The following is a 57,671-nucleotide window of genomic DNA, read 5'->3' as shown; positions in this document are numbered from 1 at the left end:
TCCTCTCACCCCCACTTTTTCTCCTCTTCCATCTTAGCACGATGCTTTCAAAAAGAGCGATTGATGAAAGCAGTTGACATTTCTTTCGTCGCACCTTAAAATTTGCCTTAAGGAAACATTATTAGTCTAAAGAATAATAACTGACAATAAACAAACTCTTTTTTTACACTTTTTGTTGCTCTAAGGAAACATTCATTACCTAATCAAAGCTCATGGACCGGAAAGGAGTTTTTTTATGCTACATGCAGTAGAAGTCGACCAATTATCCGTCTCCTATTTCGAGACGACTGCACTTGAACGTCTGTCCGTCCGTTTTACATCCGGTCAACTCATTGGAATCATCGGTCCGAATGGTGCCGGCAAATCGACTTTCATCAAAGCCATCATGGAATTGATTCCGGCAGAAGCGACTTCAATCCGTCTGCTTGGTCAATCCGCGAAACAGGCGCGGACACAGGTTGCTTACGTTCCCCAACGCAGTGCGATTGACTGGGATTTTCCGATTCGGGTCATCGATGCTGTCCTGATCGGCTGTTATCCGCAGCTCGGTTTGTTCAAGCGGCCGACGAAACAGCACCGGATGCGGGCGCGCGCCTGTCTCGACCGGGTCGGAATGCTCGATTACGCCGACCGTCAAATCGGTGAACTGTCCGGCGGTCAACAACAACGTGTCTTTTTGGCCCGCGCCTTAGCGCAGGAAGCCGACCTGTTATTACTCGACGAACCGTTCGTCGGGGTGGATGCCGGCAGCGAAGGAGTCATCATCGACTTGTTACGCACGTTGCGTGAGGAAGGAAAGACGATCCTCGTCGTCCACCACGATTTAAGTAAAGCAGCCGACTATTTCGACACGTTGCTGCTTCTCAATCGACGGATCATTTCGGTCGGTCCGCCACAAGACGTCCTGCATGCTGATCTCATCGAAGCAGCTTACGGCAATCCGCTTGCCTTCCTGCAGAAAGTGGAGGTTTCGTCATGACGATCATCGATTTCATCCACGCCCTGACTGAATACGATTTTCTCCAGAAAGCCCTCGTGACATCCGTCATGGTCGGCATCATCTGCGGGGTCATCGGTTGCTTCATCATTTTACGCGGGATGTCGCTGATGGGTGACGCCATCTCCCATGCAGTCCTGCCCGGTGTCGCCATCTCGTATCTGCTCGGAATCAATTTCTTCATCGGTGCTGTCGCAACCGGTCTTTTGACCGCACTCGGAATCGGTTTCGTCAGTCAAAACAGCCGGATTAAAAATGATACGGCGATTGGCATTTTATTTACGTCAGCCTTCGCACTCGGTATCATCCTGATTTCTTTTTTACGCAGCAGCAGTGATCTCTATCATATCCTGTTCGGAAACGTCCTCGCCGTCCGTCCGAGCGATATGTGGATGACGCTTGCCATCGGTCTGCTTGTGCTCGCTGCAATTTTCCTATTCTACAAAGAACTGCTCGTGACGTCATTTGATCCGACGATGGCTGCTGCTTACGGTCTGTCGACCCGATTGATCCATTACCTGCTGATGACGATGCTGACCCTCGTCACGGTCGCATCTCTCCAGACAGTCGGTATCATTCTCGTCGTCGCCATGCTGATTACTCCGGCTGCAACCGCCTACCTGTTGACGAACCGGTTGTCACGGATGATTTTCCTGTCTGCCGGTCTCGGAACGATTTCTTCCGTCATCGGTTTATACTTCAGCTTTACCTATAATCTTTCATCCGGCGCCTCGATCGTCCTGGTCGCGACCGCTTTGTTTGCGCTGGTGTTCATTTTCTCACCGCGCCACGGATTACTGCGAAAATGGAAATCTGCCAAAAAGGAGCTGACGACATGATGTTCAAACGATTAATCCCTTTAACCGGTCTCGCTGTTTTACTGACCGGCTGTGCTCCCGATTCTGCCGACGATGGCAAAATACAAGTCGTTACGACCTATTCGATTTTAGAAGATATGACCCGTGTCGTCGGCGGTGAACATGTCGACGTCCACAGCATGGTCAAGGTCGGCAAAAATCCGCACGAATACGATCCGTTGCCGACCGATGTCCGGAAGATGGCGGACGCTGATGTCGTCTTTTACAACGGTCTGAATCTTGAAGCCGGCGGTTCCTGGTTTAATAAACTCCGCTCCAGTACAAATAAGGACGGCAAGGATGCTCCGGTCTACGCCTTAAGTAAAGGAGTCGAACCAAAGTACTTGACGGCCGCCGGAAAAGAACAGGAAACTGATCCTCATGCCTGGCTTGACCTCAGCAACGGTATTCAATACGTTGAAAACGTTAAAGACGGATTAATCAAAGAGGATCCGGCGAATAAAGCCGATTATGAGAAAAATGCTTCGGCCTATATCAAAGAATTGAAGACGCTCGACACAAAAGCGAAGGAACGGTTTGCTGCGATTCCAGACGCTAAGCGCCATCTGCTCACAAGTGAAGGCGCCTTTAAATACTTCAGCGACGCCTACGATTTTAAAGCCGACTACATTTGGGAAATCAATTCCGATAATCAAGGGACACCCGACCAAGTTCGGCGAATCGTTGATTTAATCAAGCAACAGGACATTCCGGTGCTGTTCGTCGAGACGAGTGTCGACCGGCGCAGTATGGAGACGGTCTCCCGCGAAACCGGTGTTCCGATCGGCGGAACGCTCTACACCGACTCCCTCGGGGCAAAAGGAAAAGACGGTTCAACGTACTTGAAGATGATGGAAGCAAATTTCGAGACGATCGAACAACAATTGATGCAATAAGAACTGTCATCGAATCGCCATCCCTGTCTTACCTTTCATTAATTCTTCCACCGTATACTAAGGAAAGAATCAATGAGTGATGGAGGAATGAAGATGCCTAAAAAAACCGGATGGATGGTCATGACACTCTCGGCGACACTTGCCCTCGGTGCCTGCGGACAGGCGGAACAAAAGACCGACTCGCATGCTAATCATGAGACCCATGCGACGCACACAAGTGCCGATCAACTGGAACAGACGACATCGCCGGCGATTGCACCGGCGTTCTTAAAAGAAACGGATTCTTCGATTCAGACGATTTACCTGTCTGTCGCCAAACATCAGGACCTTTTGGAAAAGATGCCGTGTTATTGCGGGTGCGGGGAATCTGCTGGACACACGAGTAACTATGATTGCTTCATTGCCGATCAAACGGCAGACGGAAAAACGACTTGGACGACCCACGGGATTACGTGCGGAACGTGTCTCGATATCGCAGCCCAGTCGATCGTTGCTTATCAACAAGGCACTTCGGTCAAAAAAATCCGCTCGGATATTGATGCGTCTTATGCGAAGACGGGTGCCAAACCGACTCCGACTCCGGCTCTCTAAATCAAACATCGGCTGACCCAGTAGTCAGTCTCTAAGAAGATAAGGGTGACAGAGCACCATTCTGCCACCCTTCTCTCTCAAAAAAAGAATCATGCTCTTCACGCGACTCCTACAGGAAAGGCGTGAAGAGCGTGATTCTTTTTTGCGTCAGCCGCTTTTGAAACGTGAAGACTTACCGTTGCCGGCGAGCCGTCGCATGGAGAACAAAGGGTTTTCCGGACAGCAATTCCTCCAGCTGATAATACGTATGTGCCCGAAGCGGCTGACTCGTCCGCGGAAGATGACGTAATTCATAGGCCACTTCCAGCAAATAAAACTTGTACGTCTCAGCTTCTTCAAATCCAAAACTGTTCTGGCGCGCTTCAATATAGCCAAGCAAACGCTGTTGTTGCTCAAGCGACAGACGCTGGACTTGCGGAGCAATCGGTTCACCCGGACGAAGAATCAGTTCCCGTTCCGTACGGTACAGACGGTTCATGACTCCCCGTTCCCGTCGAAGCGCAATCAACTTTGCCGGTTGATACGAGCGGGGATACGGATGGGCATGGACTAAATACTGTTCAATGATGGATTGTGTCGGGGCAGCCGGAAAAGAAATGACATCATGCATACAATTCGACTCCTTTAATGAGATCTACCGTCTATATTTTACTACAAATTTCCAATCCAACAGACGGGCCTCACAGAAAGGAAACCGGTTTTCTAATTTCAGACGGGTTTCGTTTCTCCCGACGCGTGGAAAAGTTCCAAAGATACTTACTCCTGAAAGGATGATTTGTCATGCCACAGATGAAAGCCATTGGATTCCACAAACATTTACCGATTACGGAAGCCGACAGTCTGATTGATCTTGAACTGGAACGTCCCGTTGCAAAAGGACACGATCTGTTAGTCGAAATTAAAGCGGTTTCCGTTAATCCGGTTGATACGAAAGTCCGGGCTAAAGGCGCGGATGAAACAGAACCGAAAGTCATCGGCTATGATGCCGCCGGGATTGTCGTCGAAGTCGGCGATCAAGCATCCCTCTTTTCCGTCGGGGATGAAGTTTACTACGCGGGCGCGATCAACCGCCCCGGCTCCAACAGTGCCTTCCAGCTCGTTGATGAACGGATCGTTGCGAAAAAAGCGGAACGTTTGACGTTCAGTGAATCAGCAGCACTTCCCTTGACTGCCTTGACGGCATACGAAGCGATGACGGATCGCCTTCAATTGACGTTCGATGCCAAATCAAATCTCGAGAAAACGATTTTGATCATCGGTGCAGCCGGCGGTGTCGGATCCATCGCGACGCAACTGGCGAACCATGCCGGTCTGACCGTCATCGGAACGGCGTCCCGTCCGGAAACAATTGACTGGGCGAAAGCACACGGTGCCCATCATACGATTAATCACCACAATGATTTCCGGGAACAACTGGAGCAACTCGGTTATTCGTACGTCGACTACATTTTTTGTCTGAATGCGACCGATCAGCATTTTGATGCGATGGTCGATGTCATCGCTCCGCAAGGGAAAATCTGCAGCATCGTCGAAACGGACCAGGCCCTCAATCTCAGTGCGTTGCAACAAAAGAGCGCCACGTTCGCTTGGGAATTCATGTTTACCCGTTCCCTGTTCGAAACACCGGACATGATTCGGCAACATGAAATTCTGACACAAGTCGCGACCTGGCTCGATGAAGAAACCATTGAGACGACCGTCACCCAAACGTTGATTGGTATGAACGCAGAGAATTTAAAAGAAGCTCACCGTCTCGTCGAAAGTGGCAACACAATCGGTAAAATCGTTGTCGAACAGCATTGATTCAACTAACAGGACGTTCCTCTCTTTTTGAGAAGAACGCCCTGTTTTTCGTTTATCTATTTTTTTGGCGTCTCATCGAAAAGACGATGGCGGCAAACAAGGACAGGAGCCCTCCCGCCCAACCGATGATCGGGGCATAGGCAAATGTATCACGCAGTAACATCCCTCCGATGATCAGGACGGCTGCATCCGCTGCAAACAGCACCGCTAAAAATCGATAGTTCATCCTCTTCTCCTCCTTTTGTTTGAAAATGCCATTCCTTTTTACTTCTTACCCAACTTGCAGTTTTTCTGGTATGAATTTCTTGTATTTAAGATAATTTTCTAATAAGACTATTTTTCTGAGTCTAAAAAATGTACGATTACGGTAAGAAATAGGTATAGTAGTTACATCTATTTGTTCACAAGGAAAGCTGATACAAAGGGGCATCCATAATTATATGAAAAAATGGTTCAATCAAAAAATAAGCCGACAAATCATGTCTGCTTTCTACCTTATACTGATCACGCTGTCAGTATCTTCGATTGCTGCTTACTTCTATACGAATCATCAGGTCGTAAGTGCCAAAAAAAGTCTTGATGCGATCAGCGAACGGCAGGAACGGGCGACGTCTTTATGGGACGATTGGCAATCGCTCCAGTACGAGATGCGCGGATATATCGTCTTCGGTGATGATGCTGTTCTCGAGACAGTTAATGAAAAAAAAGCATCCCTCGAACAACAGACCGCGTGGTTCGAAAAAAACGGAACATACAAAGCCGATCAGATTTATGCGTCTGATGTCCGGTCTCTTTATACGTCCTATACGACATTCGTCATGCCAAGTTTAATTAAATATGTCAAAGCCAAACAGGACGGCACTGTCGATGAAACGTTTTTACAGATGCCGAGTTTGAAATCGATGATGCCACAGGTTAAACGGGATCCGAATCGAAAATTCAAGATGAACGCTTCGAACAGTGAAACGATGCGCAAAAGTGTTAACACGATGGAAAGTGTCTTCACGAGTTACCGAACGAGCCTTCAAGCCAAAGAGGCGATGGCGAAGGACAAACTCATCAAACAAACGAAATATGCGGAATGGATTTGGCTCGTCAATTTACTTGTCCTCTTCCTTGTCATTCTTTTGATCATCCGACCGTTTATCGAACGGACGACACGCCAAATTCAACTCCTCAGTAAAGAAAGTAAACTGCTTGCCCAAGGCCAACATACCGCACCGTTGATTCCCATGAATCGAACCGATGAAATCGGTGAGCTCAGCAAATCGTTCCATCAAATGGCGACGGCATTGACCGACAATAAACACCGGCTGATGTCCTCCAATGATAATTTAGAACAGGCGCTTCGACTCACTTTACGGAACGAAGCCCACTTGAAAATCCGGAACCAGCTGACGGAGACACTTGCTTCCCGTGACACCGTAACCGCTTATCCCGCGGTCATTGAAAAGATGGTCGAGATTACCGATTCGACGAACGGTTCCTTGATCTTCAAGGAAGGAACGACGGTGACGAATATTATTTCCTACGGTCTGACGGAACAAGAACAAGATGATTTGATTGCCACCATCGAACCTGTCATCCGCAGAGCACGGAAGGATAAAGTCCCGCACACCGCTCAGTTTGCCCACCGCGCGATTGCCGTCACACCGGTTCTTGATGCCAGCACGGATGAGATCATCGCCTATATCTATCTGATGCGTTTCCATCATCCGTTTGATCTGCAGGAACAGGAAGAGCTTGCTGCCTTTGCACGTCAGCTCGCTTTGTCGTTACTCCGGATGCGGACGTTTGACGAGATTGGACGGGAACGGGAAAAAACGGCTCGATTATTGAACTCAATCCGTGAATCGATTGTCTACATCGAACCGGACGGACCGATTCAATTGATCAACCGTCCGTTGCTTGATTTATTCGATCACCCGTCAGCAACGGATTCGAAAGCCGAGTGGCTGATTGAAATCGATAATTCGATTACCAATCTGAAGTATCAAGTTGATGATTTACCCGAGTTTGAGGCATATTTGCACCAAACGTTCATCGAGCATAAAACCGGTGAAGGTATCACCTTCTCGATTAACCAGGAAAAACGTTTTATCAAAACGTATTCGGAAGAAATTCACTACGGCGGAAAATTCCGTGGAATTCTGCTCGTCCTCCGTGACATCACCAATGAAGTGGAAATTGACCGGATCAAAAATGAGCTTGTCTCGACGATTTCGCATGAATTACGGACTCCGTTGTCTTCCATCTACGGCTTCACGGAACTGATGATTCAACGGGACTTGCCACCGCACCGTCAAAAGAAATATCTGGCTGCGGTCCATTCGGAAACTGAACGGTTATCCCTGTTGATTAACGACTTCCTCGATCTCCAACGGATGGAAGCAAATCGGCAAGAGTATACGTTTGAACCGTTTGATTTGCTGGCAATGATGAAGGACTTAAAACAGTTGCACAGCTTATCCTCTTCAGCGCATGACATTCAGATTTTCTCTGAGGAGACCGTCCAAATCATCAATGGAGATTCGAAAAAAATCCGTCAACTGTTCGGAAACTTGGTCAACAATGCCATCAAGTATTCGCCGAACGGCGGTCCGATCGAAATCCGCGTGACAGAACACAACAACCGCATCACGGTCGCTTTGACCGATCATGGGATCGGGATTCCGTCGTCTGCCATGAGTGAACTGTTCCAAAAATTCTACCGGGTCGATAATTCCGATACCCGTCAAATTGGCGGAACCGGGCTTGGCTTATCGATTTGCCGCGAAATCGCCCGTGCCCATGACGGCGAGATTCATGTCGAATCGATTGAAGGACAAGGTTCGACGTTCACGGTCGACTTACCGCTCAATCCGACTCCACCGTTATAACAGCAAACCGCACCACTTCCTTTTCGGAATGGTGCGGTTTTGTATTATCCTTTGATGCGGCTTGCGATATCGACGGTCCGCTTCGCCTGATGACGAACGGCCGGTTCGACTGACTCGACCATATTACCATCCTGGTCGACAGTGACAGTGGTTCCGTACGGGTTTCCGCCTGCTGCGAACAGCACAGGGTCCGAGTAGCCTGGTGCTGCGACAATCGCGCCCCAATGGAACATCGATGTATAGACAGCAAGAACGGTCGCTTCCTGTCCACCGTGCGGATTTTGTGCAGATGACATCGCACTGACGACTTTATTGACGAGTTTTCCTTGTCCCCAAAGACCGCCTGTCGTATCGAGGAATTGTTGGAATTGTCCCGGCACGTGGCCGTAACGGGTCGGCACACTGAAGATGATGGCATCTGCCCAGTCAAGCAGATCCGGTGTTGCTTCTTCAACATCGCGTGTCGCATCGGTATGTTTTTGCCAGAGTGGATTCGAGGCAATTGCTTCTGCCGGTGCCGTCTCCTTGATTTTCGCAAGGCGGACTTCTGCACCGGCTGCTTCGCCTGCTTCTTTCGCCCACGTGGCGAGTTGATGATTCGTTCCGGTCGAACTGTAATAGATGACAGCCAGTTTCACATTAGACATGACTTCGCTCCTTTTTTTCAAAAACAGTGACGGACGATGAATGTACATGTCGTCTTTTCCCGGTTTTTGGATAAAGTAACGCTTTTTATCTTGAGTTCAAGAAAAAAATTACACTTCCTGTGTAACGAGCCATTTAAACCAGCGACCGTGTCCGTCCGTCTCGGCAATCGTCTGTTCCGTCAAGATACCGTCGATATAGGCATCGAGATGTAAGTAACGATCCTGAACATTGTTATAGACATGGTAAAGATTCCGCGTCCGTCCGATTTCCCCGACGACGTGTAGCAGTTCTTTTTTGACCGCAAGCGGCATCTGATTCGCGACATGCGTATGGAAGATGCAGAGCATACTGTCGTCCGGCGTTTCGGCTGCATAGTGCGGCAACAAGCGGACTCCGTCCCCTTCTACCAGCTTCAGCGGTAATGTTTCGACATAACCGGCTGCCGCCTCGAACATCGCGAGCCGCTCCCGGTGTTCCGTCCAGATTAATGCTTTCAGCCACAACTGTTCGTCTGCATCGTTCAAGTCGACGATGTTCAGATCGAGTCCCGTCCGCATCGTAATCGGCGGCGGTGTTTGCGGAATGACTGGTGTATCCGTCCCCTCAATGACCGATGTCAGCCGAAGGCGTGATGCCGGATTCCCGACCGTTTCCCCGCCCCCGTATTCATAACCGTACTGGTCAAACAGCAGTTGCAGACCGGCACTCGTACCGATTTCGAGTAAGGCAAGCGGTTGTTGTGTCTGCTGGTGAATCTGACTGAAAACCGGATAAAGATACGTACAGCGCCGGACTTCATTTGTTTGGACGAGCCGTCGTGCAAGCAGTGGAATCAGCTCCGCTTCATACATCGTACAAAAAGATTGAAAGGCGGCAAACGCATCATGAAACGGCTTCGGCTGTTTCGTCACACTCGGATAGTAAGCAGCAAGCGGATGATCGACACCTTTGAGCAACAGATAATGGACAGCACCAAATAACAGATTCGGAACCGGTTGACCGTCACGTGCGTGTTGGCATAATGCGAGAATATTCGGATCCTTCGTAATCTCGAGTGATATGGATTCGTATAACGGACTGGAGTTGCGGCACTCCCGTTCGGCAAACGTCTGAAAACGTTGTGCGAGTTCTGCTTCTGTCATGAATGGTTCCCCCTCTTTACGTTCCTTGTTGTATATTCCCTAAATTATTCCAAAGACCTGCTTCATGCCTTAAGCATCTTGGCATATTTCAAATAGAATTAACACACTCCAAACGTTCGTTCTCCTCCGGTTAAGGGTATAGATTATCTCACGACTACGACGAACGTTAGGAGCAAATGATGATTGGACTCGGCTACGCTTTCTACTTATTATTGGGCACGTTAAAATTCGTGCTGTTCAGCTTTTATACCGACACGGCTTTCCCAGTTGATCTCTTTTTCATGAACCTCGGCGGCATGCTGCTGTTATCAAGTTGGACTTTATTGATTGAATGGAAAAAACGCCGTTGGATTTGGCTTGGTCTGTTGATCGCCCACAGCCTGTTGCTGATTTCCGACATGTGGTATTACCGTTATTTTAACGATTTCCTGTCTGTCTCCCTGATGTCACAGATGATGCAGATGGGCGATGTCAGCAGCGGATTTGCCGCTTTGATCCTGCCGAAGGACTTTTTACTGTTTGCGGACAGTCTGATTTTCCTCGGATTTTTATTCTTTATGCGACACCGGACGTTTTCTATTGCGAAAAAGACACGCTGCAAGACAGCCGGGCTGACTTTTCTCACCGGTGCCGTTTTGTTTGCCGTTCCCCTCTCATACAGCATCGTCAAAGAAGACCAACATCTCAGCCGGTCCGTGTCTGATATGCGTGACTATTATCAGCTCGGATTTTGGGGTTACCACGGAATTGATCTGGTTCGGGGCATTCAAAGTGCGCTTGCTCCAACAGACGGTTTGACGAAGGCAGAACAACAGCAAGTCGATAAAAATACGACTTCCGGCACGAGTGGCGCCACGAAAAAACCGAACATCATTCTCGTCCAGCTCGAATCGTTCCAGGCTTCCGTTATCGGGCAACAGATTAACGGTCAGACATTGACGCCGAACTTAAATCAGCTGAAAAAAGAATCGCTGTATTTCCCGTCGTTTTACCATCAGACACACGAAGGACGGACGTCGGACGCCGAATTCATTACGAACACGTCGCTTTATCCATTAAAGTCGGGCTCTGTCTATACCCGGTTCCCGGACAACGAGTTTGACGCGTTGCCGGATCTGTTGCGTACGAACGGGTATGACACGGCCGCCATGCATGCGTATGAAAAAGGCTTTTGGAACCGCGATCAAGTCTATCAAAACATCGGCTTCAAACATTTTTTCAGCCAGGACGATTATCCGAAACAAAAGAAAATCGGTATGGCATTAAACGATAAACAGTTTTTCCAAAAATCGATTGAACACATGGAAACGTTAAAGGAACCGTACTTCTCGTTCCTCGTCGCCTTGACGAGTCACACCCCGTATGAAATTCCGAAGGACGAACAGCAACTCGACCTATCCGGTTATGATGAACCGATGCTGAAACGGTATTATCAAACCATTCATTACGTCGACGGAGCGGTCGGACAAATGGTCGAAGAACTAAAGAAAAAAGACATGTGGGACGACACACTCGTCATTTTTTACGGCGACCATGACAGCGGTCTGACGAACGAAGATGGTGAGATGCAGCAAAAAGCAAACATCGACAATGCGGTCGATACTTTTGAACTCGACCGCCGTGTACCGCTGTTCATCAAGAAACCGAATCAGGACATGGGTGAAACGATCCAAGAAAACGGCGGACAAATTGATATTGCTCCAACGATTATCGACTTGCTTAACCTCGATGCCCCGTATATGACGGGACACTCTTTGCTTGACGATGAACCGAACCTGACGGCGTTCCGCGACGGTTCATTCCGTTATAAAGGTTATTATTATAAAGCGAAACTGACTGGGAAAGCAGGCAACGGCACGTGTTATGACGTCTCTACAAAAGAAGCAGTCGCGCGTAAGATGTGCCAACCGCAGACGAAACAGGTTCGAAACGATTTGCGTCTGTCGGATGCCATCATCGAAAAAAACGGATTGGAATGAATTTTTTCTCATAATAAAAGAAGGCGTCGGATGTGAATTCCGCGCCTTCTTTTTGTTGTAGAGATTAAGTTTTCGCCCCGTCCTGCATCTTACGGATGATCCGGGTAATCTGTTTGCGCGGCAGGAGACGCGGAACAAACGAAAAGATCCGGTTCTGTGTGCCGGGGATGATCAGCGTCTCGCCCTTTAGAAATCCGCGGTAGCCGATGTCGGCGACTTCGCTTGCTTCCATCACTTTACCTTGCAGCATGTTTGATTTCTCCATGCTGGCGCGGTCAGCGAATCCGGTTGCCGTCAGGCCCGGACAAAGCGCCGTTACCGTTACGTTTGTCCCGCTGACTTCATTTTCAAGGGCTTCCGTGAAGGATAGGACGTATGCTTTCGTCGCATGGTAGACCGACATTAACGGTCCCGGGAAAAAGCCGACCATCGAGGAGACATTCATGACGCCACCCTGATTCCGCTGTACCATACCCGGTAAAAACAATTTTGTCATGATCGTCAATGCTTTGATATTGACGTCAATCATGTTCGTTTCCTGTTCGAGATCCGTTTCGACAAACGGTCCAAACAGACCAAATCCGGCGTTGTTGATCAAATAATCAACCTGAATCTTTTTCTGATGCAACTCGTCAAAAATTTCCTGGGGTACACCGGGTGCCGCGACATCTTTCGCGATGACCGTGACGTCGACACCGTACGTCATTTGATAATGTGTCGCGAGTTCTAAAATCTTCGCTTCACTCCGGGCAACGAGCACCATCTCATATCCGTCCCGGGCAAACCGGTCGGCCAGTTCCTTACCGATGCCGCCGGAGACACCCGTGATTAAAACGGTTTTCCGCATAGGAATCCCTCCTTTTCTTTCTCATCCAACGTTAAAACGTAATGATGACTTTCCCTTTCGGACGTCCTATCGCGACTAATTCCAGCGCTTTATTGATTTCACCGATTGTAAACTGTTGCGGATGTAGAGCCGGAACGATTTGATTCGCTTCGACGATTGACGTGATTTCTTTTAACTGACCGCCGTCTGAGCGGACGAAGATGAACCGGTATTCGACACCGTGTTTTTTCGCTGCCCGGTCATAACCGGCGCCGGCGAGTGAAAATAAGGTCTGTTTCCAAAACGGAAATTTCCGGTCCTGTGCAAACCGTTTATTGGGACCGGTCCGCAGTGACAACAATCGTCCGCCCTGCTTCAGAATGCTGAGTTCTTTTTTGAATTCCTTTGGTCCGAGCGTATCGATGACATAATCGACGTTCGTCAAAAGCTCCTCATAGTTTTGCGTCGCATAATCGAGGTATTGGTCGGCACCGAGCTGCATCGTCCGTTCACGGGATTCGGCATTTCCGCTGACAATCACTTTCAGTCCGAGCGTTTTCGCGATCGGAACCGCCATTTGACCGAAACTGCCGGACCCGCCCGGAATAAAGACCGTTTTACCGGACCGGACGTTTAATTCTTCATGCAGTCCCTGATAAGCCGTCAATCCGGTCAGTGCTACAGCTGCCGCCTCTTCGTACGATACATTTTTCGGCATGATGGCAAGAGCTGCTGCATCGACGGCTACGTATTCGGCGATCGCTCCGATTTTTTCAATCGGCAAACGGCTGTAGACATCATCGCCGACCGAAAAGCCGCGCACCTGTTTCCCGACTTTTTCAACGACACCGGCCAGTTCGTTTCCAATCGTCAACGGGAACGCGTAATCCTGGATGAGCTTGACGCTGCCCGTCATGATCAGCATCTCAAGCGGATTGATGGCAGCGGCTTTGACTTTGATCAATACTTCGTGGTCGTTGATGTCAGGCACAGGTACTTCGTTCACCTGAGCCTGGATGGTTTTGGAATAGTTACTGATTTGAGCAGCTTTCATGAGAGGTCCTCCTTTGTCTGTACCGACAGATGCTCAAACTGCATCGGAATCCAGGAATAAGTTGACGTGTGCAGCAAACAGTTCCGGGAATTGGAACAAGTGACCGTGACCTGAATCCGGATAAATGATCAGCTGTGCGTTCGGCATTTTTTCCGTCAGGATGTAACTGTTTTGCGTTGGAACCATGACGTCATCGACGCCGTTTGTCACGAGGACCGGATGTTCGATCGTCCGTAACCATTCGTAGTCTTCGTCCGGCTTCGCCTGCGCCCATTTTCCAACGGACCGTATCTGCGCCTCTTTGACCTGATCCGAGCTGTTAAATTGTTTCTGTGCAAAAATCCGTTCAAGCGACGCCATTCCGGCTGCCCGGCTCGTCTCGGTTGGTCCATAGAAGAAGAACATGAAATCGTTGATGCCGTCCTCTTCCGTTCCTTCGTGCCGGTTCATCCGCTCAAAGATTTCCGCGCTCGGATTGACGCCCGCTTCCGGCGACGTTCCCGCCAAAATCATTTTCCGGACCAGGTGTGGTGCTTGAAGTGCGACTTCCTGTGCGACCATACCGCCGATTGAAAAACCAAGGACGTCGACTTGTTCGTGACCGAGTGCCCGGATGAAGGCGATCGCATCTTGTGCCATCTCCGTCACGCTGTCCGGTGTTTCACCGTCCGTCTCCCCGACTCCTTTATTGTCGAACAGAATGACCGGGCGTGTCGCTGCGAGCGGTGCCAACAGTTTCGGATCCCAGTTTTCGATTGTTCCTCTGAAGTGGACGAACAGGACGAGCGGTGTGCCTTCTGTTTGTCCCATCGTCCGGTAGGCATACCGTGTTCCTGCTGCTTCGATAAATTGTGATTGTGTCGGTAGTTGAATAGTAGTCATGATTGTTTTCCTCCTTAAAATGTAGTAAAGCTGTTTTTTAGAATGAACGTTCTAGAATGAGTAAAAAAAAGAAAGTCAGTCCAGCACTTTGAGTGCCAGGGTGATGATACTTTCTAATTCTTTTTGACTGTAGTTCGTTTTGATCAACACGCGCAGACCAATCAGATTGTTGTGCAAAAAACGCGCCGTCTGTACCGGATCGATATCGCCCGACAGTTCGCCGTTTTGCTGTCCGTGCCGGATCAAATCCTCGAACATGCCTTCCGTCCGGTTGAACATCGCTGTCACGAGCCGGTCGATTTCCTGATCAAGTAAGGACAGTTCGACTGCCGCATTCACTGACAGACATCCTTTTGGATACTGGTCCGAAGAACGAAGGATGAACAGGAACACATCACGGATCGCCGCGTGAACCGACGTCTTTTGGCGGATGATCGTCTCCATCTCATGCGTAATGAATTTTTCATATTCATCGAGAGCCGCCAGGAACAATGAACGTTTGTCACCAAACGTGTCATAAATACTTCTCCGATGGATGCCCATACGGTCGACTAAATCCTGCATCGATGTTTTTTCGTAGCCTTGCTCCCAAAACAACTCCATCGCTTTTTTTAAGACAACCGTTTCGTCAAACTCTTTACTTCTAGCCATGTCATTTCTCCTTCAATCGTTGCAAAAACTATCATCGCTGTTTTTTAGAATGTTCGTTCTAAAAAGGGTAAGCTGATATCTGATTACAAACCGATCATACCCTTTCTAGAACGATTAGTAAAGAATAAAGTTTTGTTTTTGATAGAGAACAAAAGATGACTCCAACAGCTGTTGAAGTCATCTCTCAATTTGGATGGTTCATTTTTAACCACTGTTGCTCGTCGTCAAACAGGACATTCCATTTTTTTGTGACGATCCAGTCAAATAATACCGGAATCGTCTTATCCGATTGTCGATAGCGATTCAAAAAACGCAGTGCAACCAGACCATCGTCACTTTGAATCTGCCGCTGCCGCTTCAACATGGTCTTCAGCCGTTTGATGACCGGCTGAATAGCGGATGCATCCCCGTGTTTCGAAATTCCAAGCAATGCATATGCTTTGACTTCAATCGACCGATCCTCCAAACCTTTTATAAACATCGGCAGGAACGTATCGTCTCCGAGTTCACTAAGCGCATTGAGTGCCGAGTGCCGGACATCACCTTTCGGATGAGATCGAGGAAAGGTAACAGATGCGGAATCACCCGCTTCGTCCCAATCGTTGCCAACACAAAATTCGCACTCATGATCTCAAACGAATCGGTGGAGGTCGTAATGAATCGAATTAACGCCTCTTCTGCTAAAGCCCCCCGACAGGAGCCGAGTGCATCAATCGCCGAATTTCGAATAGCCGAACGGGAATCCTCGACATACTTGATGATATCCGTCGCGTCATCCACCCGTTCCTGTTTTGCCAGTTCATCGAGGATACTGACAATCAGTGTCGGCTTCGTCTCTTGCGCCAACCGCTCTAACAGTAGGTCAACAACACGTACATCGCCTGTGTTCGTACCAATCGTCCCCAGCATAAAGTAGAAATCCTGTTTCATGTCCAACCGTTTAGTCTGTTCAAGCAGGTCCATTAAAATAGGAAGCATTTGAATATCCTGAAAGCAACGTGCTATTTCATACGCCAAGTCAGACGGTGACCCTTCACTCGTGGAATAACCCCGTTCTTCATCGTACACATACTCGTCGATCGACATCTGTTCCGCTAATGCGATCAATTCATCTTTGTTCATCGACAGTTCCTTTAGTCTTCTTAAACAGTTTATACCAGTACAGCGTCAGATCAATGTTTGAATTAGCTGACTGTTTCAGCGTATCGACTCCACCGAGGACAAATCCTTCTTTGACGTAAAAACGGCAGGCAATCAAGTTATCATTTTGCGCTTCAAGCGATAAGCCGATCAACGACTGTTCCTTTGCCCAGGTTTCAGCTGCTTCAAGCAGCAAGTGACCGACACCGCTTTTCCGGAAATCCTTTTTGACGGCGATGTTTTCAATATAGGCAAACCGGTTCCAGTCTTTGACGAGACGGATCTGACCAATACACGCGTCTTCATGGAAGGCCAACAAGACGATTTTTTCACTGCTGTCGATATAAGCAGACCAATCCAGTTTGTCATCCGGGAAGCGGATTTCAGATGGAGTCTCGTATAACTCTTCTTCATAGGACCAGACGCCGTTCGAAAAACTCGGGAAAACTTTTCCGATGATTGGAAAAGATTCGTTCGAATGGTTCACTACATCAATAAAATTTTTTTCTAAAGATTTTATTGATATTTTTTTTAATCGCTTCACATACTTCATATTAATGATTCCAGTACGGAAGCTGACTCCTTAATAAATCCATCCCAACAATCCTGCTTTTTAGCCCATTGTGTCACATTTTGTTCGCCTGCTGACTCGCGTAAATAATTTAATGCATTTGCAGCAATAATTCTAACAACATCTTTCCAATCATCAGATAATTCTTGCATATTCCATACATCAATCAAAGAAATGCGTTCCTTGTATATATAGCCAAGCATAGCAACGGTGTAATAAATAACATTTGCTCTATACCCTTTGAGTTGCATACCATCTACTATTTTTGCCACATAAACATTAATTAATTTTCTAGCAATTAATTCCTTGTAAAAATCACTACTAATGTTTTGTATCGGATTGCTAGATTCCTCGTTATCATTTAAACTAAGCTTCCAATATTGACTATTAAGATCCATAAATTTCTTGAAAGCTTCTTCTCCACCTTTACTTGAAACGTGAGGGTAACCATCCCAAGACATGAAATATTTAGCTAATTCAACCTTTGTTATAACATTTTCTTTAGGATACATTTTTTTGAATGCAGTTTGTTCTTTTCCTTTAGAACGACGGCTGATATCAACCATATATTGACCTCTAGCCCGTTCAAAGTACCATTTAGATTCTTCTTTTAGATTATTAAATGCAGGTATCCATGTACTACGTGACAATATTTCAATATCTGACATAAATCTTGTGTTAGCTAAAAGATCAGATTTATTTATCTTGTTTTGAGTATTTGCGTATTCAGATATTTTTGTAATCAATTGATCTTCTAAATCGTGACGATCAATATTTAAAGAAGTTGTTAGCTCAGTTGTATTTAAAATAGTCAATTTTGTTTGTACATATATATCTTCTAAATCAACTCCATTTTTGTAGGCTTGATGAATTGAAGCAGTCGTTTGTCCCCCATTCACAATTTGCCAACTAGTTAACGACTTAATTTCATAAAGATTTGAATCTCCGACTTGAACAATATCACCAAATTTAGCAACGCTAGAAATTCCATTATTATAAGCAACAAACAACTCTCGCTGTTCTGAATCTTTTAATGTTTCCCTTATACCTTTATTTGTACCACCACGCGCCTGTAGAAACGAACGTACATTTCTTTCTACTAATTTCGGTCCCCAATCATCATATAATTTGGCTAATAAAACCGCAGGAATAGCACCAATATAGCAATCTATTAAACTATTATTTGTAGATTTTGGAACGTGCATTAGTTGAATGACTGAATCATATTCTTCAACAAACTGAATATCAAACTCTCTTATACCCTGCTCTGCTTCTGAAAGTTTATAAACTCTGTCCATATCCCATACATGCACATTCACAGTTTCAATTCCCGGGATGGATAAATCTATTGGTCGATTTGTAAGGTAGAACTTATTTGAGACTACAAATATATTAATTTCCTCTATCTCATCGCGATCACTTTTTATCAATTTAATCAAGTCAATAAATTCCATAGACTTGTCTGATGCTTCAAAAATAGAATCTGCATTTGTAAAGAATCTTTTGGCTCTGTTTGCCACTTCTTTTATTTCAGTTGCATTAATTACAGGTATAGAATCAATTGTAAAGAGTGGCTCATAATCAACAATATAAAGATTAAGGATATTTAAATTTTCAAAATAAAGATAACCATTTATTTGTATCTTTGAATTCTTTTTAGAATAGTATATCGGAGTTGGTTCATCCTCCGGACTTATGTATGGTAATACTTCTTGTAAAAATGGTGCTTGTCTTGATCCTACTGTATTTGCTTTTTTTTCAACTGTATCTAAAAACTCTTGCAAGAATTCAATTTTTCTTTTGTTTTCAATCATTTCTCTACTTCCTTTTTACTTCAATTTAAATACATCATCCACATTCACCATAAATTCTTCGCAATGAGTCAAGTCTAAATAATAAGAAATCCTACTTATTCCTTTAGATAGTTCTTTTGATTCTATTCTAGGAAATTTTTCTTTTACTTCATAGGCAAGTTCTTCGTGTACGAAAAAATGATTAGTATTGTATTCTTCTATTCGTATATTATTTAATAAAAGTGTTTCTCTGAATTTAACTGCAAGAGAAGGGGCTCTTTTAATAAGCTTTTCTTCAATGTTTTCTGAAATATCTTTTAAAGTATCACCAACCATATCGTTTTTCTCTATTTTTAATACATACAAAAATAATTCGTTTATTACTGGGTTAAGCTCAAGTTGCTTCTCATTTGAAATTTTAACTTCATCTCTTATTTTTGGAGAAAGCGTTTTAATTTCTATACCACTTTTCTTTGTTACAAAATCTATTCTAAATCTTAAAGGACCTTTCCAATCATTAATAATCAAAGGGGGTTCTGATGGATAATACTTTAACCATTTGTCGATATAATATAATTCTCCAAATAACCCTGCTTCTTCTTCTTCAGAAAGTTTTGTTTCCCAATTCTTTTTGAAAAAGTTATGCCATCTATCCAGTACTTCATAAAGTGACGTATATAAAGGTAGTTCTTCATCTATCAGAATATGATCAACAATATTTTGAAGGACGTTTTCAAATATATCATCACTTTCATCTACTTCTTGCGATATAATTAAAAAATTTTTTTCTTTAAGAGGTCCAATTTTAGAAAAATATTCTTGATTGATTTGAAATCCTCGCCATTTTGGGAAAGCCTTTAGTTGCTCGTCATCCCAACTTTCATCGGTAATATCTATGTATAGGCGCTTTTGACTGTTTAATAAATCAAATCCTATCAATAAGTATGGTTTTTGAAAGTAGATTGGTTTTAATTGATATACATCCTTATTCTCATCTTTAGATGCAAGTTCAACTAGTCCATTAAAACTATTGGATATACTAATCATATTATTTATCCCTCCCGACTGTTCCATTTTCAATGTATCCATAACCATTTTTTGTTTTATTATCCGATGATTGATTTTGTTTTGTATCCGGAAAAGATAAAGCAAATCCTATTGGTACCAAGTCTTCGCTAAAATCTATATTTAATTTTCTAAATGGTTCTACATCCGGGTGTAACGGATATATCAGTAAGAGCGGATTTTCCTTATTTCTTAATTGTTTGTTTATGCTTTTTTTATTCGAACTATTTCCAATATCTATAAACTCTTGATTCGAAGCAACGACTGCACCCAAATCTACATGTTGGCTACCTTTTCCTTTATCTTTATCAATACTTCTTAAAACTGCACTTTTAATTGATATTGGTCCTAGGTTTACTTTCCACTTTTCTATTCTTTTTGTTTTTACTAGTTTACTTTCTAACGTACTAGGTGTTACATCAACAATCGCAACATTAAACTCATTAAACTTACCCTTGATATTTAAGTCAGATATATAACTGGCTATTTTTTTACTATTTACCTTTGTAGCAGTTTTGCTAGTTTGATAGTTCAATAAAAATTCAATGATACTGTTACTTGGTATATCTTTGGCTATATGATAACGCGTTGATCCTTCTTTTATTTCAAATTGATTTTCTATTTTATTAAGTAATTTAAGCGTTGCTTTCATATTTTGAACATAAAAAGATTTATCTCTATCAAATAACCGTGTTTGTTGTAAACTATTTGAATAATCCGGATTTTTTTCCGCTGCCTTCATTTTATTCGGACTAGTAACACTCATACTTTCATGATCCTTCATTTTTGCAGCATATTCTTCAGGAGTAACTCGTAATTCATCATATTTTTTAAATTCTTCTCTTAGCTCACTCATTACAACTGCTAGGTGCTCGAAATTGTCAGCTAGTTCTTTACTGGTATATATACGGCATAAATCCATATAACCTTTTCGATATCCAAACCATCTTCCCATCTGCATTAACGAATCGTACATTGCGCTATTCCGGTAATAATAAGAAATAGATAGTCCATCTAACGTTAAGCCTCTCGATAACTTATTACCACCGATTGCAATTACATTTAAGCCGTTCTCCTTATGCTTCTCGTACTCTAGTGCGTCTTCACTTTCACCATTTATCTCCATTACTTCTACTTTACCAGTAATATTCCTGACCTCTTTGTAAACCTCGATCCAAGAAAACATTTGGTATTCTTCATCATATGCATCTTCTCTTATTTGAGTTGATACAATGTCTTCGTCATATAAAGATTTTAATTTATTTATATACTGACTATTTGAATCATAGAGTATCTCGTTTGATAATTTTTTATAAAACTTATCGATTACACTACACATCGAATTTTGAACATCTGTAAACCTGCTTGTATGTATAAGCATAGAATTATGTTCTTTTCTTTGTCCTCTTAAATTTCTAATAGCAATAGTTAGTAAAAATGAAAGTATAGCCTCTTCCATAGATGGAGGTACTTCCTTAAATAAATTTTTATCATCTTTGGTTTTGATATCGTTTAACACATCAATATCTTTTTCGCTAAGATGCCTAACGTATAGTGGTTTATTATCCTCCATGTATCCAGATGTATTAAAAAATTCGTCTGGACCACAGTACTGTTTCGGCTTAGGCAAAGATATTGCAAAGTCTTTTGGATACAAATCAATCCCGAAATCATTATGTTTAGTATCAGCAGCTATTAATAAGTTAGCAAACGGTGTAGCAGTGTAGCCTACATATGCCTTTTTATTAAATAAGTTTAACAATTCTCTAATATGTTTGTTTATAGTACTAGGTTGAGATTTTCCTCTCGTATCAACGCTAGCTTGATCTGCTTCGTCATCAATAATTAGAGCCGGTGGATTCACCCCCGACATATTAATACTTCTCTTAATCAATTCAATGAGGTTTGGAAGAACATCTTTGTGTTTTTTTACAACTGCTAATATAGGCTTATCTAAATTTTTAATTCCAATAGCATTTGCTGTTGAAATATCTTCTTGCGGTGTTGTCCATGTTTCTATTTGCGTACCTCCAGTTTTTATCTTAGCCACTCCTTGTTTTTCTTTTGTAATAGAATTTATAGTTCCAACTATTTCTTTTTCTAGTCGAAGTTGTGTTTGAGTTCTTAAATCGTTATGCATACCAGCTAAAACGATTATCAGTTTATAACCCACATCAAACGCTTTATTTATCAATCCTGTAAAGTTAGCAGTTTTACCTGACTGAACATAACCTAATACTAGTCCTCTATTATCAAATTCTTCTTCACCTTTCGGATTACCGATACAATCAAGAATTGTGTCGGTAGAAACATCTATCGACCTGACGGTCTCATCATCCCAATTCTTTTCACTTAATAGATATTTTTCATATCTTGGCCAAAAATATGAATATCCTCTAGAATGTTTATCCCAATTGGATAACCCATTTCTTTTTAAGACACTAGGCTTGTCTATGTTAATTGAGCCATATTTCGCATAAGCTTCTAAAGATAAACTTTCTTTTAAATCATTGTCTAGATCATAAATGAAATGCTTTTCCGTTGTTTCGATCGCTTGTTCTAAAGGGTCATTCATACCAAAATTTTTAAATGTTGTAAATAAATTATCAACCATAATCATGTAGCTATATTTATCAAAATTCGACATTAAAACTCACATCTTTCTTTAAAATATTTTTTATTGTATGAACGTCTATGCTCTCAAAACCACTCATGAGAGAGATGGATTCGGAAATTTGATCTAAGCTAATCTTTATACCGGAATTGACGATTATTTCTGCATAATCTACGATAGTTTTCTTTTGATTTTCATCAATTTTTTGATTCTCTTGCTTAACCATTGATTCTGTCTTCAACAAATTATTCGGAGATCCTAGCTCAATTAATTTAATATATAAGTTTAGTTGTCTTTTTATATTACTATCTAGTTGTTTCAAAATATGTATTAGCACAGGATGATTTCTGTTTATTATATAGTTGCTGATATTATCATCTGATTCCAATTCCCATGTATTCAACGAACCTTTTACTTTATCTCCTGTTCGGGATGCTCTAGTTTTATAAAGCATTATTTCATGAGAAAGTTGTCTATAATATTTTGCTATCGCTCCCAATGCTTCTTTAATGTCTTCTGGTATATTGACAGTAGATTTTTTTATGTCTAGTTTCCATTCTTCATCAGATTCATTAGTAAATTCTATTTTTATTCTTACTAACTCTGAAATTGCATCCTTAGAAAAAAGTCCAAACCAATCACCATAAGATACTAATCTATTCTCTCTATAAATATAAAAACCTTGTTGATCCCTCCAACCTTTAATACCTGCTGCTTTCTTATAATCTTTCCTATTAAAAGTCGAAGGATGCGGAAGTACATACGGAGTCACAATGATTTTTTTACCATTCAATTGAAGGTATTGTACTTCGCCTTCATAGCATCTAGGGTTTTCTTCTAAAAATGGACTCCATGGTAGTAACTGATTATCGTTAATATTTAATTGAATGTCTGTTAATAAAAGATGAAATACCAACTCCAAATATTTTTGGATACGATTTATTTTATTAAAAAAGCTACTCGACTTAACAATATTATTAGTTCTATAGCCACAAAATCTGTCAAGTTTATCTATAAATATAATAGTTCCGTTATCTCCTTGTATTTCATTAGCATCTAATTCAATATCTGAAGGAAGTGATTTATAGAGTAACCATTCATTTTCTTGACTAACGTAATCTAAGTCCCAACACCTTACAGATAACTTAGAATTTTTTTTACTAATAACAGTTAATCTTTTGCCTAAAAAAAATGCTGCTGTTTTCAATCCCATACCAAATCTACCTAGCTCTTCACGTTCACGTTTATCCCTTGGATCTTTTGATCCAATAGTCATAGCTATTTGTAATTCCTTTTCAGTCATACCAATACCATCATCAGTTATCTTAATAGAGCCATTACCTTCATTGTATGAAAAATCAATGCTAATCTTATTTGCTTTCGCATCAATACTATTATCAATTAAATCAGCTATAGCAGTTTGTGAATTGTATCCGATACTTCTTAAAGCTTGAATAACTGGAGCAGCTGAAGGTTGCGTTATTATTTCGTCCATTTAGTTACCTCGTTTCCACAAATATGGTTCATCACCATAACGCGTGGTTGCTATTTTAACGACCAAGCTCAAGACGCAATCTCAAAAAGAATCGTTTGAGGTTTCGGTAACCGTAAGCACGACGTTTGATGAGTTTAATCTTATTATTCGTTCCTTCCATTTTTCCGTTTGAGAGCGTTGACACAATGGTTTGACACATCGCTTCTTTACGACCACTGATCGCTTTCGCGATTTTCGCAAGAGGTCCGCACGGATGGAATTGAAAACGCTCTAGCCAGTCTGTCAGTCTTCGGTTGGCCTGCCTGTCGCACGTTGCTTTCAAAACATATCGGATATGTTGAAGCCCTTGGTAGAGATCTCGAGTAAAGGAGTCTTCCAGAAGACAAAAACGGGCGACCTCTCGGTCCTCAAGGGACAATACTTCCGGACGACAAGCGAGGGCACGATCAATCATACGAACATGGTGATGTCGTCTTGCCTCGTTCAAAAAACGACGTCGTCGGCGAAGAGCATCCGTGAAGAACTGGATGAGATGAAAACGATCCAGCACATGCGTTGCATTCGGGAAGACACGAGTAGTTGCCTTCGCCATTGCAGGTGCAAAATCACTGACGACAGAACGAACATCTCCAAGTACACCTTGAAGCGCAGCCGTAATCGCCGATACGTCCCGGCCCGGGACGATAGACAGAAGACGTCCAGTCTTGGCATCAAGAACGATTGTCGCATAGTGGTGTCCTTTTCTCGTGGCGAACTCATCGACGAGGATGTGTTTCGCATGTCCCACTGTATCTACTGAAGCGTATTGATAAAACCACCGTTCTACCGTCGTATAAGGAAGTTCATATTCACGTGCGACATCTGAAATCGTCCGTCCGTGACACCGTTCTGTGATGCCTTTTCGAAACACTTCGGTAGAAGTACGGACGAGCCCTAGACCATAGTCATACACGAACGTCAAATCACAAGAGAGACATCTTTGACGTGGAACATCCAGCTCAATCCACAAGGTACCGACTCCCCATGCATGACCGTGTCGAAAACGACGACGCTTTTTTGAATGTAGGATGGTCTTCTTTTCGTATAGCGGACAAGGGATGTCATGTGTATCCGGAGTGACTGGAAAAATGTGTGGTTCTTCATCTGACGACATCTGGATTTGAAAAAGGGCTGGAAGTGGAAGAAGTAATTTGATAAACTGTTGGGACAAAGCGAAAACTCCAATCGTGGTTTGTCTAAGCAACAATTACGATACCGGGGTTTTCGCTTTTTTTCTATGTTCAATTCAAAATCCGATGGATTTTATGTGTCAACCACACCTTATGGTGATGAGCCACAAATATCCTTTATTTTTTATTTTACCAGTTTATTTGATTTAATTCATTTTTCATACAAAAAGGCCAAGAGATAAATTTATCTCTAAGCCTTTTGAACTTCATTTGCTCACAAACTCTTCTTTTAATAAGTTTACAGGTGTAATACCCATCTGTACTAACATAGTCTCAGCGATAGACCTCGCTAATAATGGAGGAACTGCATTGCCAATTTGTTGATATTGCTTATCTTTTGACCCTACAAATATATAGTTATCTCTAAATGACTGTAACCTAGCTGCTTCGCGTATACTTATAGCTTCTGCTTTATTAGGATGTTGCCACATCGACTTTCTAACATTTACTACTGTCGGAGATGCTTTTTTACCATCTAGCTTCAAGTAAATTGTATTTTGTGTTCTAGACGCATCAGCGTAAGTTATATTCTTTAACTCATCAGAAAGACTGTGAAAATTCCCGCCTCCTTTGTCACTTATTTCTTCAAATCTTTTTTTACTCAGCGGCTCACTATCCGTATTGACATGATTATAAATAACATTTTTACTCGATCCGCTTCTATAATAACTTTGCATAGTTGTTTCATCATTTTTCACATCATAGATCAATTCATTATCCGATACATTTTTGTTCGGTTGAATAAAATATAAATCTTTAATTGCGTCTTCAACAGTAAATATAATGTTGTTTTTTGACTTTGGTAAAGATATATCAGAACTAATACATACTTCATTTCTTAAGCCCATAAATATGAAACGGTGTCTTTTTTGAGGTACAAAAAAATCGTTTGAATTAAGAACATCTGATGTTAAGTTATATCCTAAACTCCCAAAAAAATTAAATAAATATTCCACTATGCTGTATGAAAATACCTCAACTGATACTTTGTAGTTTTCTACACCATCAATATTAATTTCACCTAATGTTAAGATTTTCTCGTCTAGCAATTCTTTTCGATATCTAACTAATTGATTAATCTCTAAAAATAAAATTAACGTATTTAAAGTTGTTTTATTGTCGTATTTATCTTCACTCAGAATTAATTCTAAGATTTCAGCAGTATTTACAAAGAGTTTCTTAATATCATTTTCCAAAATAATATTACTTGCTAAAAGTGATCTTAAATCTATTACTATATTTTTAATTTCTTTAGCCTCGATTTTATTAATACTGATAGAGCTCTGCTTTTTTAACTTTTTAACTATACTCTTTAATCTTGATAGATATTCATGCTTCAAAAGAGTGGTCTTCTTAATGTCTAAATTCAGTGCCTGTTTAATAAGGTTTTTCTCTTTTATGTTTTTAGTCTCCAGTAATACTAATTCATCTTTGTTCCAAAATGGCACCATGTTTTTATTAATCGATTCAAGATGCTTAATTGAACTATAAGCATAGATAGAATCATCAACATGGTGTGTAACAAAAAATTTATGGGTTTTAGAGTTCATTGTTTTTACATTTTCCATTAAAAATGCGACTGGTTTTATTTCATAAACAGCCCTAGCAAATTCTTTAACGAGTTGATTATTACCTGATATCAAATAATTTTTTTGTCTGTTCGCATTAGAAAAACCTTGGCATGGAGGTCCACCAATAACAACAATATCCTTTGTATAAACTGTATTTTTAGTCGCATAAGGTTTAAAGTCGATTTGACTTATATCACTCACACTAGAATCTTTAGCTGTAATGATAATATCTTTATTTCTATTATGATTTAGAATATATGTCTCTTTTGCATCTTTATTTATTTCTACGGCACCTATAACTTCAAAGTTCCCCGTTTGTAAAAATCCATTACTTAATCCACCAGCTCCAGCAAATAGATCGATCAACTTAATTTTTTGCGATTCACTATTCAATTTACTCTCTCCTAAAAATAATTCGATATAAGCAGCATATATCTAGAAAGTCGATTTGGCAATAAAAAAGTGTAAATAAATTTAGTTTAAAAAAGTAAAATGCTGTTATATTGAACTTATTAAATTATTTATAATTTCTTATTATTTTTAAAAACTAAACCGAAATTAAAATAAATTAACGAGCAATAAAATATTTTTTATACCTTTATAAAAAAAGGTCTTTCACCAGCTGACTAAACTGATGAAAGACCTTCTCTATTTAAATAACTTATAATTCTTTATTACATCATTCCGCCCATTCCACCCATGCCGCCCATATCAGGCATTGCAGGTGTACCGGCTGATTCCGGTTTGTCGGCGATGACGGCTTCTGTCGTCAAGAACATCGCTGAAACAGATGCTGCGTTTTGAAGGGCTGAACGCGTGACTTTCGCCGGATCGACGATTCCTGTTTCGATCATGTCGACATACTCGTCCGTTGCTGCATTGTAACCCATGCCTTGCGCTTCATGTTTGAGACGCTCGACGATAACTGAGCCTTCTTGACCGGCGTTCTCCGCGATTTGACGGAGCGGTGCTTCGAGGGCACGAAGGACGATGTTGACACCTGTCGCTTCGTCACCTGTTGTGACAGCAAGAATCGATTCAACGGCTTTCGTGACGTGGATGAAGGCTGTTCCCCCACCGGCCACGATTCCTTCTTCGACGGCTGCACGTGTCGCGTTAAGTGCATCTTCGATTCGGAGCTTCCGTTCTTTCAGTTCCGTTTCCGTTGCTGCCCCGACTTTGACGACGGCTACGCCGCCTGCGAGTTTCGCGAGACGCTCTTGGAGTTTTTCACGATCGAAGTCGCTTGTCGTTTCTTCGATTTGCGAACGGATCGCTCCGACACGCGCTGTGATTGAATCACTGTGCCCGTTTCCTTCGACGATTGTCGTATTGTCTTTTGAGACGACGACTTTCGACGCACGACCGAGTTGTGTGATTTGTGTTTCTTTCAGATCAAGACCAAGCTCTTCCGTGATCAGTTCTGCGCCTGTCACGATCGAGATGTCTTCAAGCATTGCTTTACGACGGTCTCCGAAACCAGGTGCTTTAACCGCAACCGCGTTGAACGTTCCACGGAGTTTGTTGACGACAAGTGTCGCGAGTGCTTCGCCTTCGACGTCTTCCGCGATGATCAAGAGTGGTTTGTTTTGTTGAACGACCTGCTCAAGAACAGGCAGGATTTCCTGGATGTTCGAAATCTTTTTGTCCGTGATCAGGATGTACGGGTTCTCAAGAACCGCTTCCATTTTATCGGAATCCGTGATCATGTATGGTGATGCATAGCCACGATCAAACTGCATGCCTTCGACGACATCAAGTTCCGTCGTGAAGCCGCGTGATTCTTCGATTGTGATGACGCCGTCCTGACCAACACGTTCCATTGCTTCTGCGATCAATTGACCAACTTCTTCGTCAGCTGCTGAAATCGCCGCTACTTGAGCGATTGCTTCTTTGCCTTCGATTGGTTTTGCGATGGCGTGGAGTTCTTCGACTGCACGACGAACTGCTTTTTCGATCCCTTTACGGATGACCATCGGGTTTGCGCCCGCTGTGACGTTTTTAAGTCCTTCACGGATCATCGCTTGTGCGAGGACTGTCGCTGTTGTCGTACCATCCCCTGCGATTTCGTTCGTTTTCGACGCAACTTCTGCGACGAGCTTCGCGCCCATGTTTTCGAAGTGATCTTCGAGTTCGATTTCTTTTGCGATCGTCACACCGTCATTCGTGATGAGTGGTGAACCGAATTTCCGTTCGAGAACGACGTTACGTCCTTTTGGTCCGATCGTCACTTTGACTGCGTCCGCCAATGCGTCTACTCCGCGAAGCATCGCCCGGCGTGCTTCTTCACTGAATAAGATATCTTTTGCCATGACTGAAATCCCCCTTTGATTAGTTTGCTACTGCTAAAATATCGCTTTCGCGTAAGATTAAGTATTCGTTGCCATCGACTTTCACTTCTGACCCTGCGTATTGCGCATAGATGACATGGTCCCCGACATTCACTTCAAGTGGTACACGGACACCTTGTTCCGTCACACGGCCTGTACCGACAGCGACGACTTTACCCTCTTGCGGCTTTTCTTTCGCTGACCCAGGAAGAACGATTCCTCCGAGTGTTGTTTCTTCTTTTTTAACGACTTCGATCACGATGCGATCACCAAGTGGTTTTAACATGCGAAACATCCTCCTTGAACATGACTGTTTTTTAGCACTCACTTAATCGGAGTGCTAACATATTTTTATCTTAAACGGTTTTCAGTTGGAATTCAAGCCCGAACCCTTATGCGTTTTCCCGAAATCGCCATCTTTGAACCATCACCATTCGTGCGCCCGGTCGGTTTGTTTGTTACAATCGGGACAGTACCTTCATTACAAAGGAGTTGTGTCCCGAACAATGAAAAATTCCGTTAATCTGCCGTTTAACATGGCTGAGAAGTGGCAAATCCGTCACGTCATTCCAATCGTGATTTATTTAATCGTGCAACTTGTCCCGGCAACCTTCCCAAGTTTCCTCTCCAAAAGTCAGATTCCGAGCGTTCTCGGCTGGTGGCTCGCGATTGGTTTTACTGTAGCCGTCATCGTTTCCTTCTATTGTTTACGTCCTGATTGGCAGAAGTGGAAAGCTGAAGGCAATCAGACCGATACGATGGATACGTTAAAGTGGATCGGGATCGGGATCGTCTTGTTGTATGTCTCGCTGATCAGTGTCAATCTGGTGGATGCTTGGCTGTCCGGTGGTATCGAGAACATCGCGAAATCACAGAATACGGATGAAATCATGAAAGCTATCCAGGTCATTCCGATTCTTCAAGTCATGGTCGTCCTGCTTGGTCCGATCATGGAAGAGTTTTTGTTCCGCCATATCATGTTCGGAAATTTGTCGACCAAACTGAACTTCATCTTCAGCTTCGTTCTCAGCGGTGTCATCTTCGGTTTGATTCACGGAGATAATAAATTCTTGATTTACGTCGCGATGAGCTTCGTTTTCTCGCTCGTCTTCGTCAAGACCCGCCGCATCATCGCACCGATCGCCATTCACGTCTTTAATAACGGCATCGTCGTGCTTGCCCTCTACGCAACGACTTAATTAACGAAAGGTAGTGTTTTCATGCGACAAGGTTCAAACTTCATGGCATTGTTTTATGCCATCTTCGGTATTCTGTTCATGTACCTCGCTTATACCAACTCGATTGAGGCCGGAACAGTCTTTAACTTCTGGACGATTCTCTTAACACTGTTCGCAGCCGTCGACTTTTATCGTCTTTACCTCATCTTCCGCTTCCGGATGGCAGCCAAGAAGATGATCAAAAAAGAACAGGAAAAAAAGGACGACAAGAAATAACGCAAAATGAGATCGCCGACTTTAATCGGTGATCTCATTTTTTTATTGGCGGCTATGATGTCGAAGAGCAGGTGTCGTGTGTTCACCGCCCGACTTCTGCGGGAAAAGGAAGCTCCGCTTCCGTCAGGAACAGGCGGGACCAATACGTCACCGCGGACAGCGAACAACAGATTACGTCCTCCTATTTCTAAGGCAACAAAAAAGACCAGATGACGATTCATCTGGTCTGCTGTCATATTATGCACTCTTGATTTGATCCTGCTTACCTTCCGTCGACATGAATTCGTCGAGCTGGTCGGAATCCAGAACACCTTCCCACTTCGCAATGACGAGTGAAGCAAGCGTGTTTCCTGTTACGTTAACGACAGACCGCATCATGTCCATGATCCGGTCGATTCCGGCGATGAAGGCAAGTCCTTCTGCCGGAATGCCGACTGTCCCGAGTGTCGCGAGTAATACTACGAACGAAACCCCAGGGACAGCGGCCATCCCTTTTGATGTCAACATCAGGACGAAGACGAGCGTCAACTGCGTACCAATTGATAAATCAATATTGTACATCTGTGCGATGAACAACGCCGCCAGAGCTTGATACAGTGCTGATCCATCAAGGTTAAACGAGTAACCCGTCGGAACAACGAAACTGACGATCGACTTTGGAACACCCATTTTTTCGAGTTTTTCCATGACACGTGGTAACACCGTTTCCGACGATGCCGTCGAATACGTGAGGAGTAGTTCATCTTTGAAGACACGGACGAAATCCGAGACACGAATCCCGACCCATTTCATGATCGATCCGAATACGATGACCATGAACAGGAGTGCTGTGACATACAATGTTCCAATCAATTTAAAGAGCGATCCGAGTGATTCGATTCCGAACGTCGAGACCGTAACACCAATCAAAGCGAAGACACCGATCGGGGCGAACTTCATGACGATGTTAACCAGGTTGAACATCGCTGCTGCGACCCCTTCGAAGAAGCGGACGACCGGTAGGCCCTTTTCACCCGCGAATCCGACACCGAGTCCGAACAGAACGGAGAAGAAGATGATGGCCAGCATATCGCCACGCACCATCGCGTCCAAGATGTTCGTCGGTACGATGCTGACGATTTTCTCGACAAGACCTTGATCTTTCGTTGTTTCTTCTGTTGCGACGTACGTCGAGATATCCGTCTTTTCGAGTGTCGCCATATTGATGCCGGCTCCCGGTTCAACAAGGTTTGCTGCGAATAATCCGGTAAAGATCGCGATCATCGTGACGATAGTAAAGTAACCGAGCGTCTTTGCGCCGAGGCGTCCGAGACTTTTCGGACTTCCGACTGACGAGACACCGAGAACGATGGTTGTAAAGACGATGGGGACGACGATCATTTTCATCATCCGGATAAAAATATCACCGATTGGCTTCAGCCACTCCGCGACATGTGGATTCCCGTAAAAGATACCACCGACGGTAATCCCGAGAATCAATCCGATTAAAATCTGCCAAGCCAAACCAAGTGGCTTACGTTTTGTCACTGCCATAATTTTCCTCCTTAATTTCACACATTTAAAAACACATAAGAGCATTTTGTCCTAAATACAGACCGTTGTCAAACCGTTCTGTTATAGTACAATACAAACAAAGAGACGGCTTCCGTTTAAAAAACAGAAGCCGTCTCTTTGCTATTTCGTTATTTTCAACGGTTTTGATTGACCATTTCCTGAATCAATTCCCGGTTTCGCTTTTTAAAGACTTCATTATGGGACGAAACCATCGCGACTTTTGGTGCCTCCGGTTCAATATATTTCTTTGCCCGGTTGACGGCATTCGCCGCATCCTGAAAAGCACCGGAGATGAGATGGACTTTTCCTTCGTGCGACAGGATATCCCCTGCCGCGTAGAGACCAGGTACACTCGATTCACTTGATGCTGTTCCAGCGATATAAAAATCATCAACCTGTTGTAAATCGAGATCACAGTTCGCCAGCAGCTCTGCATCCTGCTCATAACCGTGGTTGATGATGACTTCATCAATTTCAAGCGCCACCGTTTCGTTCGTCGTGCAATCGATCAGTTCGACCGAGGCAATCCGGTGGTGGTCGTCGCTCGCAATCAGCTTATGGATTGTCGTGTTTAACAGACAAACGGCGGAGCTGTTCACAAGCTGTTCGACCTGGGCTTCATGCCCTGTGAAGCAGTCTTTCCGGTACGTGACATAAACTTTTTTCGCGACAGGTTCCAGTTCATTCGCCCAGTCGATGGCCGAGTTACCGCCGCCGGAAATGATGACCGTCTTATCCTTAAACCGTTCAATTGATTTGACGGTGTAGTTCAAGTTCGACACCTCATACCGTTCAGCGCCCTCAATCTTTAATTTCTGCGGATTGAGGATTCCGCCGCCCACGGCAACGATGACTGTTTTCGAATAGTGAATCATCCCAGATTCTGCTTCGAGGACGAAGTTGCCAAAAACATCCTTCGTGATGGAAATGATTTTTTCGTTTAAATGAACGGTCGGATTGAACGTCAATCCTTGCTCGACCAGCTGTTCCATCAGCTTTGCACCGGTAATGGGCGGCTGACCCCCGACGTCCCAAATCATCTTCTCCGGATAAACGTGAATCTTTCCACCCAGTTCTGCCTGATATTCGATCAATTTCGTCTTCATTCCGCGTAGTCCACTATAGAAAGTAGAGTATAACCCGGCCGGGCCTCCACCAATTACCGTTACATCGAACAATTCCTGCTGCTCCATCTCGCTCACTCCCTCACAATTCGATACGACTGATTATCATTCTCATTCCCAATGATAACGTGAACATGTCTTGAAGACAAGAAAAAATGTTGACAGCGTTTTTATGGAACTGGTATGGTTAGGTGGACGATAGTGATAATCATTATCAATGAAAACAGTTTTAACCGAGAAGGAGTCTGTGCGTATGGTACGTCTAGCAACAGAAGAAATCAGCATCGGTTACGGAGATCGTACCATTGTCAAAGACTTGACGGTTCAGATTCCCGATCGACAAATCACGACGATCATCGGTGCGAACGGTTGCGGCAAATCGACCTTACTGAAGGCGATGACGCGGATCATCCCCCATCAATCAGGGCGCGCGTTACTCGATGGTCTTGATATCGCAAAGGAAAGTACGAAACTGCTTGCCCGGAAGATGGCTATCCTGCCACAGACACCGGAAAGTGCAAGTGGTCTGACGGTCGCAGAGCTTGTCTCATACGGTCGCTTTCCCTATCAGAAAGGATTCGGTCGTTTAACGAAACACGATTACGAGATCATCGACTGGGCACTCGACGCGACGGATACGACGGCATTCAAACACCGTCCGGTCGACGCGTTATCCGGCGGTCAACGGCAGCGGGTCTGGATTGCGATGGCCCTTGCCCAGGAAACGGACATCATCTTCCTCGATGAACCGACCACCTACCTCGATCTCGCCCACCAGCTCGAAGTCCTCGAGCTACTCGAACAGCTCAACCGGACGCAAGGCCGGACCATCGTGATGGTGTTGCACGATTTGAATCAAGCGGCGCGTTTCGCCGACTACATCATCGCCATGAAAGACGGTGAAGTCGTCAAAGCTGGAACGTGTGAGGAGGTCATCTCAAAAGACGTCCTGAAAGATGTATTCCATATCGATGCCGAAATCGGTCGTGATCCGCGCACGAACAAACCGATGTGCGTCACCTACAACTTAATTAAGGGAGATTGAAGTCATGAAAAAACTGTTATTACCGGTTCTTTTATTGTTAACGCTTGTCATTGCCGCCTGCGGCAACACGGATAAAAAGGAAGACACCTCGTCGGCCGATACAAAAAAAGAAACGATTACCTATAAATCCGAAAACGGAGACGTCGAAGTACCGGCGAATCCGAAACGTGTCGTCGTCCTCGCCGGTTTTGCCGGAAACGTCATGGCGCTCGACGTCCCGCTCGTCGGTGTCGACTCATGGTCTAAATCAAATCCGAAGTTTGATTTGAAAAACGTCAAAGAAGTTTCAGAAGAGAACGTTGAGAAAGTCATCGAACTCGAGCCGGATCTCATCATCGGCTACAACACGACAAAAAACATCGACAAATTCAAAAAAATCGCACCGACCGTCACATACACATACGGAAAAGTCGACTACTTGACGCAACACATCGAAATCGGTAAATTGCTCAACAAAGAGCAGGAAGCACGCGACTGGGTCAAAGACTTTAAAGCACGCGCTGCGGATGCCGGAAAAGAAATCAAAGCCAAGATCGGGGAAGACAAAACTGTTTCCGTCATCGAAAGCTTCGACAAACAACTCTACGTCTTCGGCGACAACTGGGGCCGCGGTACAGAAATTCTCTACCAAGAGATGAAGCTGAAAATGCCGAAAAAAGTGACAGAAATGGCGTTAAAAGACGGGTATTATGCATTGTCTCCTGAAGTCTTGCCGGAATATGCGGGCGACTACCTGATCTTCAGCAAAACAGCAGAAGCCGATAATTCATTCACAGAAACAGACACGTATAAAAACATCCCTGCCGTCAAAAACAACCACGTCTTTGAAGTCGATTCAAAAGAATTCTACTTCAACGATCCACTCACGTTGGAACGTCAACTGGAGTTCTTCAAGAAAAGTTTTCTTGGCGCATAACGTATACTAAAGGAGGGAGCCTCATCGCTCCCTCCTTTTTTGGATTCATACCAACTGGAGGCGATATCCGTGTCATCCGCTCGACTGCCTTTTGGCTTAAAAATTTCATTCGGACTGATTTTGTTCGTCATCATGTTCTGGCTGTCGATGACGTTTGGTGCGGCCGATACGACCGTCCGTGAAGTCTGGAACGCCTTGACGTTCGGTCCGCTTAACGATAAAGCAAAAATCATTCAGGAAATCCGTCTGCCACGTGAACTGGCAGCAATTCTCGTCGGTGCCGCCCTCGGCATCTCGGGAGCAATCATGCAGGCGATGACCCGCAACCCGCTCGCTGACCCCGGTCTGCTCGGTTTGACGGCCGGTGCCAACGCGGCGCTCGCCTTAGCCATCGTCCTCCTGCCCGGCATCAACTATTACGGCATCATGCTTGCCTGTTTCCTCGGGGCAGCTCTTGGTGCGGCACTCGTCTTTGGAATCGGTGCTTCCCGAAAAGGCGGATTTTCCCCACTCCGGATCGTCCTCGCTGGATCCGCGATTTCCGCTTTCCTGTATGCGATTGCGGAAGGTATCGGGATTTACTTTAAGATTGCCCAGGACGTCTCGCAGTGGACGTCTGGCGGTCTCGTCGGGACGACGTGGGGACAGTTGCAGGCCATCACACCGGTCATCCTGATCGGAACCGTCATTGCCCTGATCTTCTCACGTCAGTTGACGATTCTCAGCCTGTCGGAAGAAGTGGCGCTCGGACTCGGTCAGAATATCATCCGGATTAAAGCCGTCCTTTACGTCGTCGTCATCCTCCTGGCCGGTGCTGCCGTCGCGTTGGTCGGCAACATGGCCTTCATCGGACTGATGATCCCGCATATCGTCCGTGCCATCGTCGGCACCGATTACCGGTATATTCTGCCGATGACGGCTGTGTTCGGAGCGACGTTCATGCTGCTCGCCGATACAATCGGCCGGACGCTGTTTGCGCCATACGAAACACCGGTCATTGCCATCGTTTCGATGCTCGGACTGCCGTTCTTTTTATTGATCGTCCGTAAAGGAGGTCACGTTTTCTCATGATGGAAACTCGTTTACGTCGCCGCCAACGCTTGATCTTTTTACTGTTAAGTCTGTTATTGCTCGGCACGATTGTTGTCGGCATCGGTCTTGGTCCGGCGTCTCTCTCTTACGATCGCCTGTTGCCGACTCTGCTCGGACAAGGCTCGTTCAAAGAAGACTTTGTTTTGTTTTCACTCCGTCTGCCGCGGATTGTCATCACGTTGCTCGCCGGAATGGCACTTGCCTTGTCCGGATCGATCCTGCAAGGCATCACACGCAACGAACTGGCAGATCCCGGCATCATCGGGATTAATACGGGAGCCGGGGTCGCAGTCGCCATCTTCTTCCTCTACTTCCCCGTGGATGTCGGCTCATTCATCTACGGCTTACCGGTGGCGGCATTCTTAGGTGCTTTAGTGACCGCTGTCGCCATTTACGCACTCTCGTACGACCGGAATCGTGGCTTACAACCGATCCGGTTGATTTTGACCGGTGTCGGTTTTTCGATGGCCTTGTCCGGAATCATGGTCATTCTGATTTCTTCGACCAAACGCGAAAAGGTCGACTTCATCGCCAAGTGGCTGGCCGGGAACATCTGGGGAACGGACTGGACGTTTGTTTATGCCTTACTGCCGTGGCTGCTTGTCCTGATTCCGTTCACACTGTACAAAGCAAATAAGCTTAACCTGCTCGCTTTAAATGAACCGGTTGCAATTGGCGTCGGCGTATCGATTGAAAAGGAACGGATTCAACTGTTGCTGACGGCTGTTGCACTCGCTGCATCCGCCGTTTCTGTCACCGGAGGGATTTCCTTCATCGGTTTGATGGCGCCGCACATTGCCCGGGCGCTCGTCGGTCCGCGCCATCAGTGGTTCCTTCCGATTGCACTGTTGATCGGCGGCTGGCTGCTTGTCTTGGCGGATACGATCGGACGCAACATTGCCGGTCCGGACGGCGTGCCTGCCGGAATCGTCGTTGCGCTGATCGGCGCTCCGTACTTTATCTATCTGCTTCTGAAAAAGTAAGAACACTGATCAACCAACCAGAAATGATTTTTGGTTTCACTCGCTTTCCTCAGGCGAGACACAAGCCAGTTTTCCTGCCCATTTGGACAGGAAAGCGGGTCTTGTTTGTCTCTGACAGCGCGAGTTACCTTGCGCTTTCTCCTGCAGGAGTCTCGTGAATCAAATCATTTCTTTAAAAACACAACAGCAGCGAGAGGGATTTCAAATTCCCCTCGCTGCTGTTGTGTTTTACGTATCGTTTTATTACATCATTCAATATTTAACCCGCCGCGCTTCCCGTTCGGCGAGAATCAGCTCGCGTTCTGATAAATGCGTCGGATCGAGTCGTTTGATCCGGGAATCGACGAGACGGTCGAGTGACAAGACGGACAGTAAAAAGACCAGAATCGGTCCGATCAGCGTTGGTCGCGACACATACGGAATCAAGAACTGGGACGCCACGACAAGCAGCAACTCGGTAATTGTAATGACGATGTACGGCAATCCGAGATGATCCCAGACTTCCATCCGGTCAAATCGTTTCGTGAAATAACGGTACTTCAACAAGCGGACTGTCCATTGGTAGCCGAGGACGGGAATCAGTAAAAAGTAATGCATCGAGGCTTCGGCGAAGTTTAGATCATCTGCCAGAAACAAAAAGACGACCAAAACGAGTAGAAAAAATACCGTTTGAACACGCCGGGCACGTTTCGTGAAGCGCAAATAATCAAGTGTTCGTTGCCGTTTGGTATTGTCCATTCCTTAACCTCCCCTACCGCCGTTTTATTCCGTCATGTCTGTCCCATTCCATTTCAATCCCGTCACCGGTCTGATACCGATATTCGTTGCTGTTCGCTTTCAGCCGCACCGGTTCAAGCGTTTGACTATTTTGAACAGTACGGTCGGTCCATCTTTGAAATTGCAGGATGGCTGCAATCCATAACATCAACGGGAACAGATAACCCATATGTCCAAGATGCGGTGCAATGAATGCAGCACCCATCAGATAGACCGCTTCGAGTAACGTTACGCCGCCGAACACAAAACCGATTTTTCGGCTATTGATTTGACGCTGTAAGAAGAAGACTTGAATCGTTCGTTGAAACCCGTTATAGATAAACAACGGCACAAGTATCAAAACGCCGGACGCCATTTCCGTTAACGGCAGACTTCTTGAAAACAAAACGATCGTTAAAAATAAACCGGCAATGACGTAAGTCCGCAGACGACGGCTGACGGTCGTCCATTTCTGGTATGTGCTCAATCCTTCTCTCATCTGTCCACCCCTTTTTTCTTCACTTCCGGTACTGTTCGATTTCCCGCATCGTCACAAAAGCAGGATCAAGATGTTTGGCACTGCGATTTAATTTGGAAACAAATAAGCTGATTACAAGCACCCAAATCAAAATCATCGTAAAAGAAACACTGGCATACTGAGGAAAGATGTATCCCATATAGAATAAAATCATAGGGACAAGATATCCGACAATCGAAACCCGACCGACCTTTAAAACGGTCTGTTCATATAAATCAGTCGCCAAACGTTGCTTTAAAATCCGTTGACGCATGATTTCCCGGACGACACCGCCTAAACAAAGTACCGTAATCGAAAACAACGTAAACAGTCCTGTTTTCCAGAAATCCGGAATGAACCAGCTGATTAACGCAAACATCAACACAGGAACCGGAATCAGATGTTGAAGTTTTTTGAGCGGCGGTCCAAGCAAATTTAACCGTGTATTTTTTTCAAGCAGTGTATTCATTTGATGTTAGCTCCTATTTCATACATTTTTGTATACTTCCTGATCACTGACAAAATCCGGATCATCACGTAGTTGCAGTTTCTTGAATGTCCATTCACACACTGCATACAGCGGAATCAGAATGAGCATTAGGCTGAGCCACATCTGCCAAAACGGACGTTCCATCGTCGCTACCATTAAGACGACGAAAATCGTATACAGAATCACTTGATAGATGATCCAAAAACGCCATTGTTTGGTTGCCAATTCTTCTCCGATATACGATTCAAGAATCTGACGTTTTTTGAATTGATAACGAAGATTCGAGGCAAGAAAAGCTGCCGGAAATAATAGACTGAACAGAACCGAGTCAAATACAGTTATTAAAATTCCGACAAGCATCAACATTAAGAACGTCCACACCCATTTTTTCCCTAAGAAGTCCTTTTCCATGTAAGCCAGCGTCAATTCGTGTAACCGTTCGTCCCGTGCCGTGCGCATGATGTTCTCTCCTTTAGATGTCATTCTTCCAGGTCCTTTACGTGCTTATGCACTTCCTGATCACTGACGAAGTCAGGATCTCCCGACTGTGCCATCTTCTTAAACAGCCAATCGGTCGCAAAATAAAGCGGAGCGAGAATCAAGATTACCCAAAACGTCATCTTCCATAAAGACAGACCTTTCGTTTCGAGTACAACCATGAGCAATGAGCCATATAACACAATCTGAATTCCTAGCCATAGCATCGTTTGTGTCATGATCTGATCTTTGGAAAGATACCGTTCTAAAATCCTGCGTTTTTCCAGCTGAAATGGAAGATCAAAAATCAGATAGACAAGCGGCAACAGACCGAAGTAAAGTGCGGAATCCATCGTTTCCGAAAAGATACCAAGCGTCGCCGCCACGGCAGCCATCAGCCAACCGTTTTTTTGCAGTTGACTCTTGTCGATATAGGCAAGCGTCAGTTCATGTAACCGTTCGTCCCGTACCGTTTGCATCTGACTTCCTCCTTCATCCCTGCTGGATCTCTGTTTCACTGATATAAGTCGGATCAATCTGTTTGGAGCGGTGCATCAAGAAACGCCGGCAAAGCCAGTAAAACGGGATGACGAAAAGACACAGTCCAAGCAAAAAGGTCGTACCTGACCGATCGGCCGTCAGAATAATCAAGGCTGCGAGCGCTCCGTATTGAAACATTCCGATGCCGACATGAAGACGGAACAGACGATCTGCTGATCTTTGGGAGGTGTGACGGGCAACGATTTGAAAACGCCGGTGCTGCCTCACGACATCGTATATGAAATATAGAATCGGAATAATCAAAGCAAGGATTGGTTGCTGAATCATATTGCTGACAAACAAGAAAAGTGCCAAGACGGCCCACAATTTAGCTGTCGTCCGTTGATGCATATGTTGATAAAGTTCCTTTAATTCCGTCTGTTGTCCTGTCACAGCATTCATTGCAACACGTTCCTCTCCATCATTTCTTAATGTAATATACTTACATTTTACCAATTATGTTTCAAAAAAAAAGAAACTTCTAAAAGAAGTTTCTAAGCCGAGACTTGGATGATTAAATAAATGACACTGTATGCGACGATGGCGAGCGGAATCATCGCGACACCGATCAACCAACCGTTCTTATCACGAATCCCGAGATACAGAACAAGACAGCCGACGATGAAGGCGATGAGTGTAGTAAATGGATTCATAGGAGTTCCCCCTCAAGAAAAATAACCTATTCAGAAATTTCCCCTTCCCGGAACTTGATAAACACTAAAAGCATTTCTGTAACACACTGGATCGTAAAATAAAAACAGTGTCGCTTCCGGCAGACATCCACCGGAACCAACACTGTCTTCCACTTCTTATTTCTTCGTGATGACGACTTGCTTCTCGACGACATGGCCGCCCAGGTCTTTCAATTTCAAGTTGTAGACGTTTTTACCTTTTTTCAAGGTAACGGTCTTGTTGATTGTTTTCTTGAACGCGCGCATTTCGTACGGTTCTTTGAACGAACGGCGGTATTCGGCGTTACCGTTCAGATCAAAGCGTAACTCATCGTAGTTGTCGCGCAGGACAATCGTCATTTTCGCTGTTTTTGTTTTGCTTGAAACGGTTTTTGGTGCTGTCACGCGGATTGTCGGACGCTCCGAATCGATGATGACTTGACGGCTGAAGGCAACACGATTGCCTTTTCCATCATAGGCTTCGACTTTAAACGACTTCACACCATCCGTCGTATACGTGATGTCATGGCTGAATGCATAGTGTTGTTGAACAGCATCCCAGCGTAATTTAACAGCTTTTCCGTTGATTTTGAATGATTTGATGCCGGACTCATCGGCGACGTTTCCTGAAACCGTCACTTGTTGTGATGTCGTTAAGCCAAGTGCTTCCGGTGTATCAATTTGCACACTCGGAACGGCTTTATCGACACCTGATGTGTTGACGTTTTTCTTCACGCTGTTGCCCGCATAATCCGTTACGACGAACGTGACTTTCGCGCGGCTTGGCAGATCCGTCAGCGTGTAGTTTTTAGCAGATGGAGCAAGCGGCTGTTTCAAGACACTTTTTCCATCGACCAGGATATCGAATGAAGCGACACCTGTTCCTTGGTCACCGGCTGTCCAGGAAACTGCTTTTTTGTCAGCATCCCATTTAACAGTTGCTGCCGGAACTTTTGTATCGATGTAGATCGGGAATAAAGCCGTCTGCCATTTCGCATTCGGATAATCGACGACCGATTTGACTTGGTAGTAGTACAGACCATCTTTGGCTTTTGCACCGTTAACTGTTCCATCCCACGCAGCATTCGTGACCGGTGTGTAACCGTCTTCCGATCCGCCGTCATAATAGTTTTTGATGACATCCGACTGCGTTTCCAGTTTACGGAGTGTTGTTTTGTTGCGGTCAAGAATCGAGTACTCGACCTTTTTCGCATTCCGTAAGAACGACAGGATCGGGAAGGCCTCATCGGCACTGCCGTCTCCGTTCGGTGAGAACGAGACTTTTTCTTTGACGACGTCGCCTGCAGCATTCGTTCCGAGGAAGTTGTAGTTATCCTTCACTTCTGTCGCAAGACCAGTGATGCCGTAGAACGTGTTTTCATCATACAGCGGTGCATCGACGATCGGTGCTTTGTCCCATGCTCCTTTGAAGCCGACATACGGAACCGTCAATTCAGGATTTTTGCTCTTCGTATCCATCAAACGAACGAAACCTTCGACGAAGTAGCCGTTTTCAAAGATGGTTTCAAGCGGCACACCGTTTGCCCAATCGACTGTATCTTTTAGATCCACCGTGACGTTGACTTTCGTCGTACTCTTCGCGTTGATTGAAACCGAGCTTGCTTTCTTTGAGCCGACCGTGAAGGAAATTGGGAACGTTCCTTTGTTCGCGTCGACCGCATCGACTGTACCTTTTTTGAAGATTCCGTTGGCTTCAAGCAGATTCTGTCCTTCAACGGCGAGATCCGATTGGACCGTTCCGGCCAGTTTGTACGTCAGTTTTTCATTGCTGTAGTTCTTCAAATCGAGTGTAAAGCTGAACTTGTCTCCGACTTGTTTCAAGGCCGCTTTTCCTTCACCCGATTTCGTTTCTGTCACAACAACTGGTGTTTTCATCGCTGCACGCAAGTCCATCAGACCCGCTCCTTCACGACGCGGAGAGTAATAGTTGCCGGTTTTCGCTTCTGCATTGTACTTTCCTTTATCAAGTTGCGGACGTGATGTGTTCATCAAGATCGTTTTCGCCAGTTTAACACGTGTCGCACCACTGACCTTAAAGTCCTTATCAATCCGTTGCATGACGAGTGCTGTTCCGCCGGCAACGTGTGGAGCTGCCATCGAAGTTCCGCTCATGACGCCATATTCGTTGGCGTTGAGAGTGGAGTAGATTTTTCCGCCCGGTGCCGTGATTTCCGGTTTGAAATCAAGGTTCGGTGTCACACCCCATGACGTGAAATCAGACATTTCTCCTGCGACCGGGTTTGGTGTCGAGACAGCTTTCCCGTCAAACGTCACTGTTAATGCTTTACCTGCTTTTGCTTTGGCTTCGAGTTCGTTACCGTCTGCGATGCTCAACGAGACGAGTGGAATCGTTGGTTTATTGAGCGCCATGCTGACATAATCGCCGTGTTCGACACGACCGCGAACGATGACGCCGGCTGCTCCTTGTTTTTCAGCTTCCGCTTGAATCATCGCATAGTTAAAGTTACCATTTCGGACGACGAAAACGACTTTATCTTTGACGTCTTTGTCCGCATAGTTCGGTTCACTGCCGTCACCGACATACACGACATCCATCTTCTCTTTATCAAAGACCGCAATCGGATTCGGTGAATCTTGTTTTTGGTAGGCCAGGTAACCGGCATCTTGTCCGTCAACCGTTAATGCCATACCTTCGAGTGTCAATTGCGTGTTTTCAACAGACGCGACTTGAAGTGATTCGCTGATCAGTCCAGGTGAACCGACGACACCGACATCTGGATTCGATGCGTATGGATTTCCGGCGCCGCTTCCGGCAAATGCCGAGTTTCCGGCCGAAATCGCACATAAAATCCCGTTGTTCATCGCATTGACGATCGCTTTTTGTTCCGGATCATCTTTTTGGACGAACGATGCTGTTGAACCAAGACTCATGTTGATGACATCTGCGCCGAGCGCAATCGCATCGTCGATCGCTTTGATGTAGATATCACTGAATGTCGACGGCATCCCCGGATCATTGCCGAATACTTTCATCGCGAGCAGCTGCGTCTCCGGTGCTACCCCTTTAATCCCGCCGTTCGTTTCATCGCCGTTGGCACCCACCGTACCGGCAACGTGCATTCCGTGCATCGAAGCGCCTGGTCCGAGGTCACGGATTTCACTGTCATGATCGGCATAGTTATAGCCGTACGGAACTTTTTCCGTAAAGTAGTTTCCTTTTAATCCTTTTGAAGCTTTGAATCCTTCAACTTTGGACGACGTCAAATCAACTTTCGTCTCCGGACTGAGGACCATGTCCTTATGGCTCGGGTCGATTCCCGTATCGATGACGGCAACGATGGTACCTTCGCCTTTATAGCCGTAGTCCTGCCATGTTTCTTTTGCATTGACCATGTCTTTACTGTGCAACATGTTTGGTGTCGCGCCTTTTTCGACTTCCGGACGCGCATACTCATGTGCGATATGTACGGTCTTGATGCCGCTTAACTTTTTCAACTCTTTGATTTCACCGTATTTGACTTCACCGCTGAAACCGTTCAGGACGGTCGTGAAGCTTTCTTTATAGGAAACCGAAATGTCCTTTTTAGCAATCGCTGCTTTGACTTCTTTTTGTTTATTGACGATTTGATTCTTGAGAATGATTTTTTCCGTATTGCTTAACGTGCTATAGCGTTTATTCTGTGCCTGCGCATGTTCAATCGCGGCTTTTTGATCGAGTTCGACGACAATCCGTACTTTTTCGTTTTGGCTGTATGACTTTTCCTGACCCGCTTTTTTCAGTGAGAGTGCTTGTGGCTTTTGTACATCCACTTTTTGTGATGATACATTTCCCTCAGCATGAACTAGGCTGGAAGATGTCATGAGGGCTGCCGCCATCAGAGCAATCTTCTTTTTCTTCATTCTTTTTCCTCTTTTCCAAAAATGTAATGTGGAACAAAACCTATTGAACGAAAATTCTGTATTTTTAGTTTAATTAATTTTCTCTTAATATACAATTTAAATTTGGAGTATTTTAAAAATAATTGTTGGTTTATGGCATATCAATCAGCTAACATCCTTCATTTACCTTTTTATCAAAAGAGACCATTTTTCTGAAGACACAAAAAAACCCTCGGTTGCCCAAGGGTTTTCAAGTAAAGCGATATGGAGACTATCGGGCTCGAACCGACGACCTTTTGGCTGCCAGCCAAACGCTCTCCCAGCTGAGCTAAGCCCCCGTGTGTTTCTATAATGAGTATAACCATTGCTGTTCACTTTTTCAATATAAAATTAGACCGCTTACAAAAAAATCTCCTTCACCTTGCCGGCAAAGGAGAATCTTCTATTATTTGTTCAATTCACGCATCATATCCGCCTGTCGTTCGAGTTCAGCCTCCTGCTCGAGAATCAGCACTTTTTTATAAGTCCGTGCCGAAATCAGGATACTGATTTCATATAAAACGAACAACGGAACAGAAATCATCAAGTGCGAGGTGATATCGGGCGGTGAGATCAACGCCGCAATCACGAACAGCGCAAAATACGCATACTTCCGATTCTTCCGCATGAAGAACGGCGTCACGAGTCCGAGCCGTGTCAAAAACATCGTCACGACCGGCAACTGGAACAAAAGACCGAACGGAATCGTCAACCGGATCAGAAAGCTGAAATAGTTCTCGACTCCAATGACCTGTTCGATTCCGAGCTCTTGCCCGAGTTCCGTCGATACTTCGAGTAAAAACGGCAACAGCCAAAAATAAGAAAATGAAATACCCGCAAGGAATAAGAAAAACGTCACGGGAATATACGTCAACGTCGCTTTTTGTTCTTGGTCGTGCAGACCGGGACGGATGAACGCCCAAAGCTGATACATCCAAAACGGAGACGCCAAGACGATTGCGATGATGAACGCAAGATTCAGATATAACATCAGTGGATCAACAACGTTAAACGCATTCAGCCCGATTCCGAGTTCCTTTAAGTCGGCCTGTAAGAAACGGACGAGCGGACGGACGAGCGGAAAGGCTGCGATAAACATGACCACTACAATGATGAGCGACCAGATGATCCGCTTACGCAGTTCATCTAAGTGCGATGTCACACTCTGTTCTTGATCGATCGCCATGATTCACTCACTTCTCTTTCATTTCGTCCTTTTTATCCTTATCATCTTCCATGATACCGTTCGTTGCGCTCTTGAACTCTTTTAACGTCTGTCCGGCAGCGCGGCCGAGTTCCGGTAATTTCTTCGGTCCGAAGATGATTAAGGCGACGACACCGATTAAAGCGATGCTTCCCGGTCCAATACCAAGTGTTAACGGGATTAAGTTTTCCATTATGATTTCACTCCTTCAGCTGATTGCGAATAATGCTTCATAAAATACACGAGCGACTGCAGCTCGATTGACAAATCGATGTGATGCACCCGAACGTGGGCCGGTACATTCAACCGGGCCGGTGTAAAGTTCAAAATGCCGGTCACACCATACTCGACTAACTCATCTGCCACTGACTGGGCGAACTGAGACGGTACCGTCAAGATGGCGACATCGACATTGTTCGCTTTGATTTGTTCTTTCATATCCGACACGTGATAAATCGGAACGTCCTGCGTCGTCGTTCCGACCTTGTCCTCATCCGCGTCAAACGCGATGACGATACGAGTACTATTATTCTTTAAAAAGTTATAATTTGCAAACGCCGTTCCGAGATGTCCGACCCCGATTAAGGCGACATTCGTGACCTCGTCTTGGTTGAGTGTCTTTCGGAAAAATGTTAACAAATGTTGAACATTATAACCGTACCCCTTTTTCCCTAACGCCCCAAAGTAGGAAAAGTCACGACGGATCGTCGCGGAGTCGACTTTGACCGCTTCGCTGAGCTCTGCTGACGAGACGCGCAACTTGCCGGAGTTATAAAGACTCTGGATAAAACGATAATATAACGGCAGCCGTTTCGCCGTTGCTTGTGGTATTTTTGTGTCTGGCCCATTCATACTGCAGTTCCCCCTTCGGCCACGTTCTGACGTGGCACCCAAATCAATGCAAAGAATTCTACTCTCCTTGATTGTAAACCACTTCACATAGAGTAACAAATATTATATTCGGCAGGATTTTTCGTGATAGACTAAAGGGTGGAAGGATGGATGGATATGATTCTCTTACAAGTAAACCAACTCTCAAAATCATTCGGCGTCGAGCCGATTTTAGACAATATTAAACTCGAAGTACAGGAACGGGACCGGATTGCTCTCGTCGGACGAAATGGTGCCGGAAAATCGACACTTTTAAAAATCATCGCCGGGGAGCTGTCACATGACTCCGGAGAGATCATGAAAAGCAAGGAAGTCCGGATCGGTTATCTTGCGCAGGACAGCGGACTCGAATCAAACGAATCAATTTGGAATGAGATGCTGACCGTTTTTGAGCATCTGCAGGATCAGGAACGGGCGCTTCGCCGGATGGAAATTGAAATGGGCATGGAACACATTTTAAATGATCCGGCCGTTTATGACCGTCTTCTTAAAACGTACGACCAGGCACAACACGACTTCTCGGAAGCCGGCGGCTATCAGTTCGAAGCCAATATCCGCTCCGTCTTACACGGGATGCGCTTTTATCCGGACGATTATTCCCGACGGATTCAGACGCTTTCCGGTGGACAGCGGACCCGGCTCGCCCTCGCAAAAATGTTGCTTCAGGCACCGGAACTGCTGATTCTCGATGAGCCGACCAATCACCTGGACATCGATACACTGTCCTGGCTTGAAAGTTACTTGTCCGGTTACCGCGGCGCTGTCCTGATCGTTTCCCATGACCGGTATTTCCTCGATCAAGTCGTCAACGTCGTCTATGAATTATCCCGGAACGTCTCCCGGAAGTTTACCGGTAATTATACGAAGTATCTCGAACAAAAAGCGGCGCTCTACGAACAGGAAATGAAACAGTTCGAACAGCAGCAGGAAGATATCGCGAAGATGCAGGATTTCATCCAGCGCAACATCGCCCGGGCAACGACAACGAAACGGGCGCAAAGTGTCCGAAAACGTCTTGAAAAGGTCGATCGGATCGACCGACCGGACGGTGACGAACGCAGTACGGTTCTGTCATTCCCGATTGAAAAGCAGAGCGGCAATGATGTGCTGCAGGTCAACCAACTCGCAGTCGGCTACGAAGAAGCCGTCTCGAAAAACATCACGTTCCGTCTGCAACGTGCGGAATCACTGGCGCTCGTCGGACCAAACGGAATCGGCAAGTCGACACTGCTGAAAGTGCTGGTCGGCCGTCTGAAACCGTTATTCGGAGAGTACCGGTTCGGAACCGGCGTCTCAATCGGTTACTACGATCAGGAGCAGGCGGAACTGAATGACCGCAACCGGGTCATCGATGAAATTTGGAATGAATGGCCGTTGATGCGCGAACAGGAAGTCCGTTCCGTGCTTGGTCAGTTCCTCTTCAGCGGTGATGATGTCTTCAAACTCGTCCATGAATTATCCGGCGGGGAACGCGGACGCCTGGCGCTCGCAAAACTGAAGTTACGCAAAACGAATCTGCTTGTGCTCGATGAGCCGACGAACCACTTGGATCTTGATTCGAAGATGGTCCTCGAGAATGCCCTCGTCGACTACGAAGGTACTCTGCTGTTCGTTTCCCACGACCGCTACTTCATTGACCGCGTCGCGACGCGTGTCATCGAAATGAGTTCAGACGGTGTGACCGATTACCTCGGCGACTACTCGTATTACATGGAGAAAAAAGCCGAGAAAGAAGAAATCGCCCGCCTCGAAGCGGAAGAAGCGAAAGCAATCAAAGTCGCATCGACGAAGACGATTGACAAGGAAGCCCAAAAAGAAGCACGTAAGAAGAAACAGCAACTCGAACAGCTCGAGCAAGAGATTGAACGGTTGGAGAACCGGTCGGTTGAAATCGAACAGCTGTTGTGTGAACCGGAAGTCTTTAATGACATTCCGAAAGCGACCGCCCTGTCGGCAGAACGCGATCAGATCGACGTCGATCTGCTTGAGCTGATGGAACAGTGGGAGTCGTTCCACTGATGCGCTCGAAAAGTTATTTGATCAATCTGATCCAAGGATTATTGTCCGGCGTCCTTTATTTCGTTCCGATGTATGCGGATTATGTCTCGGCTTTCATTCGTCCGGATGCCTTTAATGCCGTGTACCCGTTGTTCATCCTGATTTCCTGCATGATCGGTCTTGTCATCCAGACCTGGAGCGGACTGTTCGTCAGCTTATTGTCCGGTCTGATCTGTACGTTGTTGACGATTCAGTCGTTCGTCGAATTGAACGACCCGATGATCATGATGTATTACGGTGCTGTCTCACCACTGGTCGCCTTTTTGATCAGCTGTGTCGGAATCTGGGCACTTGCCGTCCTGTTTTATTTGCTCGACGGTTTTCAGTACAGCAAACGCCATAAAGTGGAGTAAGTCACAAAAAAGACGAGAGAAGCAGATAGCGCATCTGCTTTCCTCGTCTTTTTTTACGTGATATTCGCCGCCGTTTATTTTGTCGGACGGGCAATCGTAAAGATGTCACCGATTTTCGCGTAGTCATTGCCGGCAAGACGGGCAATCGCGTTTAATCCGTCTGCATCAATCCGGAAGGACTCTTCCAGTTCATCCGCGACATGATAGCGGATGACTTCGCCAATCAATAAATCGGCTGTTTCAAGTTCGATGTGTTGCGTCAGCTTCAGCTCAAACCGGATTTTTGCTTCTGCGACCGCGGGAACATCAATCAAATCACTGTCGATCAGTGTCAGATTCGTCCGCTCCAATTCACTTTCGCCGTAGGCAAGCGGTGCTGCCGTCTCGTTGACCGCTTCGACAATCTCTTCACTGACGATATGAATGACATATTCTTTCGTTAACAAGATATTTTTAGCCGTATCCTTCTCCCCTTGATCCGTCTTTTGAACGGCAATCAACAGTTGAGGCGGATGACTTGAGGCGACGGTAAAGAACGAAAACGGAGCAGCATTGATTGTTCCGTCCGCTCCTTTTGTCGTGACGAAAGCAATCGGTCGCGGGATGATACTCCCGATCAACAATTTATAGTTTTCTTTTGGACTGAGTGACCGCGCATCAAACTTCATTGTTATAACCTCTTTCTCTGTTTACCCGAGCATGGCTGCGAGTGAATAGTCTCCAGCACCAATCAAGGCGACGCCAAGAGCGATGACGATCAGTGCCATGTTGTATTCGTACCCGTTCTGTGTCACCCAGTAACCATTTTGACCGTGCACCTTGATGATCGCAACGAGCATCGATCCGATAATCAGTGCTGCTGCGAACCATAAGAAGAGACCACCGGCAAACAGTACGCCACCGACCAGTTCCGCGAGTCCCGCCGCAAGCGCAAGCGTTTTACCCGGTTTCATGCCGATCGACTCAAACCAGCCGCCTGTCCCCTCAATCCCGTGTCCACCGAACCAGCCAAACAATTTCTGTGTTCCGTGTGCTGCAAATGTTAAGCCAATCACCAAGCGAATTAAAAATAATCCTAAATCCATCATCTTTCTCAAACTCCTTTTTACTTAATGTTTTTTAATTACTTTTAGTAACCTAAATAAGACTATAAACTATCACTTACTAAAAGTAAATAGATTTGTTTTTGTTCTTTTTGTTACATTAAGTAAAATGATTCGATTTTTTTAGTAGAAGCGGGTATACTACAAATATAGAAAGGATGAGTGCTGATGGAAGAGACATTGATTCCGACTGCCCTTTGTCCGAAAGTCGAACATGCCTTTGAAATTTTGGGCAAGAAGTGGACGGGCTTGATTTTACGTCATCTCATGACAAAGACCTGTCGTTTCAACGAAATTCAAGATGCGATTCCGGAGTTGTCTGGTCGTATGTTAACGGAGCGCATGAAGGAACTTGAGGCGGAAGGTATTGTGATCCGGACCGTCATTCCGGAACGTCCGATTAAAATTCAATACAGTTTGACTGACAAAGGTCGTCAGCTTGAACCTGTCATTCGTTCAATCGAAGAATGGGCCGAGCTCCAAGACTGACATAAAAGGTCTCTCCGCTATGGAGAGGCTTTTTATTTTCGTTTGTATTGAGAACGATTATCAATTAAAATGAAAGTGTTCACGTTTTGGAGAAAGGATGATTCAGATGAACATCATGATTGGTTTTGTCAGCATGTCCGGAAACACCGAAGATATCGTACATCTCCTGCAGTCGGAATTCGAACAAAAAGGCTGCACCGTTCATATACAGGAGCTTGACCAGTTATATCCGTCCGACTTCTCTCAGTATGATGCCGTATTGCTCGGCTCCTATACATGGGGAGATGGCGATTTGCCGTATGAAGCAGAAGATTTCCTTGAAGATCTTGCCGACAGTGACTTAAACGGCTTGGCAGCTGCCTCCTTTGGTTCGGGGGACCGTGATTATCCGAAATACTGCGCCGCTGTCGATCTGCTCGAACAGACGTTACAATCAGCCGGTGCGACAATTACCGCTCCTGGTCTGAAGATCGAGTTTGATCCGGATACACCGGAGAAACAAGCTGCCTGTCGTCTGTTTGCTGAAGAATTTTTTGAACGGTCACAACGATTGTATACTTAAACGAAAAACCCCGGCTGCTGTCAGCCGAGGTCTTTTTTTGCTTTCCAGCGTTTTTGGATGTACCACGGGACAATCGTCAATACGAGGAAGACGATGATTGCTCCGATGATGAGTTGCGGATCCTTCGAGACGATGCTGCTGCCTAAAAAGTTATAGGCAAACGTCCCGGGAATGATTCCAATCAATGTAGCGAGGAAAAAGGATAACAAGCGGACTTTTGAGAGTCCGGCGGCATAACTGATCAAATCGAAGTTGAAGATCGGCAACAGCCGGAAAATCAGGACATAAATAAATCCATTTTTCTCGAGTTGCTGCTGAATCTGATTGATTTTTCCGGCCTGTTCCTTTTTCTTGATCAACCCATTTCCAAGCTTTTGGGCAACTAAAAAAGCGACGACTGCGCCAAGTGTCGCTCCGATGACGGTGTAAAGTGTTCCGAGCCAGGCACCAAACGCCAAGCCGCCGGTAATCGACAGGACGGATGCCGGGAAAAAAATCAACGGACGAATCGTATAGAGTAAGATATACAGAATCGGTGCCCACATCCCGAATGATAAGATCCAGTCCTTGATGTCGGTCGGACTGAGGTTGAGGTAGGAACGGCTGAACCAGATCAGTCCGCCGATCAAAAGAACAAGCACTAGAATCCTGATGAATTGTTGCTTACGTGTCATGACATATCTCCTGTCTTTGGCGATAAACGCTCTTACTTTATTCAATTCCCGAATTCAATCCGTCTTACGCGTTTTACCGCTTTCGCAATGTGTGTTTCAGCTCAGACCGTTTTCGGGAACTACATAGAGATACCATGTAACTCAAGAAAGGTGATTATCATGACACAACCAATTAAAGCACTGGTCTTTGATGTCTACGGTACATTGTTTGATGTCCATTCCGTCAAAGTGAAAGCAGAGGAACTCTATCCGGAACACGGGGAAGCCATCAGTCAGGCCTGGCGTCAAAAACAGCTCGAATATTCCTTTTTACGTCAGTTGAACGGTCAGTACGTCCCGTTCAGCCAAGTGACGCGTGATGCGCTCCGTTACGCCTTACTGCAACTGAAGCTCCACGTCACGGAAGAAAATATTGCAGACCTGATGGAAGTCTATTTGAAGCTCGATCATTACCCGGAAGTCGATGATGTCTTACAGCAGATGGGTGATAAACAAATCGCCGTCTTCTCGAACGGTTCACATGACATGCTTGATCCCCTAATTGAACAATCCGGTCTCGCCGGACGGTTTGACCAGATCATCAGTGTCGATGATATCAAGCAGTATAAACCGACACCCGCTTCCTATATGCATGCACTCAATACGCTCGGTCTCAAACGGGAGGACGTGCTGTTCATGTCATCGAACGGTTGGGACATCACCGGTGCGAAAAGTTTCGGTTTCCGGACAGCCTGGATTAACCGGTCGGGTCTGCCCGTCGAAGAGCTGAATCTCGATCCGGACAGTATTTATGATGACTTAACGGGTCTGCTGGAATGGAAATGAACAAAAGCAAAGCGATGTTTGCCTGATCATCCAGGCGAACATCGCTTTTTGTTTAGTAATTGGCCAGACGGGAGTAGCCTTTTTTAAAGAGATCAAGCTTCAGTCCACCGTCTTTTTCGATAAAGAACAGATATTCTTTTTGATCGGTATCTTTATAAAATACTTTATACAGCGTTAACGTCCGTTTTTTGTTGTTTTCACTGGCAACGACCTGGTGTTTCGAAATGACCTCTGCCTGGACTTGCTCTCCATCCAGACGATCAATCATTGGTTGGAATGATTTTTTCTCTTGTTCGGTTGCCGGTTTACCCGGTGCAATCGTAAAGAAGTCATCACTCGCTTTGTTCGTCAGACCATACTTCCGATCGACGATCACCACATTTTTCAGTTTGCCATCAACCGTCTGATCAAAGGCGTACAGTTTTTGAATCCGTGTCTGCTCACCTTCCGCCCGACCGATTTCGTACAGCGGCTTCTGCTTCGTATTCGTCTCGACGGCTTTTTTATCAGGGACGAGCTCTTCTTTGTAGGCGATTTGATAGGCATTGACGATTTCACGAATCTGTAAGCCGATTGCGACAATGACAAGTACACCTAATAACACGATGATGACTTTTTTCATTCCATTTTCCCCCATGTCTTTCGAATTCCTACTTTAAATCTAGCCCAGGTTCGGCATTCATGGCAAGTGTCGATTGGCGGCCTGCCCGGTAAGGATGAATCGCCGCTGCTCCGATCATTGCGGCATTGTCGCCGCACAAGTGCATCGGCGGAATGACGAGCTCAATACCTTCTTGTTCACAGGCTTCCGTCAATCCTGCCCGCAGTCCGCGGTTAGCCGCGACACCACCTGCGACAAGCAACTGTTTGCCGCCCTTTTCTTTGACAGCACGGATCGCTTTGGTGACGAGCACTTCGACGACGCTGGCTTGAAAACTGGCAGCCAGGTCTTCCGGAATGATGACCTCTCCACGCTGTTCGGCATTATGAACCGCATTGATGACAGACGATTTTAATCCGCTGAAGCTGAAGTCATATGACTCTTTTTCGAGCCAAATTCGCGGGAAATGGAATGTATCCTGACCGGTTTGCGCCAATTGATCAATCCGGGGACCACCTGGATAAGGAAGTTTCAAGGTCCGTGCTACTTTATCATAGGCTTCGCCCGCTGCATCATCGCGCGTTTCACCAATGACTTCATATACGCCGTCTTCCGGCATGTAAATCAGTTCCGTGTGTCCGCCGGATGCAATCAAACAGACGAGCGGAAAGCGGAGTTCTTGTTCCAAACGGTTGGCATAGATGTGACCTGCGATGTGGTGGACACCAAGAAGCGGCTTACCGTGAGCAAATGCCAATGCTTTTGCCGCACTGACACCGACGAGTAACGCTCCGACAAGTCCCGGACCTTCCGTCACGGCAATCGCATCGATCTCATCGATTGTGACACCGGCTTCCGTTAACGCGTCATCGATGACATACGTGATCCGTTCCACGTGATGACGGGACGCGACTTCCGGAACTACTCCTCCAAAACGTTTGTGACTTTCAATTTGAGAGGATACGACGTTCGATAAGACGTCTGTCCCTCCGCGGACGACAGCCGCAGCTGTCTCGTCACAACTTGATTCAATCGCTAATATCAACGGCTGTGTCATCACTCGTCTCCTTCCAGTTCCAACCAATAGATGGCTGCATCTTCATTATTATCTTGATAATATCGTTTTCTCGTTCCGGCATATAAAAAGCCCAGCTTTTCATACAACGTTCGTGCCGGCGTATTCGACACCCGCACTTCAAGCGTCATTGCCCGTAACCCTAATTGTCTCGCCTGTTCGATCAAAGCAACGAGCAGTGCTTCTCCGATTCCCGTACCGCGCGCCTTTTTTTTAACAGCGACGTTCGTGATATGTCCTTCATCAGCAATATGCCATAGTCCCGCGAATCCAATGATTTCTTCTGTTTCGGCGACCAGATAATACGCATTTGGATTTTGTGTCATCTCCGCGATGAACGATTCCAAAGTCCACGGGGTCGCAAACGACTCCAACTCCACGGCATGCACACCCGGTGCATCAACGACCGTCATTTTTCGAATCGTAACCTTAGTCATGGCGTTGTGCCTCAATCCACTTGGCTTCCGCTTCGGCGAGACGCAGATAACGCGGTTCGAACGCATGGGTCTCCACAGGTTCACGTGTAGCACCGAGCAAGGCGAGGACACCGGCCCGTGGTGCACGGAATGCGGGACCAACGATAGTGAAGGATTGAAGTTCCGTCGTGAATTTGTCTGTATCACCTGTGATTTTCGTGTCGGCCGGTAGTGTCTTAACGAAGTCAGCTATGACCGTATGCTGTTCTTCCCCCACCAGTTGACCCTCTTCATAGAAACCGACGAAACCTGTTCCACGACGGGCATCCTGAATCGCAACGATTCGCCCGGTTGATCCGGCCGATGCTGCCATCAATTCAAGCGTCGAAACCGGGACTAAATCAATACCCAGCGTATAGGCCAGTGTCTTCGCCGTCGTTGCACCAATCCGAAGACCGGTATATGAACCCGGGCCATCAGCGATGACGATCCGTGTTAAATCACGTGGCGACCATTTGACTTCCTGCATCATCCGTTCGAGCAGCGGCATCAGTTTTGTCGCATGATTCAAAGAAGTCACATAAGAGGCTTCCGCCAAAATCTGTTGTCCGTCCGATAACGCAACAGACAGTTGCTTCGTCGATGTATCAATCGCTACGATTTTCATTACTTTAACCCCTCACATAGTTGGATGTACTTCTCACCGATCGGTTCCAGACGAAAGCGGCGTGAATCATCACCCGTCCGTTCAATCGTAATTGCAAGACGTTCTGGTGGAAGGACATCGGCAATTAATTCCGACCATTCGACGACAGCGACACCGTCTCCATTTAAATATTCTTCAAGACCGATATCATCACCGCCTTCCAAACGATACACGTCCATATGATAGAGCGGCAGTCGTCCGGCATAGACTTTCATGATTGTAAACGTCGGACTGTTGACATTACGTGTCACCCCAAGCCCTTTCGCAAATCCTTGTGTAAACGTCGTCTTTCCAGCACCCAAGTCACCATCAAGCGTGATGACCATTCCTTCAAAGGCACGGTGGCCCAGTGTAACGGCAAGCGTCGTCGTCTGTTCGAGACTCGTCATTTCAAGTTCCATCATCGGTGTCCTCCTCCTTTTCTCTTACTCCATTGTACCGAACAAAAAAGACAAAAAAAAATACGAAACGCTGAACGTTTCGTAGTAAAGTTGAAGTTAAGTTTAAAATTGGTTGCGGGGGCCGGATTTGAACCGACGACCTTTGGGTTATGAGCCCAACGAGCTACCAGACTGCTCCACCCCGCGACGATAAACGTTTCGGATTTGAATTATAAAAATTGGTTGCGGGGGCCGGATTTGAACCGACGACCTTTGGGTTATGAGCCCAACGAGCTACCAGACTGCTCCACCCCGCGATGATATAACGTTTCGACAAATATTAATATAACATGTACTTTTAAAAAAGACAAGTGTTATTTCATTTTTTGATCTTTTTTTTCAAAAGAACTTATACTGACATCATTTCTTTCAGTACTTTTACAAGAAAAACCGACCTGCAAAATGCAGATCGGTCTCTTACTTGCCTGGCAACGTCCTATCCTCACAGGGGGAAGCCCCCAACTACTTTCGGCGTTCAAGTGCTTAACTTCCGTGTTCGGCATGGGAACGGGTGTGACCACTTGGCTATCGTCACCAGACGACGGGCTCGCGCCCTCAAAACTGAAGTCATCAACAAATCATCTGCTAGAACAAGGCCTCGACCGATTAGTATCACTCAGCTCCGCATGTCGCCATGCTTCCACCCGTGACCTATCTACCTCATCGTCTCTGAGGGGTCTTTCTTGATTACTCAAAGGGAAATCTCATCTTGGAGGGGGCTTCATGCTTAGATGCTTTCAGCATTTATCCCGTCCGCACGTAGCTACCCAGCGATGCTCCTGGCGGAACAACTGGTACACCAGCGGTGCGTCCATCCCGGTCCTCTCGTACTAAGGACAGCTCTCCTCAAATTTCCTGCGCCCACGACGGATAGGGACCGAACTGTCTCACGACGTTCTGAACCCAGCTCGCGTACCGCTTTAATGGGCGAACAGCCCAACCCTTGGGACCTACTCCAGCCCCAGGATGCGATGAGCCGACATCGAGGTGCCAAACCTCCCCGTCGATGTGGACTCTTGGGGGAGATCAGCCTGTTATCCCCAGGGTAGCTTTTATCCGTTGAGCGATGGCCCTTCCATGCGGAACCACCGGATCACTAAGCCCGACTTTCGTCCCTGCTCGACTTGTAGGTCTCGCAGTCAAGCTCCCTTCTGCCTTTGCGCTCTACGAATGATTTCCAACCATTCTGAGGGAACCTTTGGGCGCCTCCGTTACTGTTTAGGAGGCGACCGCCCCAGTCAAACTACCCGCCTGACACGGTCCTCCAGCCGGATGACGGCTGCGAGTTAGAGACTCTATGCATGAAGGGCGGTATCCCAAGGGTGACTCCTCCGAAGCTGGCGCTCCGGTCTCGACGTCTCCCGCCTATCCTGTACATCATGCACAAAGCCTCAATATCAGGCTGTAGTAAAGCTCCATGGGGTCTTTCCGTCCTGTCGCGGGTAACCTGCATCTTCACAGGTACTATGATTTCACCGGGTCTCTCGTTGAGACAGTGCCCAAATCGTTACGCCTTTCGTGCGGGTCGGAACTTACCCGACAAGGAATTTCGCTACCTTAGGACCGTTATAGTTACGGCCGCCGTTTACTGGGGCTTCGGTTCAAAGCTTCGCTTGCGCTAACCCATCCCCTTAACCTTCCAGCACCGGGCAGGCGTCAGCCCCTATACGTCATCTTGCGATTTAGCAGAGACCTGTGTTTTTGCTAAACAGTCGTTTGGGCCTATTCACTGCGGCTCTACT

58 protein-coding genes, 3 tRNA genes, 2 rRNA genes and 1 pseudogene (1 of these 64 running past the window's edge) are annotated in these 57,671 nt (G+C 45.5%); 18 read left to right on the top strand and 46 right to left on the bottom strand.

Features of this window, described 5'->3' with window-relative positions; translation table 11 throughout:
• Position 1: a 1-nt sliver of a magnesium transporter gene (gene mgtE, locus R7V76_RS09330; protein ID WP_290828489.1), read on the bottom strand. Its footprint begins 1,352 nt before the window's first position; just 1 of its 1,353 coding nucleotides falls inside the window; only part of the start codon is in view: it crosses the left edge, with 1 base visible at position 1; its stop codon lies beyond the left edge, outside the window.
• 234 nt (positions 2-235) lie between these two features.
• Here mgtE and R7V76_RS09325 point away from each other — a divergent pair, with 234 nt between their 5' ends.
• From R7V76_RS09325 to R7V76_RS09310, 4 genes are all read left to right on the top strand, one after another.
• Entirely contained in the window at positions 236-979 is a 744-nt protein-coding gene (locus R7V76_RS09325; RefSeq protein ID WP_318092214.1) for a metal ABC transporter ATP-binding protein, read from the top strand.
• Positions 976-1,836 carry an iron chelate uptake ABC transporter family permease subunit gene (locus R7V76_RS09320; protein WP_440137044.1) on the top strand — a complete coding sequence of 287 codons (861 nt, stop codon included), beginning with the start codon at positions 976-978 and terminating at the stop codon, positions 1,834-1,836. Before R7V76_RS09325 ends, R7V76_RS09320 begins: the two co-directional genes overlap by 4 nt.
• Entirely contained in the window at positions 1,833-2,750 is a 918-nt protein-coding gene (locus R7V76_RS09315) for a metal ABC transporter substrate-binding protein (protein ID WP_318092213.1), read from the top strand. The genes R7V76_RS09320 and R7V76_RS09315 overlap by 4 nt, the downstream gene beginning before the upstream one ends.
• 93 nt (positions 2,751-2,843) lie before the next feature.
• On the top strand, positions 2,844-3,341 hold the full coding sequence (locus R7V76_RS09310; RefSeq protein WP_318092212.1) for a PCYCGC motif-containing (lipo)protein: 498 nt from the start codon (positions 2,844-2,846) through the stop codon (positions 3,339-3,341).
• Positions 3,342-3,513: 172 nt separating this feature from the next.
• Here the strand turns inward: R7V76_RS09310 and R7V76_RS09305 are convergent, their stop codons facing one another.
• Positions 3,514-3,951 (bottom strand): hypothetical protein, encoded by a 438-nt coding sequence (locus R7V76_RS09305; protein ID WP_318092210.1) that lies wholly within the window; start codon positions 3,949-3,951, stop codon positions 3,514-3,516.
• A 179-nt stretch (positions 3,952-4,130) separates the two neighbouring features.
• Here R7V76_RS09305 and R7V76_RS09300 point away from each other — a divergent pair, with 179 nt between their 5' ends.
• Positions 4,131-5,144 (top strand): zinc-binding alcohol dehydrogenase family protein, encoded by a 1,014-nt coding sequence (locus R7V76_RS09300; protein ID WP_318092262.1) that lies wholly within the window; start codon positions 4,131-4,133, stop codon positions 5,142-5,144.
• A 52-nt stretch (positions 5,145-5,196) separates the two neighbouring features.
• On the opposite strand, the gene R7V76_RS09295 is transcribed toward R7V76_RS09300, so the two are convergent.
• The gene (locus R7V76_RS09295) at positions 5,197-5,370 is read right to left on the bottom strand and encodes a hypothetical protein (RefSeq protein ID WP_318092209.1); all 174 of its coding nucleotides are present in this window, start codon (positions 5,368-5,370) and stop codon (positions 5,197-5,199) included.
• A gap of 214 nt (positions 5,371-5,584) precedes the next feature.
• On the opposite strand from R7V76_RS09295, the gene R7V76_RS09290 reads away from it, so the two are divergent.
• Positions 5,585-8,023, top strand: a complete 2,439-nt coding sequence (locus R7V76_RS09290) for an ATP-binding protein (protein WP_318092208.1) — start codon at positions 5,585-5,587, stop codon at positions 8,021-8,023.
• A gap of 44 nt (positions 8,024-8,067) precedes the next feature.
• Here R7V76_RS09290 and wrbA read toward each other — a convergent pair whose 3' ends face one another.
• Both wrbA and R7V76_RS09280 read right to left on the bottom strand, forming a co-directional pair.
• Positions 8,068-8,670, bottom strand: coding sequence for an NAD(P)H:quinone oxidoreductase (gene wrbA / locus R7V76_RS09285; protein WP_012371621.1), 603 nt, complete (start codon positions 8,668-8,670; stop codon positions 8,068-8,070).
• Between the two features lie 108 nt (positions 8,671-8,778).
• The gene (locus R7V76_RS09280) at positions 8,779-9,813 is read right to left on the bottom strand and encodes a DUF2332 domain-containing protein (RefSeq protein WP_318092207.1); all 1,035 of its coding nucleotides are present in this window, start codon (positions 9,811-9,813) and stop codon (positions 8,779-8,781) included.
• Positions 9,814-9,992: 179 nt separating this feature from the next.
• On the opposite strand from R7V76_RS09280, the gene R7V76_RS09275 reads away from it, so the two are divergent.
• Positions 9,993-11,792, top strand: coding sequence for an LTA synthase family protein (locus tag R7V76_RS09275; protein ID WP_318092206.1), 1,800 nt, complete (start codon positions 9,993-9,995; stop codon positions 11,790-11,792).
• Positions 11,793-11,856: 64 nt separating this feature from the next.
• Here R7V76_RS09275 and R7V76_RS09270 read toward each other — a convergent pair whose 3' ends face one another.
• From R7V76_RS09270 to groES, 15 genes and pseudogenes are all read right to left on the bottom strand, one after another.
• Positions 11,857-12,639 carry an SDR family NAD(P)-dependent oxidoreductase gene (locus R7V76_RS09270; RefSeq protein ID WP_318092205.1) on the bottom strand — a complete coding sequence of 261 codons (783 nt, stop codon included), beginning with the start codon at positions 12,637-12,639 and terminating at the stop codon, positions 11,857-11,859.
• A 31-nt stretch (positions 12,640-12,670) separates the two neighbouring features.
• Positions 12,671-13,672 carry an NADP-dependent oxidoreductase gene (locus R7V76_RS09265; RefSeq protein ID WP_318092203.1) on the bottom strand — a complete coding sequence of 334 codons (1,002 nt, stop codon included), beginning with the start codon at positions 13,670-13,672 and terminating at the stop codon, positions 12,671-12,673.
• 33 nt (positions 13,673-13,705) lie between these two features.
• Entirely contained in the window at positions 13,706-14,554 is an 849-nt protein-coding gene (locus R7V76_RS09260; RefSeq protein WP_318092201.1) for an alpha/beta fold hydrolase, read from the bottom strand.
• A gap of 75 nt (positions 14,555-14,629) precedes the next feature.
• Positions 14,630-15,205 (bottom strand): TetR/AcrR family transcriptional regulator, encoded by a 576-nt coding sequence (locus R7V76_RS09255; protein WP_318092200.1) that lies wholly within the window; start codon positions 15,203-15,205, stop codon positions 14,630-14,632.
• Between the two features lie 184 nt (positions 15,206-15,389).
• Positions 15,390-15,701 (bottom strand): annotated as a pseudogene (locus R7V76_RS09250) (hypothetical protein); the annotation flags it as partial.
• Positions 15,677-16,327: a HEAT repeat domain-containing protein gene (locus R7V76_RS09245; RefSeq protein WP_318092197.1), complete on the bottom strand. Its 651-nt coding sequence runs from the start codon at positions 16,325-16,327 to the stop codon at positions 15,677-15,679. The gene R7V76_RS09245 and the pseudogene R7V76_RS09250, both read right to left, overlap by 25 nt.
• Entirely contained in the window at positions 16,314-16,889 is a 576-nt protein-coding gene (locus tag R7V76_RS09240; protein ID WP_318092260.1) for a GNAT family N-acetyltransferase, read from the bottom strand. The genes R7V76_RS09245 and R7V76_RS09240 overlap by 14 nt, the downstream gene beginning before the upstream one ends.
• A 5-nt stretch (positions 16,890-16,894) precedes the next feature.
• Complete coding sequence (locus R7V76_RS09235; RefSeq protein ID WP_318092196.1) at positions 16,895-18,730, bottom strand: AIPR family protein; 1,836 nt, start codon at positions 18,728-18,730, stop codon at positions 16,895-16,897.
• Between the two features lie 15 nt (positions 18,731-18,745).
• A complete protein-coding gene (locus R7V76_RS09230; protein WP_318092195.1) occupies positions 18,746-19,756 on the bottom strand; it encodes a PD-(D/E)XK motif protein in 1,011 nt (336 codons plus the stop codon).
• 1 nt (position 19,757) lies between these two features.
• Positions 19,758-22,421, bottom strand: coding sequence for a Z1 domain-containing protein (locus R7V76_RS09225; protein WP_318092193.1), 2,664 nt, complete (start codon positions 22,419-22,421; stop codon positions 19,758-19,760).
• Positions 22,408-23,883, bottom strand: coding sequence for an ATP-binding protein (locus R7V76_RS09220; RefSeq protein ID WP_318092191.1), 1,476 nt, complete (start codon positions 23,881-23,883; stop codon positions 22,408-22,410). Before R7V76_RS09220 ends, R7V76_RS09225 begins: the two co-directional genes overlap by 14 nt.
• Positions 23,884-23,938: 55 nt before the next feature.
• Positions 23,939-25,036 (bottom strand): ISL3 family transposase, encoded by a 1,098-nt coding sequence (locus tag R7V76_RS09215; RefSeq protein ID WP_318092190.1) that lies wholly within the window; start codon positions 25,034-25,036, stop codon positions 23,939-23,941.
• Positions 25,037-25,318: 282 nt separating this feature from the next.
• The gene (locus R7V76_RS09210) at positions 25,319-27,076 is read right to left on the bottom strand and encodes a DNA cytosine methyltransferase (RefSeq protein ID WP_318092189.1); all 1,758 of its coding nucleotides are present in this window, start codon (positions 27,074-27,076) and stop codon (positions 25,319-25,321) included.
• A gap of 281 nt (positions 27,077-27,357) precedes the next feature.
• The gene (gene groL / locus R7V76_RS09205) at positions 27,358-28,995 is read right to left on the bottom strand and encodes a chaperonin GroEL (protein WP_318092188.1); all 1,638 of its coding nucleotides are present in this window, start codon (positions 28,993-28,995) and stop codon (positions 27,358-27,360) included.
• A gap of 19 nt (positions 28,996-29,014) precedes the next feature.
• Positions 29,015-29,299: a co-chaperone GroES gene (gene groES, locus R7V76_RS09200; protein ID WP_012371631.1), complete on the bottom strand. Its 285-nt coding sequence runs from the start codon at positions 29,297-29,299 to the stop codon at positions 29,015-29,017.
• Positions 29,300-29,519: 220 nt separating this feature from the next.
• Here groES and R7V76_RS09195 point away from each other — a divergent pair, with 220 nt between their 5' ends.
• Both R7V76_RS09195 and R7V76_RS09190 read left to right on the top strand, forming a co-directional pair.
• Positions 29,520-30,212, top strand: coding sequence for a CPBP family intramembrane glutamic endopeptidase (locus R7V76_RS09195; protein ID WP_214849936.1), 693 nt, complete (start codon positions 29,520-29,522; stop codon positions 30,210-30,212).
• A gap of 21 nt (positions 30,213-30,233) precedes the next feature.
• A complete protein-coding gene (locus tag R7V76_RS09190) occupies positions 30,234-30,467 on the top strand; it encodes a DUF4305 domain-containing protein (RefSeq protein WP_214765486.1) in 234 nt (77 codons plus the stop codon).
• A gap of 237 nt (positions 30,468-30,704) precedes the next feature.
• Here the strand turns inward: R7V76_RS09190 and R7V76_RS09185 are convergent, their stop codons facing one another.
• On the bottom strand, positions 30,705-32,000 hold the full coding sequence (locus tag R7V76_RS09185; protein ID WP_214765489.1) for a cation:dicarboxylate symporter family transporter: 1,296 nt from the start codon (positions 31,998-32,000) through the stop codon (positions 30,705-30,707).
• A 155-nt stretch (positions 32,001-32,155) separates the two neighbouring features.
• Positions 32,156-33,214: an NAD(P)/FAD-dependent oxidoreductase gene (locus R7V76_RS09180; RefSeq protein WP_012371635.1), complete on the bottom strand. Its 1,059-nt coding sequence runs from the start codon at positions 33,212-33,214 to the stop codon at positions 32,156-32,158.
• 184 nt (positions 33,215-33,398) lie between these two features.
• Here R7V76_RS09180 and R7V76_RS09175 point away from each other — a divergent pair, with 184 nt between their 5' ends.
• The 4 genes from R7V76_RS09175 to R7V76_RS09160 all read left to right on the top strand — a co-directional run bounded on the left by R7V76_RS09175 (position 33,399) and on the right by R7V76_RS09160 (position 37,181).
• The gene (locus R7V76_RS09175; RefSeq protein ID WP_318092186.1) at positions 33,399-34,190 is read left to right on the top strand and encodes an ABC transporter ATP-binding protein; all 792 of its coding nucleotides are present in this window, start codon (positions 33,399-33,401) and stop codon (positions 34,188-34,190) included.
• Positions 34,191-34,194: 4 nt separating this feature from the next.
• Positions 34,195-35,106: an iron-hydroxamate ABC transporter substrate-binding protein gene (locus R7V76_RS09170; protein ID WP_318092185.1), complete on the top strand. Its 912-nt coding sequence runs from the start codon at positions 34,195-34,197 to the stop codon at positions 35,104-35,106.
• Positions 35,107-35,169: 63 nt separating this feature from the next.
• Positions 35,170-36,177: a FecCD family ABC transporter permease gene (locus R7V76_RS09165; RefSeq protein WP_318092258.1), complete on the top strand. Its 1,008-nt coding sequence runs from the start codon at positions 35,170-35,172 to the stop codon at positions 36,175-36,177.
• Positions 36,174-37,181, top strand: a complete 1,008-nt coding sequence (locus R7V76_RS09160) for a FecCD family ABC transporter permease (RefSeq protein ID WP_318092184.1) — start codon at positions 36,174-36,176, stop codon at positions 37,179-37,181. Before R7V76_RS09165 ends, R7V76_RS09160 begins: the two co-directional genes overlap by 4 nt.
• Positions 37,182-37,433: 252 nt before the next feature.
• Here R7V76_RS09160 and R7V76_RS09155 read toward each other — a convergent pair whose 3' ends face one another.
• The 12 genes from R7V76_RS09155 to R7V76_RS09100 form a co-directional block, all read right to left on the bottom strand.
• Entirely contained in the window at positions 37,434-37,919 is a 486-nt protein-coding gene (locus R7V76_RS09155) for a hypothetical protein (RefSeq protein ID WP_290828531.1), read from the bottom strand.
• A 13-nt stretch (positions 37,920-37,932) separates the two neighbouring features.
• Positions 37,933-38,436, bottom strand: a complete 504-nt coding sequence (locus R7V76_RS09150) for a hypothetical protein (protein ID WP_318092182.1) — start codon at positions 38,434-38,436, stop codon at positions 37,933-37,935.
• Positions 38,437-38,455: 19 nt separating this feature from the next.
• Positions 38,456-38,923, bottom strand: a complete 468-nt coding sequence (locus R7V76_RS09145; RefSeq protein ID WP_318092180.1) for a hypothetical protein — start codon at positions 38,921-38,923, stop codon at positions 38,456-38,458.
• An 18-nt stretch (positions 38,924-38,941) separates the two neighbouring features.
• Entirely contained in the window at positions 38,942-39,403 is a 462-nt protein-coding gene (locus R7V76_RS09140) for a hypothetical protein (RefSeq protein WP_290828537.1), read from the bottom strand.
• Between the two features lie 20 nt (positions 39,404-39,423).
• A complete protein-coding gene (locus R7V76_RS09135) occupies positions 39,424-39,900 on the bottom strand; it encodes a hypothetical protein (protein WP_318092179.1) in 477 nt (158 codons plus the stop codon).
• Positions 39,901-39,913: 13 nt separating this feature from the next.
• Positions 39,914-40,363 carry a hypothetical protein gene (locus R7V76_RS09130; protein WP_318092178.1) on the bottom strand — a complete coding sequence of 150 codons (450 nt, stop codon included), beginning with the start codon at positions 40,361-40,363 and terminating at the stop codon, positions 39,914-39,916.
• Between the two features lie 92 nt (positions 40,364-40,455).
• A complete protein-coding gene (locus R7V76_RS09125; protein WP_014971497.1) occupies positions 40,456-40,614 on the bottom strand; it encodes a hypothetical protein in 159 nt (52 codons plus the stop codon).
• 156 nt (positions 40,615-40,770) lie between these two features.
• Positions 40,771-44,514 carry a S8 family serine peptidase gene (locus R7V76_RS09120; protein WP_318092177.1) on the bottom strand — a complete coding sequence of 1,248 codons (3,744 nt, stop codon included), beginning with the start codon at positions 44,512-44,514 and terminating at the stop codon, positions 40,771-40,773.
• A 244-nt stretch (positions 44,515-44,758) separates the two neighbouring features.
• Positions 44,759-44,831, bottom strand: a tRNA-Ala gene (locus tag R7V76_RS09115).
• 107 nt (positions 44,832-44,938) lie between these two features.
• Positions 44,939-45,718 (bottom strand): twin-arginine translocase subunit TatC, encoded by a 780-nt coding sequence (tatC, locus tag R7V76_RS09110; protein ID WP_290828545.1) that lies wholly within the window; start codon positions 45,716-45,718, stop codon positions 44,939-44,941.
• 7 nt (positions 45,719-45,725) lie between these two features.
• Positions 45,726-45,929 (bottom strand): twin-arginine translocase TatA/TatE family subunit, encoded by a 204-nt coding sequence (locus R7V76_RS09105; protein ID WP_214765511.1) that lies wholly within the window; start codon positions 45,927-45,929, stop codon positions 45,726-45,728.
• Positions 45,929-46,588, bottom strand: coding sequence for a redox-sensing transcriptional repressor Rex (locus tag R7V76_RS09100; protein ID WP_214765514.1), 660 nt, complete (start codon positions 46,586-46,588; stop codon positions 45,929-45,931). The genes R7V76_RS09105 and R7V76_RS09100 overlap by 1 nt, the downstream gene beginning before the upstream one ends.
• 156 nt (positions 46,589-46,744) lie before the next feature.
• On the opposite strand from R7V76_RS09100, the gene R7V76_RS09095 reads away from it, so the two are divergent.
• Together R7V76_RS09095 and R7V76_RS09090 are read left to right on the top strand one after the other, a co-directional pair.
• The gene (locus tag R7V76_RS09095) at positions 46,745-48,646 is read left to right on the top strand and encodes an ABC-F family ATP-binding cassette domain-containing protein (protein ID WP_318092256.1); all 1,902 of its coding nucleotides are present in this window, start codon (positions 46,745-46,747) and stop codon (positions 48,644-48,646) included.
• Positions 48,646-49,038 carry a hypothetical protein gene (locus tag R7V76_RS09090; protein WP_318092175.1) on the top strand — a complete coding sequence of 131 codons (393 nt, stop codon included), beginning with the start codon at positions 48,646-48,648 and terminating at the stop codon, positions 49,036-49,038. The genes R7V76_RS09095 and R7V76_RS09090 overlap by 1 nt, the downstream gene beginning before the upstream one ends.
• A 74-nt stretch (positions 49,039-49,112) precedes the next feature.
• Here the strand turns inward: R7V76_RS09090 and R7V76_RS09085 are convergent, their stop codons facing one another.
• Both R7V76_RS09085 and R7V76_RS09080 read right to left on the bottom strand, forming a co-directional pair.
• Positions 49,113-49,706 (bottom strand): flavin reductase family protein, encoded by a 594-nt coding sequence (locus R7V76_RS09085; protein WP_318092174.1) that lies wholly within the window; start codon positions 49,704-49,706, stop codon positions 49,113-49,115.
• A gap of 21 nt (positions 49,707-49,727) precedes the next feature.
• A complete protein-coding gene (locus R7V76_RS09080; protein WP_214765522.1) occupies positions 49,728-50,126 on the bottom strand; it encodes a DoxX family protein in 399 nt (132 codons plus the stop codon).
• Between the two features lie 183 nt (positions 50,127-50,309).
• Here R7V76_RS09080 and R7V76_RS09075 point away from each other — a divergent pair, with 183 nt between their 5' ends.
• On the top strand, positions 50,310-50,630 hold the full coding sequence (locus tag R7V76_RS09075) for a winged helix-turn-helix transcriptional regulator (RefSeq protein ID WP_012371654.1): 321 nt from the start codon (positions 50,310-50,312) through the stop codon (positions 50,628-50,630).
• A gap of 97 nt (positions 50,631-50,727) precedes the next feature.
• The gene (locus tag R7V76_RS09070) at positions 50,728-51,192 is read left to right on the top strand and encodes a flavodoxin (protein ID WP_318092172.1); all 465 of its coding nucleotides are present in this window, start codon (positions 50,728-50,730) and stop codon (positions 51,190-51,192) included.
• Positions 51,193-51,212: 20 nt separating this feature from the next.
• Here R7V76_RS09070 and R7V76_RS09065 read toward each other — a convergent pair whose 3' ends face one another.
• Positions 51,213-51,866, bottom strand: coding sequence for a TVP38/TMEM64 family protein (locus R7V76_RS09065; protein WP_318092171.1), 654 nt, complete (start codon positions 51,864-51,866; stop codon positions 51,213-51,215).
• 159 nt (positions 51,867-52,025) lie between these two features.
• On the opposite strand from R7V76_RS09065, the gene R7V76_RS09060 reads away from it, so the two are divergent.
• Positions 52,026-52,691 (top strand): haloacid dehalogenase type II, encoded by a 666-nt coding sequence (locus tag R7V76_RS09060; RefSeq protein WP_214767950.1) that lies wholly within the window; start codon positions 52,026-52,028, stop codon positions 52,689-52,691.
• 52 nt (positions 52,692-52,743) lie between these two features.
• Here the strand turns inward: R7V76_RS09060 and R7V76_RS09055 are convergent, their stop codons facing one another.
• The 9 genes from R7V76_RS09055 to R7V76_RS09015 all read right to left on the bottom strand — a co-directional run.
• Positions 52,744-53,313, bottom strand: coding sequence for a hypothetical protein (locus R7V76_RS09055; RefSeq protein ID WP_318092170.1), 570 nt, complete (start codon positions 53,311-53,313; stop codon positions 52,744-52,746).
• A gap of 28 nt (positions 53,314-53,341) precedes the next feature.
• Positions 53,342-54,349: a tRNA (adenosine(37)-N6)-threonylcarbamoyltransferase complex transferase subunit TsaD gene (tsaD, locus tag R7V76_RS09050; protein WP_318092169.1), complete on the bottom strand. Its 1,008-nt coding sequence runs from the start codon at positions 54,347-54,349 to the stop codon at positions 53,342-53,344.
• Positions 54,349-54,804 (bottom strand): ribosomal protein S18-alanine N-acetyltransferase, encoded by a 456-nt coding sequence (rimI, locus tag R7V76_RS09045; RefSeq protein ID WP_318092168.1) that lies wholly within the window; start codon positions 54,802-54,804, stop codon positions 54,349-54,351. Before rimI ends, tsaD begins: the two co-directional genes overlap by 1 nt.
• Positions 54,797-55,450: a tRNA (adenosine(37)-N6)-threonylcarbamoyltransferase complex dimerization subunit type 1 TsaB gene (gene tsaB, locus R7V76_RS09040; RefSeq protein ID WP_318092167.1), complete on the bottom strand. Its 654-nt coding sequence runs from the start codon at positions 55,448-55,450 to the stop codon at positions 54,797-54,799. Before tsaB ends, rimI begins: the two co-directional genes overlap by 8 nt.
• Entirely contained in the window at positions 55,450-55,893 is a 444-nt protein-coding gene (gene tsaE, locus R7V76_RS09035; RefSeq protein ID WP_318092166.1) for a tRNA (adenosine(37)-N6)-threonylcarbamoyltransferase complex ATPase subunit type 1 TsaE, read from the bottom strand. The genes tsaB and tsaE overlap by 1 nt, the downstream gene beginning before the upstream one ends.
• 106 nt (positions 55,894-55,999) lie before the next feature.
• Positions 56,000-56,076 (bottom strand) — tRNA-Met (locus R7V76_RS09030).
• A gap of 33 nt (positions 56,077-56,109) precedes the next feature.
• A tRNA-Met gene (locus R7V76_RS09025) sits at positions 56,110-56,186 on the bottom strand.
• 166 nt (positions 56,187-56,352) lie between these two features.
• Positions 56,353-56,468: ribosomal RNA gene (gene rrf / locus R7V76_RS09020) — 5S ribosomal RNA — on the bottom strand.
• A gap of 47 nt (positions 56,469-56,515) precedes the next feature.
• Positions 56,516-57,671 (bottom strand): 23S ribosomal RNA (locus R7V76_RS09015); the annotation flags it as partial.

It is taken from the genome of Exiguobacterium artemiae (assembly GCF_033342815.1).
Taxonomy (GTDB): domain Bacteria; phylum Bacillota; class Bacilli; order Exiguobacteriales; family Exiguobacteriaceae; genus Exiguobacterium_A; species Exiguobacterium_A artemiae_A.
The sequence above is the reverse complement of the archived record's forward strand: the minus strand, read 5'-3'. Positions and strand labels throughout refer to the sequence as shown.

Coding starts and splice junctions, on each gene's coding strand:
- R7V76_RS09075 (WP_012371654.1), top strand. CDS start 50,310: ATGGAAGAGACATTGATTCCGACTGCCCTTTGTCCGAAAGTCGAACAT.
- tatC (WP_290828545.1), bottom strand. CDS start 45,718: ATGGCGATCGATCAAGAACAGAGTGTGACATCGCACTTAGATGAACTG.
- R7V76_RS09180 (WP_012371635.1), bottom strand. CDS start 33,214: ATGGAGCAGCAGGAATTGTTCGATGTAACGGTAATTGGTGGAGGCCCG.
- R7V76_RS09170 (WP_318092185.1), top strand. CDS start 34,195: ATGAAAAAACTGTTATTACCGGTTCTTTTATTGTTAACGCTTGTCATT.
- R7V76_RS09145 (WP_318092180.1), bottom strand. CDS start 38,923: ATGAATACACTGCTTGAAAAAAATACACGGTTAAATTTGCTTGGACCG.
- R7V76_RS09265 (WP_318092203.1), bottom strand. CDS start 13,672: ATGAAAGCTGCTCAAATCAGTAACTATTCCAAAACCATCCAGGCTCAG.
- R7V76_RS09295 (WP_318092209.1), bottom strand. CDS start 5,370: ATGAACTATCGATTTTTAGCGGTGCTGTTTGCAGCGGATGCAGCCGTC.
- R7V76_RS09175 (WP_318092186.1), top strand. CDS start 33,399: ATGGTACGTCTAGCAACAGAAGAAATCAGCATCGGTTACGGAGATCGT.
- R7V76_RS09270 (WP_318092205.1), bottom strand. CDS start 12,639: ATGCGGAAAACCGTTTTAATCACGGGTGTCTCCGGCGGCATCGGTAAG.
- R7V76_RS09160 (WP_318092184.1), top strand. CDS start 36,174: ATGATGGAAACTCGTTTACGTCGCCGCCAACGCTTGATCTTTTTACTG.
- R7V76_RS09105 (WP_214765511.1), bottom strand. CDS start 45,929: ATGGAAAACTTAATCCCGTTAACACTTGGTATTGGACCGGGAAGCATC.
- R7V76_RS09150 (WP_318092182.1), bottom strand. CDS start 38,436: ATGAGAGAAGGATTGAGCACATACCAGAAATGGACGACCGTCAGCCGT.
- R7V76_RS09120 (WP_318092177.1), bottom strand. CDS start 44,514: ATGAAGAAAAAGAAGATTGCTCTGATGGCGGCAGCCCTCATGACATCT.
- R7V76_RS09155 (WP_290828531.1), bottom strand. CDS start 37,919: ATGGACAATACCAAACGGCAACGAACACTTGATTATTTGCGCTTCACG.
- R7V76_RS09245 (WP_318092197.1), bottom strand. CDS start 16,327: ATGAACAAAGATGAATTGATCGCATTAGCGGAACAGATGTCGATCGAC.
- R7V76_RS09310 (WP_318092212.1), top strand. CDS start 2,844: ATGCCTAAAAAAACCGGATGGATGGTCATGACACTCTCGGCGACACTT.
- R7V76_RS09195 (WP_214849936.1), top strand. CDS start 29,520: ATGAAAAATTCCGTTAATCTGCCGTTTAACATGGCTGAGAAGTGGCAA.
- R7V76_RS09090 (WP_318092175.1), top strand. CDS start 48,646: ATGCGCTCGAAAAGTTATTTGATCAATCTGATCCAAGGATTATTGTCC.
- R7V76_RS09305 (WP_318092210.1), bottom strand. CDS start 3,951: ATGCATGATGTCATTTCTTTTCCGGCTGCCCCGACACAATCCATCATT.
- R7V76_RS09080 (WP_214765522.1), bottom strand. CDS start 50,126: ATGATGGATTTAGGATTATTTTTAATTCGCTTGGTGATTGGCTTAACA.
- R7V76_RS09300 (WP_318092262.1), top strand. CDS start 4,131: ATGAAAGCCATTGGATTCCACAAACATTTACCGATTACGGAAGCCGAC.
- tsaD (WP_318092169.1), bottom strand. CDS start 54,349: ATGACACAGCCGTTGATATTAGCGATTGAATCAAGTTGTGACGAGACA.
- R7V76_RS09185 (WP_214765489.1), bottom strand. CDS start 32,000: ATGGCAGTGACAAAACGTAAGCCACTTGGTTTGGCTTGGCAGATTTTA.
- R7V76_RS09280 (WP_318092207.1), bottom strand. CDS start 9,813: ATGACAGAAGCAGAACTCGCACAACGTTTTCAGACGTTTGCCGAACGG.
- R7V76_RS09320 (WP_440137044.1), top strand. CDS start 976: ATGACGATCATCGATTTCATCCACGCCCTGACTGAATACGATTTTCTC.
- R7V76_RS09085 (WP_318092174.1), bottom strand. CDS start 49,706: ATGAAGTTTGATGCGCGGTCACTCAGTCCAAAAGAAAACTATAAATTG.
- R7V76_RS09220 (WP_318092191.1), bottom strand. CDS start 23,883: ATGGACGAAATAATAACGCAACCTTCAGCTGCTCCAGTTATTCAAGCT.
- R7V76_RS09260 (WP_318092201.1), bottom strand. CDS start 14,554: ATGACTACTATTCAACTACCGACACAATCACAATTTATCGAAGCAGCA.
- R7V76_RS09055 (WP_318092170.1), bottom strand. CDS start 53,313: ATGAAAAAAGTCATCATCGTGTTATTAGGTGTACTTGTCATTGTCGCA.
- R7V76_RS09275 (WP_318092206.1), top strand. CDS start 9,993: ATGATTGGACTCGGCTACGCTTTCTACTTATTATTGGGCACGTTAAAA.
- R7V76_RS09095 (WP_318092256.1), top strand. CDS start 46,745: ATGATTCTCTTACAAGTAAACCAACTCTCAAAATCATTCGGCGTCGAG.
- rimI (WP_318092168.1), bottom strand. CDS start 54,804: ATGACTAAGGTTACGATTCGAAAAATGACGGTCGTTGATGCACCGGGT.
- R7V76_RS09255 (WP_318092200.1), bottom strand. CDS start 15,205: ATGGCTAGAAGTAAAGAGTTTGACGAAACGGTTGTCTTAAAAAAAGCG.
- R7V76_RS09325 (WP_318092214.1), top strand. CDS start 236: ATGCTACATGCAGTAGAAGTCGACCAATTATCCGTCTCCTATTTCGAG.
- groL (WP_318092188.1), bottom strand. CDS start 28,995: ATGGCAAAAGATATCTTATTCAGTGAAGAAGCACGCCGGGCGATGCTT.
- R7V76_RS09070 (WP_318092172.1), top strand. CDS start 50,728: ATGATTCAGATGAACATCATGATTGGTTTTGTCAGCATGTCCGGAAAC.
- R7V76_RS09225 (WP_318092193.1), bottom strand. CDS start 22,421: ATGTCGAATTTTGATAAATATAGCTACATGATTATGGTTGATAATTTA.
- tsaB (WP_318092167.1), bottom strand. CDS start 55,450: ATGAAAATCGTAGCGATTGATACATCGACGAAGCAACTGTCTGTTGCG.
- groES (WP_012371631.1), bottom strand. CDS start 29,299: ATGTTAAAACCACTTGGTGATCGCATCGTGATCGAAGTCGTTAAAAAA.
- R7V76_RS09290 (WP_318092208.1), top strand. CDS start 5,585: ATGAAAAAATGGTTCAATCAAAAAATAAGCCGACAAATCATGTCTGCT.
- R7V76_RS09130 (WP_318092178.1), bottom strand. CDS start 40,363: ATGAATGCTGTGACAGGACAACAGACGGAATTAAAGGAACTTTATCAA.
- R7V76_RS09235 (WP_318092196.1), bottom strand. CDS start 18,730: ATGATTGAAAACAAAAGAAAAATTGAATTCTTGCAAGAGTTTTTAGAT.
- R7V76_RS09060 (WP_214767950.1), top strand. CDS start 52,026: ATGACACAACCAATTAAAGCACTGGTCTTTGATGTCTACGGTACATTG.
- R7V76_RS09140 (WP_290828537.1), bottom strand. CDS start 39,403: ATGCGCACGGCACGGGACGAACGGTTACACGAATTGACGCTGGCTTAC.
- R7V76_RS09100 (WP_214765514.1), bottom strand. CDS start 46,588: ATGAATGGGCCAGACACAAAAATACCACAAGCAACGGCGAAACGGCTG.
- R7V76_RS09135 (WP_318092179.1), bottom strand. CDS start 39,900: ATGCAAACGGTACGGGACGAACGGTTACATGAACTGACGCTTGCCTAT.
- R7V76_RS09125 (WP_014971497.1), bottom strand. CDS start 40,614: ATGAATCCATTTACTACACTCATCGCCTTCATCGTCGGCTGTCTTGTT.
- R7V76_RS09065 (WP_318092171.1), bottom strand. CDS start 51,866: ATGACACGTAAGCAACAATTCATCAGGATTCTAGTGCTTGTTCTTTTG.
- R7V76_RS09215 (WP_318092190.1), bottom strand. CDS start 25,036: ATGTCGTCAGATGAAGAACCACACATTTTTCCAGTCACTCCGGATACA.
- R7V76_RS09190 (WP_214765486.1), top strand. CDS start 30,234: ATGCGACAAGGTTCAAACTTCATGGCATTGTTTTATGCCATCTTCGGT.
- wrbA (WP_012371621.1), bottom strand. CDS start 8,670: ATGTCTAATGTGAAACTGGCTGTCATCTATTACAGTTCGACCGGAACG.
- R7V76_RS09315 (WP_318092213.1), top strand. CDS start 1,833: ATGATGTTCAAACGATTAATCCCTTTAACCGGTCTCGCTGTTTTACTG.
- tsaE (WP_318092166.1), bottom strand. CDS start 55,893: ATGATGGAACTTGAAATGACGAGTCTCGAACAGACGACGACGCTTGCC.
- R7V76_RS09230 (WP_318092195.1), bottom strand. CDS start 19,756: ATGATTAGTATATCCAATAGTTTTAATGGACTAGTTGAACTTGCATCT.